General features: G+C 69.2%; 52 protein-coding genes and 3 riboswitches (1 of these 55 cut by a window edge). Of the genes, 22 read left to right on the forward strand and 30 right to left on the reverse strand.

What is annotated here, in order from left to right; genetic code table 11:
• Positions 1-320: transposase (locus BM417_RS29895; RefSeq protein WP_143138862.1), on the forward strand; the 320-nt coding region annotated here is incomplete at its 5' end.
• Positions 321-325: 5 nt separating this feature from the next.
• Here BM417_RS29895 and BM417_RS29900 read toward each other — a convergent pair.
• Positions 326-1,096 carry a flagellar hook-length control protein FliK gene (locus tag BM417_RS29900; protein ID WP_245822241.1) on the reverse strand — a complete coding sequence of 257 codons (771 nt, stop codon included), beginning with the start codon at positions 1,094-1,096 and terminating at the stop codon, positions 326-328.
• On the reverse strand, positions 1,096-3,522 hold the full coding sequence (locus BM417_RS29905) for a hypothetical protein (RefSeq protein WP_093601500.1): 2,427 nt from the start codon (positions 3,520-3,522) through the stop codon (positions 1,096-1,098). Before BM417_RS29905 ends, BM417_RS29900 begins: the two co-directional genes overlap by 1 nt.
• 84 nt (positions 3,523-3,606) lie before the next feature.
• A riboswitch (cobalamin riboswitch) is annotated at positions 3,607-3,746 on the reverse strand.
• Positions 3,747-3,832: 86 nt separating this feature from the next.
• A riboswitch (cobalamin riboswitch) is annotated at positions 3,833-3,942 on the forward strand.
• Positions 3,943-3,975: 33 nt separating this feature from the next.
• Here BM417_RS29905 and BM417_RS29910 point away from each other — a divergent pair.
• Positions 3,976-4,977, forward strand: coding sequence for a prenyltransferase/squalene oxidase repeat-containing protein (locus tag BM417_RS29910; RefSeq protein ID WP_093601502.1), 1,002 nt, complete (start codon positions 3,976-3,978; stop codon positions 4,975-4,977).
• Positions 4,978-5,030: 53 nt separating this feature from the next.
• Here BM417_RS29910 and BM417_RS29915 read toward each other — a convergent pair whose 3' ends face one another.
• The 3 genes from BM417_RS29915 to BM417_RS29925 form a co-directional block, all read right to left on the reverse strand.
• The gene (locus BM417_RS29915; RefSeq protein WP_245822242.1) at positions 5,031-6,059 is read right to left on the reverse strand and encodes a ribonucleotide-diphosphate reductase subunit beta; all 1,029 of its coding nucleotides are present in this window, start codon (positions 6,057-6,059) and stop codon (positions 5,031-5,033) included.
• Entirely contained in the window at positions 6,056-8,410 is a 2,355-nt protein-coding gene (locus BM417_RS29920; protein WP_245822243.1) for a ribonucleoside-diphosphate reductase subunit alpha, read from the reverse strand. The genes BM417_RS29915 and BM417_RS29920 overlap by 4 nt, the downstream gene beginning before the upstream one ends.
• Positions 8,411-8,520: 110 nt before the next feature.
• A riboswitch (cobalamin riboswitch) is annotated at positions 8,521-8,732 on the reverse strand.
• Between the two features lie 47 nt (positions 8,733-8,779).
• Complete coding sequence (locus tag BM417_RS29925) at positions 8,780-9,385, reverse strand: GntR family transcriptional regulator (RefSeq protein WP_218164600.1); 606 nt, start codon at positions 9,383-9,385, stop codon at positions 8,780-8,782.
• A 105-nt stretch (positions 9,386-9,490) separates the two neighbouring features.
• Here BM417_RS29925 and BM417_RS29930 point away from each other — a divergent pair, with 105 nt between their 5' ends.
• Positions 9,491-10,924 (forward strand): FAD-dependent monooxygenase, encoded by a 1,434-nt coding sequence (locus tag BM417_RS29930; protein WP_093602042.1) that lies wholly within the window; start codon positions 9,491-9,493, stop codon positions 10,922-10,924.
• Between the two features lie 7 nt (positions 10,925-10,931).
• On the opposite strand, the gene BM417_RS29935 is transcribed toward BM417_RS29930, so the two are convergent.
• Positions 10,932-11,330, reverse strand: a complete 399-nt coding sequence (locus BM417_RS29935) for a VOC family protein (protein WP_093601506.1) — start codon at positions 11,328-11,330, stop codon at positions 10,932-10,934.
• 62 nt (positions 11,331-11,392) lie between these two features.
• On the opposite strand from BM417_RS29935, the gene BM417_RS29940 reads away from it, so the two are divergent.
• Positions 11,393-12,346, forward strand: a complete 954-nt coding sequence (locus BM417_RS29940; protein WP_093601508.1) for a helix-turn-helix transcriptional regulator — start codon at positions 11,393-11,395, stop codon at positions 12,344-12,346.
• 90 nt (positions 12,347-12,436) lie between these two features.
• Here the strand turns inward: BM417_RS29940 and BM417_RS29945 are convergent, their stop codons facing one another.
• Both BM417_RS29945 and BM417_RS29950 read right to left on the reverse strand, forming a co-directional pair.
• A complete protein-coding gene (locus tag BM417_RS29945) occupies positions 12,437-13,381 on the reverse strand; it encodes a glycoside hydrolase family 6 protein (RefSeq protein ID WP_245822244.1) in 945 nt (314 codons plus the stop codon).
• 96 nt (positions 13,382-13,477) lie between these two features.
• Positions 13,478-15,691 carry a glycoside hydrolase family 9 protein gene (locus tag BM417_RS29950; RefSeq protein ID WP_218164601.1) on the reverse strand — a complete coding sequence of 738 codons (2,214 nt, stop codon included), beginning with the start codon at positions 15,689-15,691 and terminating at the stop codon, positions 13,478-13,480.
• Positions 15,692-16,001: 310 nt separating this feature from the next.
• Between BM417_RS29950 and BM417_RS29955 the strand changes: the two genes are divergently transcribed.
• The 5 genes from BM417_RS29955 (at position 16,002) to BM417_RS29975 (ending at position 21,607) form a co-directional block, all read left to right on the forward strand.
• Positions 16,002-17,285, forward strand: coding sequence for an ABC transporter substrate-binding protein (locus BM417_RS29955; RefSeq protein WP_093601512.1), 1,284 nt, complete (start codon positions 16,002-16,004; stop codon positions 17,283-17,285).
• Positions 17,286-17,459: 174 nt separating this feature from the next.
• A complete protein-coding gene (locus BM417_RS29960) occupies positions 17,460-18,434 on the forward strand; it encodes a carbohydrate ABC transporter permease (protein ID WP_093601514.1) in 975 nt (324 codons plus the stop codon).
• A 2-nt stretch (positions 18,435-18,436) separates the two neighbouring features.
• Positions 18,437-19,258, forward strand: coding sequence for a carbohydrate ABC transporter permease (locus BM417_RS29965; protein ID WP_093601516.1), 822 nt, complete (start codon positions 18,437-18,439; stop codon positions 19,256-19,258).
• Positions 19,255-20,577 (forward strand): GH1 family beta-glucosidase, encoded by a 1,323-nt coding sequence (locus tag BM417_RS29970; RefSeq protein ID WP_093601518.1) that lies wholly within the window; start codon positions 19,255-19,257, stop codon positions 20,575-20,577. The genes BM417_RS29965 and BM417_RS29970 overlap by 4 nt, the downstream gene beginning before the upstream one ends.
• 28 nt (positions 20,578-20,605) lie before the next feature.
• A complete protein-coding gene (locus BM417_RS29975; RefSeq protein ID WP_177320679.1) occupies positions 20,606-21,607 on the forward strand; it encodes a LacI family DNA-binding transcriptional regulator in 1,002 nt (333 codons plus the stop codon).
• Positions 21,608-21,649: 42 nt separating this feature from the next.
• Here BM417_RS29975 and BM417_RS29980 read toward each other — a convergent pair whose 3' ends face one another.
• The 6 genes from BM417_RS29980 to BM417_RS30005 form a co-directional block, all read right to left on the reverse strand.
• A complete protein-coding gene (locus BM417_RS29980; RefSeq protein WP_093601519.1) occupies positions 21,650-22,141 on the reverse strand; it encodes a cupin domain-containing protein in 492 nt (163 codons plus the stop codon).
• 6 nt (positions 22,142-22,147) lie between these two features.
• Positions 22,148-23,143, reverse strand: a complete 996-nt coding sequence (gene cysK / locus BM417_RS29985) for a cysteine synthase A (protein ID WP_093601521.1) — start codon at positions 23,141-23,143, stop codon at positions 22,148-22,150.
• Positions 23,144-23,165: 22 nt separating this feature from the next.
• On the reverse strand, positions 23,166-23,810 hold the full coding sequence (gene epsC / locus BM417_RS29990) for a serine O-acetyltransferase EpsC (RefSeq protein ID WP_218164602.1): 645 nt from the start codon (positions 23,808-23,810) through the stop codon (positions 23,166-23,168).
• Positions 23,807-24,715, reverse strand: a complete 909-nt coding sequence (locus BM417_RS29995; RefSeq protein ID WP_093601523.1) for a DMT family transporter — start codon at positions 24,713-24,715, stop codon at positions 23,807-23,809. Before BM417_RS29995 ends, epsC begins: the two co-directional genes overlap by 4 nt.
• A gap of 96 nt (positions 24,716-24,811) precedes the next feature.
• Positions 24,812-25,582, reverse strand: a complete 771-nt coding sequence (locus BM417_RS30000; protein ID WP_093601525.1) for an SDR family NAD(P)-dependent oxidoreductase — start codon at positions 25,580-25,582, stop codon at positions 24,812-24,814.
• Between the two features lie 47 nt (positions 25,583-25,629).
• On the reverse strand, positions 25,630-26,211 hold the full coding sequence (locus BM417_RS30005; protein ID WP_093601527.1) for a TetR/AcrR family transcriptional regulator: 582 nt from the start codon (positions 26,209-26,211) through the stop codon (positions 25,630-25,632).
• Between the two features lie 53 nt (positions 26,212-26,264).
• Here BM417_RS30005 and BM417_RS30010 point away from each other — a divergent pair, with 53 nt between their 5' ends.
• A complete protein-coding gene (locus tag BM417_RS30010; protein ID WP_093601529.1) occupies positions 26,265-27,287 on the forward strand; it encodes an alpha/beta hydrolase in 1,023 nt (340 codons plus the stop codon).
• Entirely contained in the window at positions 27,284-27,760 is a 477-nt protein-coding gene (locus tag BM417_RS30015) for a GNAT family N-acetyltransferase (RefSeq protein ID WP_245822245.1), read from the forward strand. Before BM417_RS30010 ends, BM417_RS30015 begins: the two co-directional genes overlap by 4 nt.
• Here the strand turns inward: BM417_RS30015 and BM417_RS30020 are convergent.
• Positions 27,753-28,592, reverse strand: coding sequence for a helix-turn-helix transcriptional regulator (locus BM417_RS30020; protein WP_093601531.1), 840 nt, complete (start codon positions 28,590-28,592; stop codon positions 27,753-27,755). The genes BM417_RS30015 and BM417_RS30020 overlap by 8 nt on opposite strands.
• Positions 28,593-28,693: 101 nt before the next feature.
• Here BM417_RS30020 and BM417_RS30025 point away from each other — a divergent pair, with 101 nt between their 5' ends.
• The gene (locus BM417_RS30025) at positions 28,694-29,458 is read left to right on the forward strand and encodes an SDR family oxidoreductase (RefSeq protein WP_093601533.1); all 765 of its coding nucleotides are present in this window, start codon (positions 28,694-28,696) and stop codon (positions 29,456-29,458) included.
• Between the two features lie 43 nt (positions 29,459-29,501).
• On the opposite strand, the gene BM417_RS49930 is transcribed toward BM417_RS30025, so the two are convergent.
• Entirely contained in the window at positions 29,502-29,627 is a 126-nt protein-coding gene (locus BM417_RS49930) for a hypothetical protein (protein ID WP_281251362.1), read from the reverse strand.
• Positions 29,628-30,048: 421 nt separating this feature from the next.
• On the opposite strand from BM417_RS49930, the gene BM417_RS30030 reads away from it, so the two are divergent.
• On the forward strand, positions 30,049-30,405 hold the full coding sequence (locus BM417_RS30030) for a 5-carboxymethyl-2-hydroxymuconate Delta-isomerase (RefSeq protein ID WP_093601535.1): 357 nt from the start codon (positions 30,049-30,051) through the stop codon (positions 30,403-30,405).
• On the opposite strand, the gene BM417_RS30035 is transcribed toward BM417_RS30030, so the two are convergent.
• From BM417_RS30035 to BM417_RS30065, 7 genes are all read right to left on the reverse strand, one after another.
• A complete protein-coding gene (locus BM417_RS30035; RefSeq protein ID WP_245822246.1) occupies positions 30,402-31,358 on the reverse strand; it encodes an SDR family NAD(P)-dependent oxidoreductase in 957 nt (318 codons plus the stop codon). The two genes, BM417_RS30030 and BM417_RS30035, sit on opposite strands and share 4 nt — an antisense overlap.
• 21 nt (positions 31,359-31,379) lie before the next feature.
• On the reverse strand, positions 31,380-31,988 hold the full coding sequence (locus BM417_RS30040; protein WP_093601539.1) for a TetR/AcrR family transcriptional regulator: 609 nt from the start codon (positions 31,986-31,988) through the stop codon (positions 31,380-31,382).
• Between the two features lie 10 nt (positions 31,989-31,998).
• Positions 31,999-33,399: a fatty acid desaturase gene (locus BM417_RS30045; RefSeq protein ID WP_093601541.1), complete on the reverse strand. Its 1,401-nt coding sequence runs from the start codon at positions 33,397-33,399 to the stop codon at positions 31,999-32,001.
• A 63-nt stretch (positions 33,400-33,462) separates the two neighbouring features.
• A complete protein-coding gene (locus BM417_RS30050) occupies positions 33,463-33,732 on the reverse strand; it encodes a hypothetical protein (protein WP_093601543.1) in 270 nt (89 codons plus the stop codon).
• Positions 33,733-33,762: 30 nt separating this feature from the next.
• Positions 33,763-35,676: a GH36-type glycosyl hydrolase domain-containing protein gene (locus tag BM417_RS30055; protein ID WP_093601545.1), complete on the reverse strand. Its 1,914-nt coding sequence runs from the start codon at positions 35,674-35,676 to the stop codon at positions 33,763-33,765.
• Between the two features lie 45 nt (positions 35,677-35,721).
• On the reverse strand, positions 35,722-38,040 hold the full coding sequence (locus BM417_RS30060; protein ID WP_093601547.1) for a VIT domain-containing protein: 2,319 nt from the start codon (positions 38,038-38,040) through the stop codon (positions 35,722-35,724).
• On the reverse strand, positions 38,037-38,603 hold the full coding sequence (locus tag BM417_RS30065) for a MerR family transcriptional regulator (protein ID WP_093601549.1): 567 nt from the start codon (positions 38,601-38,603) through the stop codon (positions 38,037-38,039). The genes BM417_RS30060 and BM417_RS30065 overlap by 4 nt, the downstream gene beginning before the upstream one ends.
• A gap of 133 nt (positions 38,604-38,736) precedes the next feature.
• On the opposite strand from BM417_RS30065, the gene BM417_RS30070 reads away from it, so the two are divergent.
• The 4 genes from BM417_RS30070 (at position 38,737) to BM417_RS30085 (ending at position 42,635) form a co-directional block, all read left to right on the forward strand.
• Positions 38,737-39,723, forward strand: a complete 987-nt coding sequence (locus BM417_RS30070; RefSeq protein ID WP_093601551.1) for a hypothetical protein — start codon at positions 38,737-38,739, stop codon at positions 39,721-39,723.
• A complete protein-coding gene (locus BM417_RS30075) occupies positions 39,720-40,244 on the forward strand; it encodes a GNAT family N-acetyltransferase (RefSeq protein ID WP_245822247.1) in 525 nt (174 codons plus the stop codon). The genes BM417_RS30070 and BM417_RS30075 overlap by 4 nt, the downstream gene beginning before the upstream one ends.
• 82 nt (positions 40,245-40,326) lie before the next feature.
• Positions 40,327-41,454 carry a BMP family lipoprotein gene (locus tag BM417_RS30080; protein ID WP_093601555.1) on the forward strand — a complete coding sequence of 376 codons (1,128 nt, stop codon included), beginning with the start codon at positions 40,327-40,329 and terminating at the stop codon, positions 41,452-41,454.
• Between the two features lie 104 nt (positions 41,455-41,558).
• Positions 41,559-42,635 carry a sensor histidine kinase gene (locus BM417_RS30085; RefSeq protein ID WP_218164603.1) on the forward strand — a complete coding sequence of 359 codons (1,077 nt, stop codon included), beginning with the start codon at positions 41,559-41,561 and terminating at the stop codon, positions 42,633-42,635.
• A 9-nt stretch (positions 42,636-42,644) separates the two neighbouring features.
• Here BM417_RS30085 and vanX read toward each other — a convergent pair whose 3' ends face one another.
• The 4 genes from vanX to BM417_RS30105 form a co-directional block, all read right to left on the reverse strand.
• The gene (vanX, locus tag BM417_RS30090; protein WP_093601559.1) at positions 42,645-43,253 is read right to left on the reverse strand and encodes a D-Ala-D-Ala dipeptidase VanX; all 609 of its coding nucleotides are present in this window, start codon (positions 43,251-43,253) and stop codon (positions 42,645-42,647) included.
• Complete coding sequence (locus BM417_RS30095) at positions 43,250-44,266, reverse strand: D-alanine--D-alanine ligase family protein (RefSeq protein ID WP_093601561.1); 1,017 nt, start codon at positions 44,264-44,266, stop codon at positions 43,250-43,252. Before BM417_RS30095 ends, vanX begins: the two co-directional genes overlap by 4 nt.
• Positions 44,263-45,225: a D-isomer specific 2-hydroxyacid dehydrogenase family protein gene (locus BM417_RS30100; protein ID WP_177320680.1), complete on the reverse strand. Its 963-nt coding sequence runs from the start codon at positions 45,223-45,225 to the stop codon at positions 44,263-44,265. The genes BM417_RS30095 and BM417_RS30100 overlap by 4 nt, the downstream gene beginning before the upstream one ends.
• A 69-nt stretch (positions 45,226-45,294) precedes the next feature.
• Complete coding sequence (locus BM417_RS30105; RefSeq protein WP_093601563.1) at positions 45,295-45,933, reverse strand: TetR/AcrR family transcriptional regulator; 639 nt, start codon at positions 45,931-45,933, stop codon at positions 45,295-45,297.
• Between the two features lie 134 nt (positions 45,934-46,067).
• Here BM417_RS30105 and BM417_RS30110 point away from each other — a divergent pair, with 134 nt between their 5' ends.
• From BM417_RS30110 to BM417_RS30120, 3 genes are read left to right on the forward strand one after another with little or no spacing between them, the layout of a single operon-like run.
• Positions 46,068-46,871 (forward strand): SDR family NAD(P)-dependent oxidoreductase, encoded by an 804-nt coding sequence (locus BM417_RS30110; protein WP_093601565.1) that lies wholly within the window; start codon positions 46,068-46,070, stop codon positions 46,869-46,871.
• Between the two features lie 2 nt (positions 46,872-46,873).
• On the forward strand, positions 46,874-48,001 hold the full coding sequence (locus BM417_RS30115; protein WP_093602054.1) for a DUF5938 domain-containing protein: 1,128 nt from the start codon (positions 46,874-46,876) through the stop codon (positions 47,999-48,001).
• The gene (locus tag BM417_RS30120) at positions 48,001-49,539 is read left to right on the forward strand and encodes an acyl-CoA synthetase (RefSeq protein WP_093601567.1); all 1,539 of its coding nucleotides are present in this window, start codon (positions 48,001-48,003) and stop codon (positions 49,537-49,539) included. Before BM417_RS30115 ends, BM417_RS30120 begins: the two co-directional genes overlap by 1 nt.
• On the opposite strand, the gene BM417_RS30125 is transcribed toward BM417_RS30120, so the two are convergent.
• A complete protein-coding gene (locus tag BM417_RS30125) occupies positions 49,511-50,269 on the reverse strand; it encodes an SDR family oxidoreductase (protein ID WP_093601569.1) in 759 nt (252 codons plus the stop codon). The genes BM417_RS30120 and BM417_RS30125 overlap by 29 nt on opposite strands.
• A 229-nt stretch (positions 50,270-50,498) precedes the next feature.
• On the opposite strand from BM417_RS30125, the gene BM417_RS30130 reads away from it, so the two are divergent.
• A complete protein-coding gene (locus tag BM417_RS30130) occupies positions 50,499-51,365 on the forward strand; it encodes a TetR/AcrR family transcriptional regulator (protein WP_245822248.1) in 867 nt (288 codons plus the stop codon).
• Here BM417_RS30130 and BM417_RS30135 read toward each other — a convergent pair.
• Positions 51,362-54,355: an MGH1-like glycoside hydrolase domain-containing protein gene (locus BM417_RS30135; protein ID WP_245822249.1), complete on the reverse strand. Its 2,994-nt coding sequence runs from the start codon at positions 54,353-54,355 to the stop codon at positions 51,362-51,364. The genes BM417_RS30130 and BM417_RS30135 overlap by 4 nt on opposite strands.
• Before the next feature lie 24 nt (positions 54,356-54,379).
• On the reverse strand, positions 54,380-55,537 hold the full coding sequence (locus BM417_RS30140; protein WP_093601573.1) for a glycosyltransferase: 1,158 nt from the start codon (positions 55,535-55,537) through the stop codon (positions 54,380-54,382).
• 56 nt (positions 55,538-55,593) lie between these two features.
• Between BM417_RS30140 and BM417_RS30145 the strand changes: the two genes are divergently transcribed.
• Positions 55,594-56,062 carry the 5' portion of a class I SAM-dependent methyltransferase gene (locus BM417_RS30145; protein WP_093601575.1) on the forward strand. It continues 185 nt past the right edge of the window, so the window shows 469 of its 654 coding nt (coding positions 1-469); its start codon is at positions 55,594-55,596; the stop codon falls past the right edge of the window.

Raw genomic sequence — 56,062 nt, forward strand, 5'->3', positions numbered from 1 at the left:
TCCCGCCGGTACGCGGCAAACGCGGCCGACCCCGGTTCCGGCCCGACGCGCTGTACGCCGACCGCGGCTACGACCACGACAAGTACCGCACGCTGGTGCGCGACAAGAGCATCACGCCTGTGATCGCCCGTCGCGGCAGCGAACACGGCTCCGGCCTCGGCGTCCACCGCTGGGTCGTCGAGCAGACCTTCGCCCTGCTGCACTGGTTCCGCCGCCTGCGGATCCGCTGGGAGATCCGCGACGACATCCACGAAGCCTTCCTCAGCCTGGCCTGCGGCATCATCTGCTGGCGCCGCCTCCGCAACCTCTCATTGAGTTAGGAGTTCTAAGTGCCCTTCGCGGTCGGCGTGATGTTCTGCGTGCCGCCGGACGTCGCGAGAGAGCCGGACCAGCCACCACCGCCACTGGCCGGGGAGACCGACGACGCGCTCACCGAGGTGGCGTTGGCCGAGGTCCAGCTCAGCGACGTGGTCTGGCCGAGGGTGATCTTGCGGTCGAGGTCGTTGATCGAGAGGGCCACCGTGGGGTTGCTCGCGTTCACCGCAGGGTTCGTCGGCGTCACCCCGGGAACCGGGTTGGTGCTCGCCGACTTGTTCAGCGAGAACGACCATCCCTCGAAACCACCGGGGACCACGTTGCGGTTCAACGCGCCGTAGCTGCTGTAGGTCCAGGTCGAGCCGGAACCGTCGGCGTGCCAGTAACCCCAGTACGCGGAGGCCGGCGGGGTGTTGAAGCAGCCCTCCTTGTAGGTCGGGTTGCCGGTGACCGGGATGTTCTCGGTCGACGACGGGCGGCCGTTCAGCCGGCACACGAAACCGAGACCCCACTTGACCGTGCCCGCGACCGTGATTCCCGCGTCCTGCAACGCCTTGATGCCGGTGCGGTCGGTACCGGGAGTGGCGTTGGGCGAGCACCGGGTGATCGTGGGCGCGGCCACCCCGCCGTTGCCGTCGAGCTCCTGGAAGTCGACCACGATCGTCGTGCCGCTCAACGCGTCCGCGCCGGTGCAGATGCCGTCGTAGCCCGCTGCACTGGCCGGAGCGGGTGCGACGACCAGTCCGGTGAGGACCAACGCGGTGGCGAGAACTCTCTTCATCACTGAACCCCCTGAGTGAGACGACGGCGAAGCAGCAGAACGAGGCCGGCGAGCACCATGGCTCCGCCGAGCGCGAAGTAGGACCACAGCGGCGGGTGCCACGGAGCGTTCTGGGCGGCTGTTACCGGGACCGGCTTGGTTTCCGTCAGCGGCAGGCGCACCACCGGCGACAGCGGGGAGCCGTCCGCGTTGACCCACGACCGTCCCGCGATGCCTTGTGCCGCAACGAGACTCGTGCCGAAGTCGGTCGCGCTGTCGCCACCCGGCACCCGCGGCAGACCGCCGTCGGCGAGCACCATCCCGCCGATCGTCCTGGAGGTGCCGGTCGCGTCCAGGCCCGCGGCCTGGCGAGCACCGGCGAGCGAGGCGCTCAACGCGATGGAAGGCGCGCCGCCGTCGTCGTCGACCATGCCCTTGCCGTTCGGCTTGGTGCTGAGCAACGAGATCGCCTTCACGAACGCGGCCGCACGCTCCTTCGACCACTCGGCCGGGATCTGGGCGACGGGCGCGTCGTCGGTGAACGGCCTGCTGTTCAGCGCGGTCACCGCGGCGGCCGTGGAGGCCAGATCGCCGCTCTCGCAGTCCTTCTCGTCCATGTGCTCCGGGAACGTGCCGTCCGCGCACTGGCGGGCGGCCAGCGCCTCGATCGCCTGGCCGGGGTCGGCGACGGTGGCGAGCACCGCCCAGGTGTGGCGGCCAACGGAGTCCTCGGAGTCCGCGAACGAGCCGGTGTCGGTGAACAGGCCGTCCGCACCCCGCAGCCCGGCCAGCTCTGCGCGCAACCGGTTCGCGAGGTCGCTGGACTTCTGGAACTCGGCGAGGGTCACGAGTTTCGCGAGCGGTTCGGCGTAGGCGGCCTCACCGGTCTCCTGCCCGGCGCCGTGCGCGTAGGCGTTGATCGCGTCCGGAGTCAGCAGGAACTCCGTGGCCTTCTTCACCGCCTCCGGCTGCTCGCCCAACGCGTGCAGCGCCAGCACCAGGTCCGCGGTCGCGTCGTAGTCGACGTAGGTCCTGTCGTTCTCGGTGACCTCGACGTGGTCGCCGCGCACGAGCTTGTTGGCCAGGTACGCGCCGAGCTTCGCGGCGGAGCTCTTCGAGGCGGCCTGCACGGTCTTCGGTGCCGGTGCGGGCTGGCGCACCGCGGCCTTCGGCTTGGTCGTCGGCGCAGGCGTCTGGACGGTGACCGTCGCGGTCGTAGGTGGTGGTGCAGTCGTCGTGCCCTGAGCCGCCGTGGTGGTTGTCGGGGTCGGCTCGGGCCCCTCGCCCTTGGCGAGCGCGTAGAAACCGATCTGCGACAACCCGAGCGAGGCCTGTGCACTCGCCCTGATCCACGTGTCGATGCCGGCGATGCCACCGGTGCGGGCTGCCTGGTACGCGGCCGGGTTGTACGCGATCGCACCGATGTGCCCGGCCAGCGCGGTGCCCGCGTCGGACTCGACTGCCTGCGCGGATTTCAGAAACTCCGTGCCCCTGCCCACCTCGGGCCCCGCACCGCCCGCGTCCGCGAGAGCCTGCACGATCAGGCCGGTGCTGTTGGTGTTCGGCGCCTCGGTCCCGACACCGCCACCCCAGCCACCGCCATCGGTCTGGTTGTTCTTCAGCCACGTCACGGTTCTGGCGATCGGCTCGTCGAGCCCGGCCGCCCCGGCGCGCTTCGCGGCGAGCATGGCCGACAGCGCGAGGCCCGTCGCGTCGCCGTCCGGGGACGACGAGCCGTCGGCCTTGCCCTCGTCACACGAGGAGACCTTGAGGCCATCAGGAGTCTGGACGTAGCCGAAGAAGATGCGGAAGTAGCCCTCGGAGCACTGCTGCGTCACCATCTTGTCGATGGCGGGCTGGTCGTTCTCCCCCGCCACCGCCAGGCCGATCACCGCGAGGGACTGGCCGAACATGTTGGCGTTGTTGTTCACCATGTCCGACCACTCGGGGTTCTTCGAGTAGTCGCTGACCCGGCCGACGTCGACGCCGGAGCGCCGGATCGTCGCCTTCGTCTCGGCGACCATGTCGTGGCCGTCGAAGTCACGCGGGTCGCGGCCGGAGATCTGGGCGGCGAGCAGGGTCTTGGCCGCCGCGCCGCCGACGATGATCTGGTCGAAGCCCTGGCCGGGAGCCAGTCCGTCCCAGGTGAAGTAGTCGGTGGCGTGCCCCTGGTCGTCCAGGAACTTCATGATCGGCTCGGCGAGCGCGCCGTCACCGGAGGCGTGCAGCGCGAAGACCAGGTCGAGCATCAAACCGTGGTCGGGCAGCTCACCGCCGAGCGGGTTCTCCAGGGTGCCGTCGGGTCGCAGCTGGTGGGAGAGCCACACGGAACTGGAGTGGGCGGCTTCGCGATCGCCCGCGGCAGCCGCGGTTCCGGCGATCGTCATGGCGATCAGGCCCGCGCTGACGACGAACGCCAGTGCGGCCAGGCTCCTGCGCCCGGTCATTTCTCTCCCCCTCCTCGTGCTGCTCGAGGAGAGGAGACGGCGCGCGGCGCCGGCAGCCACCCCTGCGTTTCGCGACAGCGGTCGGTCCGTTCACCCCGCCCGGATGGTGACCCGACTCGCCACTTCAGCAGTGGCCCACGGTTGCGCGACAGTGCCGGATTCCGACCGGCTTCCCCGTCACGGGCGAGGTATGTAGTTGTCGAGCCGAGCGAGGTTAACACCTGGAAACCGCTGTTCGGCACCGCCTTCGGGGTCGGAGGCGAGCGTCACATCCCGGCTCGGCACGAGGCCTTGCGCGGCATGAGAACCTGTTGGACGTTCAGCGCGGCGCGGGGGAAGTCCGGTGAGAATCCGGCGCTGTCCCGCAACGGTGTGCCCTCACGGGCGAGCCCGGTCACCCGCATCGCGCGGTGTTCACCAACTCCTGTCGTGGAAGTGCGGGAAAGGGTTCTCATGAGACGTCTGGTGCTCGCTGCTGTCGCAATGCTGAGCATTGGCACCACTGTCACCCCCGCGGTGGCGGCCACGCACGACAAAGCCGACGCCGCGTCGGGCTGGCTCGCCCGGCAACTGGTCGACGGCGAACGGTTCGAGGCCGACTTCGGCGGCCAGAAGTTCCCCGACCAGGGCCTGACGATCGACGCGATCTTCGCGTTCGCGGCAGCCCGTTCGTCGGACACCAACGCCGAGAAGGCCATCACGTGGCTGGCCAGGCCGGAGATCACCACCGGGTACGTCGGTTCCGGCACCGAGGCCTACGCGGGCGCGCACGCCAAGCTGTTGCTGGCGGCGAAGGTGCGCCACAAGAACGGCAACTCGTTCGGCGGTGTCGACCTGGAAGCCGGTCTGCGCGGCCTGCTCGCTCCGTCGGGCAGGTTCTCCGACCGGTCGGACTTCGGTGACTTCTCCAACGCCTTCACCCAGTCCCTGGCGCTGATCGCCCTCGACCGCACGCCGGGTGGCACGCCCGCGCCGGCCAGGACCTTCCTCGCCGGAACCCAGTGCCCCGATGGAGGTTTCCCGCTGAACTTCGGTCAGACTCCGTGCGTCAGTGACGTGGACTCGACCGCGATGGTCGTGCAGGCGTTGCGCGCCACCGGTGACAGCGTCAACGCCACAGAGGGCACCACGTGGCTGGTCTCGAAGCAGAACGCCGACGGCGGTTTCTCCGTCGGCACCAACGCTTCCAACGCCAACAGCACCGGCCTGGCCGCCGAGGCGCTGGCCGGTCACCGCCCGGCCGCCGCGACGCAGGCGCGTCAGTTCCTGCGTTCGCTCGCGGTCGGCTGCTCGGGTGCCGTGCCGGATCGCGGCGCGATCGCCTACGACGCAACGGGATTCGACCAGACGACCGCGCCCCGTGCCACGGCTCAGGCGGTCCTCGGCCTGACCGGGGTCAAGCTCGCGAACCTCGACGGCGGCGGCAACCCCGCCGCGCCGACGCTCGCCTGCTGACGAAGTGGTGCCCCTGACCGGATTCCCGGCCAGGGGCACCGCGTCCGCACGACTCAGAAGTCCTCGTCGAACGCCACCGTGCCGGTCACACCGACCTGGTAGGCGGACACGCGGCGTTCGAAGAAGTTCGACAGCTCCTGCACGTCCTGCAACTCCATGAACGCGAACGGGTTCTTGGAACCGTAGATCGGCTCGATGCCGAGCACCTGCAACCGCCGGTCGGCGACATGCTCCAAATAGGACCGCATGTCCGCCACCGACATGCCGGCGACACCGCCACCGAGCAGGTCCTCCGCGAACTGCACCTCGGCGTCGACGGCCTCGCGCAGCATCTGCTTGACCTCCTCGTACAAGGAGTCGTCGAACAGGTCGGGCTCCTCGCGGCGCACGGTGTCCACGACGTCGAACGCGAACGCCATGTGCATCGACTCGTCGCGGAACACCCAGTTGGTGCCCGACGCGAGACCGTTCAGCAGCCCGCGCGACCGCAGGAAGTAGACGTAGGCAAAGGCGCCGTAGAAGAACAGGCCCTCGATGCACGCCGCGAAGCAGATCAGGTTGAGCAGGAACGACCGGCGGTCCTCCCGCGACTCCAGCCGCTTGAGGTCCGAGATCGAGTCGATCCACTTGTAGCAGAACTCGGCCTTGGCGCGGATCGACGGAATCGTCTCGACGGCGGCGAACGCCTCGATGCGGTCGTTCTCGTCGGGCAGGTAGGTGTCGAGCAGCGTCAGGTAGAACTGGACGTGCACGGCCTCCTCGAACAGCTGCCGCGACAGGTAGAGCCGGGCCTCCGGCGCGTTCACGTGCTCGTAGAGGTTCAGCACGAGGTTGTTCGCGACGATCGTGTCACCGGTCGCGAAGAACGCCACCAGCCGGTTGACCAGATGCCTTTCGGCCTCCGACAGCTTGTTCAGGTCGGCGAGGTCCGAGTGCAGGTCGACTTCCTCGACCGTCCACGTGTTCTTGATGGCGTCCCGGAAGCGCTCGTAGAACAACGGGTAGCGCATGGGCCGCAGGGTGAGGTCCATGCCGGGGTCGAGCAGGGCGTTCTGACGTGCGGTGCTGGCGAGCGTGGTCACTGGCAGGCCTCACAGGACTCGGGGTTCTCGAGGGAACAGGCGATGGCTTCGTCCGAGGTCACGACGGGCACCGCCGTGGCGGTCGTGGTCGTCGCCTGCTGGATGCGCGTCGCCGGACGGGAGCGCAGGTAGTACGTGGTCTTGAGCCCGGCTTTCCAGGCGTAGAGGTACATCGAGGAGAGCTTGCCGATCGTCGGCGAGGCGACGAACAGGTTCAGCGACTGGCTCTGGTCGACGTACGGGCCACGCGCGGCGGCCAGTTCGATCAGCGCCTTCTGCGGCAGTTCCCAGGCCGTGCGGAACAACGAACGCACGTCCTCCGGCAGTTCGGCGATGCCCTGCGCGGAGCCGTCGTCCTGCTTGAGCCGGTTGCGCACGGCCTCCGTCCACAGGCCGCGGGCCTTGAGCTCGCGCACCAGGTAGGAGTTGATCTGGAGGAACTCACCGGACAGCGTCTCGCGCTTGAACGTGTTCGACACCTGCGGCTCGATGCACTCGAAGCAACCGGCGATCGAGGCGATCGTCGCGGTCGGCGCGATCGCGATCAGCAGCGAGTTGCGCAGGCCGTGCTCGCTGACGCGTTCCCGCAGCGACGCCCAGCGCTCGGTCTGCGTGGGCGTGACGCCCCACAGATCGGGCTGGAGATCTCCCTTGGCGGCACGGGTCTCCGCGAACGCCGGATGCGCGCCCGCGACCGAGGCCAGCTCCGCCGACGACTCCAGCGCCGTCAGGTAGATCTCCTCGGCGATCCGCGTCGACAGCTCACGCGCGGCAGGCGAGTCGAACGGCAGGCGCAGCTTGAAGAACACGTCCTGCAGGCCCATGACACCGAGACCCACCGGGCGCCAGCGCGGGTTGGACCGCGCCGCCTGCTCGGTCGGGTAGTAGTTGATGTCGATCACGCGGTCGAGGAACACGACGGCCGTGCGGACCGTGGAACGCAGCCGCTCCCAATCGATGTCGGAGCCGTCGACATGAGCGCCGAGGTTGACCGACCCGAGGTTGCAGACCGCGGTCTCCTCGTCGCTGGTGACCTCGAGGATCTCCGTGCAGAGGTTGGACAGGTGCACCACGTTCGACGGCGACGCGGTCTGGTTGCAGGTGCGGTTCGCGGTGTCCTTGAACGTCATCCAGCCGTTGCCGGTCTGGGCGAGCGTGCGGATCATCCGTCCATAAAGGTCACGAGCCTTGACCGTGCGGACGGCGCGGCCGGCCTCCTCGGCGCCGCGGTAGGCGCGGTCGAACTCGTCACCCCACAGGTCGACCAGCTCGGGCATCTCGTCCGGGTCGAACAGCGACCAGTCCGCGTCCGCCTCGACGCGGCGCATGAACTCGTCCGGGATCCAGTTCGCCAGGTTGAGGTTGTGCGTGCGGCGCGCGTCCTCACCGGTGTTGTCGCGCAGCTCCAGGAACTCCTCGATGTCCGGGTGCCACGTCTCCAGGTACACGCAGGCGGCGCCCTTGCGCCGACCGCCCTGGTTGACCGCCGAGACCGACGCGTCGAGCGTGCGCAGCCACGGCACGATGCCGTTGGAGTGGCCGTTCGTGCCGCGGATCAACGCACCGCGCGAACGGACCCGTGACCACTGCACGCCGATGCCGCCGGCGAACTTCGACAGCCGGGCGATCTGCTTGTAGCGGTCGTAGATCGACTCGAGCTCGTCGCGCGGCGAGTCCAGCAGGTAGCACGACGACATCTGGGTGTGCTGGGTGCCGGAGTTGAACAACGTCGGCGAGCTGGGCAGGTACGCCAGCGACGACATCAGCCGGTAGAAGTCGATCGCCTCGGTCGCCGTCTGCGAGAGACCGCACGCGACGCGCAGCAGCCAGTACTGCGGCTGCTCGATCACCGAACGCTTCGCGGGGTGGCGCAGCAGGTAGCGGTCGTAGACCGTGCGCAGGCCGAAGTACTCGAACCGCCGGTCGCCGTCGAGGTCGATCGCGTCGTCGAACTTGCGGGCGTTGGCGGCCACGAACTCCGCGGTCGCGTCGCCGATCAGGCCTTCCGCGTGGCCGAGCGCGATGCTCTGGCTGAAGGACATCACGCCCAGGCGGCGCACTTCCTTCTCGATGAACGCGGCGAGCAGCCCGGCGGCGAGCTTGGAGTACTCGGGCTCCTCGGACACGAGCGCGGCGGCCGTCTGGATCGACAGCCGGTCCAGCTCCTCGGTGGTGGCGCCGTCGTAGAGGCCGCTGATCGTCTTGGTGGCGACCCGCAACGGGTCGACGTCGTGCAGACCGACCGTGCAGCGCTCCACCGCGCGCACGATCTTGTTCAAGTCAACCGGTTCCAGTGAACCGTTGCGTTTCTTGACGCGCATAGTGGTGGTGACCGTGTCGACCGCCGTCACTAGCTCTCTCCTCGCGAGCTCGGGTGGCCACGGGGAAGCGAGGAGTGAACGGGCGCGCGCGACCGCCACGTCCTCCCGCCCTCCCTCGGGGCCGCGGACGCCCGCACGCAGGCACGTGCGGGGCGCTGGCAGGTCTTCGGACTCGTGGGCGAGCCTGTCGCCAGGCGCCTACCGGCCGTCGCTTCCCAGACATCGATGTCCAGTGCTTTCTGACGGCTTTCGTTCCCACTCACCGCTGCGGGGCAGTCCCGGACTCACACCGGGTTCCCTCTTGCGACGACCGATCTGGAGGATCGGCCGAACCAGCTTCGGAGCACAATACATGGGCGCGGTCGAGCCACGAGCAACTACATCTAGTGGGCGTGTCGCTCAGTTGGCCCAGAGGACGTCAGTCAGGGCGCGCAGGCTGTTGTGGATGTGGAACGACATGGCCAGCGCGGCCCTGTCCTCCTCCCCGTCCGCGATCGCCTGGCAGATCACGCCGTACTCCCGCACGGTCACCGCCAGCCGCTCCGGCGAGCGACGGGCCGCCTGCCGCAACCGCCGCAGCTGCCCTCGCAACGACCCGAGCGCCTCGCCGAGGTAGGGGTTGCCGGCCGCCTCGTCGATCAACGCGTCCAGCCGCGCGATCAACTCCTCGGGGTCGCCGTCGGCGAAGTCGGAGTGCAGCCGCGCGAACCGGGAGCGGTCGTGGGCACGGGCGCACATCTTGACCGCGTACGTCTCCAGCGCCTCGCGCATCTGGAACAGGTGCCTCACGTCGCTCAGTGCCACCTCGGTGACGAACGCGCCGCGCCCCGGCGTGATCCGCACGAGGTTCTCCCGCGCGAGTCGTTGGATCGCCTCCCTGAGGGGTGTGCGCGAGACGCCGAGCCGTTCGGCGAGACGCACCTCGTTCAGGTGCGCCCCCGGCGCCAGGTCCCACGCCACGATCTCGTCGCGCAGCTGTTCATAGGCCTTGAGACTTTGGCTCACCACCTCTGTATACACCGTGAATACACGATTCACCATATATCGCTTGCGACCAGATCCAGGGACCTCCACACTGGGCCGCCGATGCCGGGGCTGAATGGGTGGTTCATGTTCGACGTGATCATTGCCGGATGCGGTCCGACCGGTGCGATGCTGGCCGCCGAACTGCGGTTGCACGACGTTCGGGTGCTCGTTGCGGAAAAGGAACCCGAGCCCGCGTCGTCGTTCGTGCGGATTGTGAGTCTGCACATTCGCAGTCTGGAAATCCTGGCGATGCGCGGACTCCTGGACCGCTTCCTGGAACACGGACGGCAACGTCCGGTCGGTGGCGCCTTCGCCGCCATCCCCAAACCCACGCCCGGGGGCCTCGATTCCGCGTTCACCTCCCTGCTGGGCATCCGGCAGCCGACCGCCGAGCACCTGCTCGCCGACCACGCGATCACGCTGGGCGCACAGATCCGGCGCGGTGCCGCGGTGGCCGGGTTCGAGCAGGACGACGAGGGCGTGACCGTCGAACTGGCCGACGGCGAGCGGCTGCGGTCGCGGTACCTGGTCGGCTGCGACGGCGCCCGCAGCACGGTGCGCAAACTTCTCGGCGTCGGGTTCCCCGGTGAGCCCTCGCGGAACGACACGCTGATGGGCGAGATGAAAGCGGACGCGCCGGAGTCCGAGATCGCCGCCAAGGTGGAGGAAATCCGCAAGACCACCAATTTGTTCCATCTCGGACATTTCGGCGACGGGGTTTATCGCGTCATCATCCCCTGCCCGGAAGTCAGCGAGGATCGCACGGAACCGCCCACCATCGAGGATTTCCGGCGGGAACTGCGCGCTATCGCCGGAACCGATTTCGGTGTGCACTCCCCTGGCTGGTTGTCCCGTTTCGGCGATTCCACCCGATTGGTCGAGCGCTACCGGACCGGGCGGGTGCTGCTGGCCGGCGACGCGGCGCACGTCCACCCGCCCGCCGGTGGTCAGGGCCTGAACCTGGGCGTGCAGGACGCGGTCAACCTCGGCTGGAAGCTGGCCGCCCAGGTCCGCGGCTGGGCGCCGGAGACGTTGCTGGACAGCTACCACGCCGAACGTCATCCGGTCGCCGCCGACGTCCTGGACAACACCCGTGCCCAGGTGCAGCTCTCGTCCCCCGAACCGGGTGCGCAGGCCGTGCGCAGGCTGCTCACCGAACTGATGGACATCAACGAGGTGAACCGGCGGCTGATCGAGAAGATCACCGCGATCGGCATCCGCTACGACTTCGGCGAGGGCCCCGACCTGCTCGGCCGCCGGTTGCCCGACATCGATCTCGCACAGGGCCGCCTCTACGACCGGATGGACCAGGGGCGCGGTCTCCTGCTCGACCGCACCGGACGTCTGGCTGTGGACGGCTGGTCGGATCGAGTGGATCTCCTCGCGGATCCCCTTGCGGCACTGGACGTTCCGGCCGTCCTGCTGCGGCCCGACGGGCACGTCGCCTGGATCGGCGAGCAGCAGCAGGACCTGAACGACCACCTCGCCCGCTGGTTCGGCAAGCCGTTCGCCTCCTGACGGGCTGTCAGCGCGCGAACTTCGCGATGGCGGCCGGGGTGACCGGCGTGAAGAAGTTGACGAGGTTGCCGTCGGGGTCGCGGAACAGCAGGGCGCGGTTGCCCCAGGGCATCGTGGTGGGCTCGGTGACGACGTCCTCCACGAAGCCGGCCAGGTTCTGACGCACGGCGTCCACGTCGTCGACGAGGAACTCGATGATGACGCTGCGGTTCGTGCCCGGCTCGGCCGAGCCGGGCACGAACAGGCCGACGGTGCGGGTGCTGCCGATCGCGAGGGTGCCGCAATCGGTGGTGAGCTCGGCGAAGTCGTCGTTCGCCCAGTTCGCCCGCAGGCCGGTGGCCCGCTCGTAGAAGCCGACGAGGCGGGCGATGTCGCCGGTGATGACGCGGATCGAGATGAAGTCCATAGCTGCACGCTAGGAGCGATACCGGACAGAACCCGCCCGGTATCTGCGGAATACTTTCGGACATGCCCAGGCCGACCGCGCGCGTCCTCACCCTGCTGGAGCTCCTCCAGTCGGGAGGCGTCCGGACCGTCGCCGAACTCGCCGACCGGCTCGGTGTGGACGAGCGCACGGTGCGCCGGTACGTCGAGCACCTGGTCGATCTCGACGTGCCCGTCGAGTCGGTGCGCGGCCGCTACGGCGGCTACCGGCTCTCGTCCGGCTACCGCATACCTCCGCTCATGCTGAGCGACGACGAGGCGCTCGCCGTGCTGCTCGGGTTGGTCGCCGGACGTCGATCCGGCTTGATGACGGCCACCAGCACGGCCGGGGAGACAGCGGCGGCGAAGATCAGGCGCGTGTTGCCGCAACGACTCGGCGGCAGACTTGACGCCGTTCTCGGCTCCATCGCCTTCACCGCACCGGAAGGCGAGCCGGCCGCCCCTGACGCGACGGTGCTGCTCACGATCGCCGACGCGGTGAGGCACCACCGGCCGATCTCGATCCGGTACACCGCAAGGGATGGCCGACACAGCGAGCGCACGCTGCACCCGTACGGGCTCGTCGCTCACTCTGGCCGGTGGTACGTGACGGGTGCCGACCCCGCGATCGGTGAGGACCGGACGTTCCGGCTGGATCGCATCGGCAGCGCACGCACGTTGCCCGGCTCGTTCGATCCGCCAGAGGGAGTGGACCCGGCGGAACTGGTCCTAAGAGGACTCGCCACCGCCGCCTACCGGCACGAGGTGACGCTGCGGATCCGGGGAACGGCCGAACAGATCCGCACCCGGCTGCCCGCGAGCGTCGCGCTCGTCGAGGAGTCGGACTGGTCCCGGGTCGAACTGCGGGTGGAACGGCTCGACTGGCTGCCCGGCGTCCTCGCGTCGCTGGACCTGCCGTTCGTCATCGAGCGACCGGACGAGCTGCGCGACCTGGTCGTAGCGCTCGCCGACCGGCTCAGGAAATCTGCTTTGTCTTGACCTCTAGGAAGGTAAGCGCTTTCCAGCTAGCCTCTGATCCGCCGGGGGCACGCGGTTGTTCCAGCCGCCCGTGCCCCTGGCCCTACTTCATCAGACGCCGTCGATCAGCCGGATGGCCAGATCGGGGTTGAACGTGCCCGCCGGTGTGGTCGGCGCGATGCCGCACGGACCGTCGGACACACCCGGTGTCTTGACCCACAACAACAAGTCGGCACCACCACCGATCTGCGGTGCCACGCCGAGCCTGCGGCCCGGCGGGTTGCACCAGCCGTCACCGCGCCCGTTGCCGTTGCGGCTCGTGTCCACCACGAAACCGGCCTGATAGCCGAGGAAGCCGTTGACCTGACCGGCATAGCTCGTCGACTGGCTCGTGGTGTAGTAGTTCGACACGTTCACCGAGAACCCGCGCACGTTCCGCACGCCGGCCTCGTTCAGCCGGTACGCGATGGTGGACGGCGACACCCAGCCGGCGTTGCCGCCGTCGAGGTACGCGTACGTGTTGGGGGCCTTGGCTTTGAGTTGTTCGGTGGCGTACTCGAGCAGGCCCGCCATCTCCGTCCGCTGCGCCGCCGTCAGGCAGTCGTAGGCGGCGAGCGCGTCCGGTTCGATGATCACCACCGCGGGCTTGGTCCCGATCCCGGCCGCGAAGCTCGAGATCCAGGTCCGGTAGGCGGAGGCACTGCCGGCGCCACCACCGGAGTGGCCGCCGCAGGCATCCCTGTTGGGGATGTTGTAGGCGACCAGGACGGGGAGTTTGTCCTGGCCGTCGGCCGCGCCCGCGTAGTTGGCCACGGTCGAGCCGATGGCGGCGTCGTTGCCGAACCAGCGCGCGATCGGCCGGGAGCCGATCGAGGACTGGATCCGCGCGGACCTGGAGTCACTCGGGTTGTTCCGGGCCCAGGTGGCGGGCGCGGAGTTGGGGTTGACGTAGAAACCGCTGGTCAGGTCCATCGGGCTGGCTGCTGTGGCAGGGGTGGCCGGAGACAGCAGCAAGACCGCGCAGACCGCGACCGTCGAACGGGCAATCCACCGCACTGTGGATCTCCTCTCGGATGGGACTGTTCCTCTCACCCACCGCCCGCCCGCGCGGCATCGTGCGGACGAGCGGTGGGAGTTCTCGTGACGGGCAGGTCAGCGGGTGTCGGCGAACGCCGCGACCCAGGCCAGGGCCGAGTTCCAGTTGACGGCGACCTCGTTCGTCGACCACGAGCCGAGCTCGTCGAGGTAGCACTTCGCGGGCGCGCAGCCCGGCAGGTTCTGCTGGGCCACCGGGTCCTGCAGGCCCGAGTTGGGGCCACCGGCGAGCGACCCGGCAGGCGGGTTCGGCATCCTGGCGTCGACCTGGTGCGCCCAGTGCCGGTGGTGCTGGTTCTTGCTGGCCTTCTCGCCGTAGCCGCTGACGAACGACTGGTTCAGGCCGTTGCGGCCGAGCAGGTAGTCCATCGACTCCAGCACCGCGTCGCTGTACTTGCGGTCGAGCGTGGTGTCGTAGGCCATCGCCATGATCATCGACGCGGTGAGCGTCGCGCTGGTCGAGCCCCAGGCGTACAGCCCGTCGGCCGGCTTGGACGGGTTGGGGTAGCCCTGTGACCTCAGGTCGCGCAGGTGACCGTCGGCGACGTTGATGACCCGCGCGCGGGCGGTGATCACGCGGTCGAGTGGGAACTTCAGCGGCAGCCGCAGGATCGTGAGGTCGGCCAGGCCACCGGTGTCCTTCCAGGAGAACCCGGCCGAGGTCAGCTTCGTGGTGACCTTGTTCAGGTACTCGCGCTTGCCGGTCGTCCCGTACAGCTCGGCCGCGGCCCACGAGAACTCGTCGGTGACGTTGGTGTCGTCGTAAGCGCCACCACCGACGCTGTCCTCCCTCGGGGCGTACTTGGCCGGGGTGGCCAGGGCGGCCTTCCAGGCGGTCTCGGCCGCGGCGAGGCAGCGGTCGGAGAACGCGCGGTCCCACAGCCTGTAGACACGGGCGCACTGGGCACCGGCGGCGGCGAGGTTCAGCGTGGCGGCCGTCGACGGGGCATGCAGGTATCGCGGCTGGGGGTCGTTGCTCGGCAGCATCGGGTGGCCGGTCCAGGCCAGGTCGTGGATCTTGTGGTGGACCATGCCCGCGAGCGGCTTGCCGGCCGGGACCTGCATCTTCAGCAGGAACTCCATCTCCCAGCGCGCCTCGTCCAGCACGTCGGGACGGTGGTTGTCCTGCTCGGGGATGGACAGCAGGCCGTCCCGGAAGCCCTCGATGTCGAACGTGTGGAGCGACCGCTCGTAGGTGTCCATCAGCTGCCACGCCGCGAGCGCGCCGTTGACGACGTACTTGCCGTGGTCACCCGCGTCGTACCAACCACCGCTCACGTCCAGCGAGTAGTCGCACTCCCCCGGCAGACACGGAACCGACACGTCACCCTTGTTCGGCGCCACGCCAACGTGTCCAGCGGGTCGCGCGTACGCCTCACCGACGTACTTCGCCTCGATCGGGATGCCGCTGCGGTTGTGGTAGAAGTACGCGAGCGAGTCCCGTCGCAGCTGGTCATAGGGCTTGTCGGTGATGTCGAACGGGAAGCTGCTCTGGTCGCCGACAGTCAGACTGTAACCGCTTCCAGCCTTCTTGTAGGCCGAGAAGTCGGCGATGTGCACGTGGTCGCGCGTCATCGCGTCGTTGCCCTTGACCTGCGTTTTCCCCGCCTGGACGACGGCGCCCGCGGCGTCGCGCAGCTGCCAGTCGACCGGCTCGGTGGAGCCGTTCACGATGGAGGCGCGTTTCGTGCCCGCCGTCGGGTAGGCGTACTGGTTCGTGCGCACCGGCGAGCCGTAGTCCCAGCCACCACCGGGCGGGACGATTCCTCCGGTCAGCGACACGTCGTCAATGCACAGCGTGTACGGCTCCGCGGAGACGCCGCCGGCTTGGATCGCGACCTGACCGCCGGTGCGAGTGGCCACTGTGGACGTGCCGGTGAACTCGAACGTCTTGGGAGTGCTGGTGAGTGCGGCGGCCTTGTTCAGCACCGTGGTGTTCGGCGCGACGGAGAGAGCGACCGCCGCCCGCACCGTGACGTTCTTCGTGGCGGTCGCGGTGAAGCGCAGCGTGTAGGGCTGACCGGCCTCCAGCGGGATGTCGTTCTGGCCGATCATCGCCGTCCACGGGTTCGCCGTGCCGCCGGGGATCTGCGCGCACAGTCTGCCGTCGGCCACAGTGGACGGAGCGATTCCGCTGCTCCACCACGGGGTCTTCACACTGTCGAACTTGCCGTTGAGCACCCGCTCATAGGGCTCGGCCGCGGTCGCGGGTGCCGCGATCGTGGCGATCAGGACGAACGGAAGGCCGGTCGCGACCAGCCTGGTCTTCACGGACATACCGGGGGCCTCTCGAGGTCGACTGTCTCCCGGCGCGACCGCAGCGTCGAGGCGAATGTTCACCCACCCGACCCCGCCTGTCAACGATCCCGCGTCATCGAAATGTGACTGGCGCTACCTCTTCACATCCGGATGGCCTCGTGGCTACAGTCCTGTAAGCGCTCACAGTTTCCCCCGATCCCGATGGGCGCACACCGGCCGAAGCCGCAGCGTCGCAGCAGGTGAACGGTGTTCCAGTGGTCTGTCAGACGACCAAATCCAGGTGTTAGCGCTTGCAGACCATCCGCCAACTGGAGGTTCTTCGATGGGTGTTCGACCGAGGCGCGCTCTGCTCGCCACAACTCTGCTCAGCTCGCTGGTGGCCGTGTCCGCGTGTGGCGGTGGAACCGCTGACTCCGCGTCGGGGGACGTCACGCTCGTCGTGAAGACGTTCAGCCAGTTCGGCTACGACGAGCTGTACAAGGAGTACGAGGCAAGCCATCCCGGTATCAAGATCAAGGAAGAGAACATCGGCAAGCTCGGCGACTACACGCCGAAGTTGCAGCAGTGGCTCGCCACCGGGAAGGGCGCGGGCGACGTCGTCGCGATCGAGGAGGGCATCCTCTCGCAGTTCATGGCGAAGCCCGACCAGTTCGTGAACCTGCTCGACCACGGCGCCAAGGAGCTCTCCGGCAACTTCCTGCCGTGGAAGTGGCAGCAGGCGTCCACTTCGGACGGCAGCAAGGTCGTCGGTCTCGGCACGGACGTCGGCGCGCAGGGCATGTGCTACCGCAAGGACCTCTTCGAGGCCGCGGGCCTGCCCACCGACCGGGAGGCGGTCGGCAGGCTCTGGCCCACCTGGGACGCCTACCTCGCCACCGGCAAGCAGTTCAAGGCCAAGACCCCCGGCGCCGGGTTCTACGACTCGACCGGCGGCGTCTACCTGAACATGCTGATGCAGTCGGGTGACCACACCTACTACGACTCCACGAACGAGCTGGTGATCGACTCGAACTCCGCCGTGCGGGCCACCTGGGACAAGTCCATCGAGATGGTGAAGGCCGGGCTGTCGGCCAACATCGAGATGTGGAGTCCACAGTGGAACGCGGGCTTCAAGAACGGCACGTTCGCCACGATCCCGTGCCCGTCCTGGATGCTCGGCACGATCGAGAAGCAGGCGGGTCCGGAGAACAAGGGCAAGTGGGACGTCGCGAAGGTGCCCGGCAACGGCGCGGTGCGCGGCGGTTCGTTCCTCGCGGTGCCGGCGCAGAGCACGCACCAGAAGGAGGCCGCCGAGCTGGCGAAGTTCCTGACCAGCGCCAAGGGACAGACCGCGGCGTTCAAGGCGAAGAACAACTTCCCGTCCTCGCCGCAGGCCATCGACGACCCGGTCGTGCAGGACTTCAAGAACCCGTACTTCAACGACGCGCCCGTCGGCAAGATCTTCGGCGAGAGCGTCAAGGCGCTCAAGCCGGTCTACCTCGGGCCGGACAACAACGCCATCGGTGACCGCGTCGGCAACGCATTGCTCGCGGTGGAGCAGGGCAAGCTCCAGCCCGACGAGGCCTGGGCCAAGGCCGTCGACGACGCCAAGCGCCTGGCCAAGTAGCGGAGGTCCGGGGGCGGCGCGGAAGTCCCCGCGCCGCAGGGCCCCGACCACACACCTGACGGCTGGGGCGCTGCGGAGACCCACCCCACGGCCGGCCGAGTAGCGACCTGGCGGCCGGGGCGACGAGGAAACCCCCGCCCCGGCCGTCATCCCCACAGCACCCGAGGACACACGATGGTGACCGATCTGCGGCCGAGGACGGCCCCCAGCACCCCGGCGGCCGGGAGCAGGCCTCCCGAGCAGCCACGCCCCCGGCTGCGCGACCGGATCTCACGCGTCGAGGTGAAGTGGTCGCCCTACCTGTTCATCGCGCCGTTCTTCGTGATCTTCGCGGTCTTCGGGTTGTTCCCGCTGATCTACACGGCCTGGGTGTCGTTGCACGACTGGGACATCACCGGCGCGGGCGCGTTCGTCGGGCTCGACAACTACGTCGCGCTGTTCGCCGACCCGGACTTCTGGAACTCGGTCGTCAACACCCTCGGCATGCTCGTGCTCTCCACGGTGCCGCAACTGCTCGGCGCTCTGGTGCTCGCGAGCCTGCTCAACCAGAAGCTGCGCGCCGTCACGTTCCTGCGGATGGGCGTGCTGCTGCCGATCGTCACGTCCGTCGCCGCCGTCGGCATCGTGTTCAGCCAGATCTTCGACCGCGACGCCGGCATGGTGAACGGCCTGCTGGGCCTCGTGAACATCGACGCGATCGACTGGCGCGCCGACAAGTGGTCGTCGTGGACCGCGATCGCCACCATGGTCAACTGGCGGTGGACCGGCTACAACGCCCTGATCTACCTCGCGGCGATGCAGGCGATTCCGAAGGACCTGTACGAAGCGGCCACTGTGGACGGTGCGGGCAAGGTCCGGCAGTTCTGGAGCATCACGGTCCCGAACATCCGGCCCGCCATCGTCTTCACCGTCATCATGTCCACCATCGCGGGCATGCAGCTCTTCACCGAGCCGCTGATCTTCGGCCAGGGCAGCTTCGCCATCTCCGGCGGCAGCCTGCGGCAGTTCCAGACGGTGTCGATGTACATGTTCGAGAAGGCGTTCCGGGACTTCGACTACGGCTACGGCTCCGCCGTAGCGTGGATGATCTTCCTGCTGATCACCCTGCTCGGCGTCGTCAACTTCCTGATCACGCGGAGGTCGAGGTAGCCATGCGCAAAACCCATCCCCTGGTCTACTTCACGCTCCTCGCGGGCATCGTGCTGTCGGCGTTCCCGCTCTACTGGCTCTTCGTCGTCGCGACCCGCGCCAACGACGTCGTCGGCGACTGGCCACCGCCGTTGGCACCCGGCCCGAACTTCGGGGAGAACGTCGGCAGGCTGTTCGCCGCCGACGACGCGAACTTCCTGCTGGGCCTGTGGAACTCGCTGCTCAGCTCGGCGATCATCACCGTGTCGGTCGTGTTCTTCTCGTCGCTCGCGGGTTTCGCGTTCGCCAAGCTGAAGTTCCGCGGCCGCAACGGGCTGCTGCTCGTCATCCTCGCGACCATGATGATCCCGGTGCAGATGGGCATCATCCCGCTGTACATGATCATGGTCGAGCTGGGCTGGCAGAACCGGATGGAAGCGATCGTCGTGCCGGCGCTGGTGTCCGCGTTCGGCGTCTTCCTGATGCGCCAGTACGCCGAGCAGGCCGTGCCCGACGAGCTCATCGAGGCCGCCCGCATCGACGGGTGCAGCACGTTCCGCACGTTCTGGAGCATCGTGCTGCCGGCGTTGCGTCCCGGCGCGGCGGTGCTCGGCCTGTTCACCTTCATGGGCGCCTGGAACGAGTTCCTGTGGCCGCTCGCGGTCCTGGAAGCGGACAACCCGACCGTCCAGTTCTCGCTGTCGCAGCTCTCCACCACCTACTACACCGACTACACGCTCATGTTCACCGGAGCGCTGATCGCCACTGTGCCGTTGCTGCTCGTGTTCGTCGCGTTCGGTCGCCAGATCATCGGCGGCATCATGGAAGGGGCGGTCAAGGCATGACGACGTTCGAACCCGGTTTCCTCTGGGGCGCGGCCACGTCCAGCTACCAGATCGAGGGCGCGGTGACCGAGGACGGACGCGGACCGTCCATCTGGGACACCTTCTGCGCGACCCCGGGCAAGGTCGATGGCGGCGACACCGGCGCGGTCGCCGCCGACCACTACCACCGCTACCCCGAGGACGTCGCGATCATGCGCGAACTCGGGCTCGGCGCCTACCGGTTCTCCGTCGCGTGGCCGCGGATCCAGCCGCTCGGCTCAGGTGCCGTCGACCAGCGCGGGCTCGACTTCTACTCGAGGCTCGTCGACACGTTGCTGGACAACGGCATCCAGCCCTGGCCGACGCTCTACCACTGGGACCTGCCGCAACCGCTGGAGGACGCGGGCGGCTGGCCGGAGCGCGACACCGCCCTGCGGTTCGCCGAGTACGCGCAGATCGTGCACGAGGCGCTGGCGGACCGCGTCACGCACTGGACGACGTTGAACGAGCCGTGGTGTTCGGCGTTCCTCGGCTACGCGACCGGCAGGCACGCACCCGGCCGCCAGGACCCGGACGCGTCCATCCGCGCCGCCCACCACCTGCTGCTGGGCCACGGGCTCGCGGCACGGGCGATGTCCGACGCACGGGTCGGCGTCACGCTGAACCTCACCCACGTCACGGCGGGCTCCAACACCGCGGACGACCTCGACGCGGCCCGCCGGATCGACGGCATGCAGAACCGGCTCTTCCTCGACCCCGTGCTGCTGGCCGAGTACCCGGACGACGTGCGGCGGGACCTGGAGCACGTCACCGGCTTCGACCACGTCCAGGACGACGACCTCAAGACCATCGCGGCGCCGATCGACTTCCTCGGCGTGAACTACTACTCCCCCATGCTCGTCGGCCACGGCACCACCCCGTCGCCTTCGGCCTACGTCGGCTCCGAGCACGTCCGGCACCTCGACGGCGGGCGGCGGCGCACGTCCATCGGCTGGGAGATCGACGCCAGCGGACTGCTCGACCTGCTGCTGCGGCTGGACCGCGACTACCCGGCGATCCCGTTGTACATCACCGAGAACGGCGCCGCGTTCGACGACGAGGTGCACGACGCCGACCGCGTCGCCTACCTGGACGGGCACGTGCGGGCCTGCGCGGAGGCCGTGTCGAGAGGTGTGGCGCTGAAGGGCTACTTCGCCTGGTCGTTGCTCGACAACTTCGAGTGGTCCTTCGGCTACGCCCAGCGGTTCGGCCTCGTGCACGTCGACTACGACACCCAGCGCCGCACCCCGAAGGACAGTGCCCGGTGGTACGCGGACGTCATCGCGCGAGGTGGACTGTGAGCGCTTACAACATTGATAGGGTGCGGCCATGAACACCCGGCCTCCCACCCTGGAGGAAGTGGCGCAACGCGCGGGCGTCTCGACCGGCACCGTGTCCCGCGTAATCAACAACGCGCGCCACGTCAGCGAGAAGTCGAAACGCGCGGTCCAGAGCGCCATCGCGGATCTGGGCTACGTCCCGAACACCGCCGCCCGCTCACTGGCGAGCCAGCGGCGCGGCGCCGTCGTCCTGGTGATCTCCAGCGACGACCCGGCGATCTTCGCCAACCTCTTCTTCGCCGAGGTGATCAGCGGCGTCAACGCGGCGCTGGAGGAGACCGACCTGCACCTGATGCTGCTGCTCGCCGCCTCCCAGCGCGGCAGGGACAGGTTCGCGCAGGTGCTCCAGTCGCGCGGCGCGGACGGCGTGATGCTACTGGCGCTCAAGGAGAACGACCCGCTGTCGAAGATGGCGGAGGACAGCGGCCTGCCGGCCGTCCACGGTGGACGCTCGCTCGACCGCGCACCCCAGTGGTACGTCGACGCCGACAACCGGGGCGGCGCCCGCACGGCCGTCGAACACCTGATCTCCTCCGGCCGCACCAGGATCGGCACGATCACCGGTGAGCTCGACACGCACGCCGGCATGTCGCGCTACATGGGCTTCCGCGAGGCCGTCGTGCTGGCGGGCCTGGGCGACGAACGCGTGGCGCACGGCGACTTCAGCGAGTCCAGCGGTGCCGCGGGCATGAAGCTCCTGCTCGAGGACCACCCCGACCTGGACGGCGTCTTCGTCGCCTCCGACGCCATGGCCACCGGAGCGCTCGCCGTTCTGCGGGAACACGGCAAGCGGGTGCCCGAGGACGTCGCGGTCGTCGGCTTCAACGACATCGTGACGGCGCGGCACACCCAGCCCGCGCTGACCACGGTCCGGCAGCCCATCGAGGCACTCGGCCGGGAGATGACCAGGATGCTGATCCGGCTGCTGAACGGCGAACAGCCGACGTCGCTGATCCTGCCCACCGAACTGATCGTGCGCGACTCGGCCTGAGCAAGGGTGGCGGGTGCCCGAAACCAGGCACCCGCCGTAACCTCAGTGCCTGCCCCAGCCCGGAACGGTGCCGTCGATCGCGACCTCGAACTGGTCGTACTTCGCCATCAGGGTCAGCAACTCGTCCTCGGTGGGCTTGTTGCCGTCCGCGTACATCTCGGCGAGGCCCCGGAAGTACTCCTCGCGGTTGAGCGCGGGCGTGAAGATGATGAGCATCGTGGCCTGGTCCTGGTACGGGTTGTGGAACCCGTGCGACACGCCCATCGGGACGTTGACGTACGTGCCGGGAGGCGCGGCGAACGACTTGCCGTCGAGGTGGAGCTCCACCATGCCGCTCAGGACGTAGAACGCTTCCAGCTGCTCGTTGTGCACGTGCGGCGAGGCACCGGGAGCGCCCGCGGCCATCCGGTGCTCGTACAGGCCGAGGCGCCCGTCCGTCTCACTGCCCCTGGCCTTGAAGGTGGTGTGGGTGGTCGTGCCGATCTGCACCGACTCGCCTTCGCCGGGAAGCAGGATGTTGGACACTTGCGTCATGTCTGTTCACTCCTCGTTGATGGCTGCGGGCGTCTCGCCGCTGTCAGTCGTGTCTTCCTGGTTGAACCAGGAGAGGTACCGCTCGCCCGTGTCCGGGAACACGGTGACCAGGTTCTTGCCCGCGTACTCCGGCCGCGCGGAGAGCACGCGGCACGCGTGCGCCGCCGCCCCGGAGGAGACCCCGACCAGCAGCCCCGCGGTCCGCGCGAGTTCCCTTGCCGTCCGGTAAGCGTCCTCATTGGACACGGTGAGGACCTCGTCGATCAGGGCCACGTCCGTCGTCGGCGCGACGAAGCCGCCGTTGAGTCCGGGGATGCGGTGCAGGCCGCCCCATCCCTGGCTGAGCACCGGTGACCCTTCCGGCTCCACCGCGACCACGCGGATGCCGGGATTGCGTTCCTTCAGGTACTTCGCGGTGCCGCTGAGCGTTCCGCCGGTGCCGACACCGCAGACGAAGACGTCCACCTCGCCGTCGGTGTCGTTCCAGATCTCCGGCCCGGTGGTGGCGTAGTGCGCCGCCACGTTGTCGGAGTTCTCGTGCTGGCAGGCGAACCACGACCCAGGCCGTTCGCGGTAGATCTCCTCGGCCTTGGCGATCGCCGCCACGTACCCCTCCTGGTACGGGGTCAGCACGATCTCCGCGCCGAACGCGCGCAGCAGCTGGATGCGTTCGCTGGTCGCGCTGTCCGGCAGGACGATCACGCACTTGTACCCGCGGGCGGCCGCGATGGCCGCCATGGAGATGCCCGTGTTGCCCGACGTCGCCTCGACGATCGTGCCCGTGCCCCTGGTCAGGTCCCCGCGCTCTTCCGCGCCGTTGATCATGTAGAGCGCGGCGCGGTCCTTCACGCTGGACAGGGGGTTGGCCATCTCCAGCTTGGCGTAGAGGTTCGCGGTGGTCACACCGAGGTCGAGCCGGACGGTGGGTGTCCCGCCGATCAGGTCCACGAGCGAGTGGGCGGGCGGTCGTCTGGTGAGGGGCTGACTGACTCGGGTGTTCACGCGAACTCCGATCGGTTAGTTGTCACCAAGTGGGGAACACGGCCTGGGCGCCCTTGTGCCGCAGTCCCGTGATCTGGACGGGATGACGGGCCCTGGCTGCCTTCACCACGCCACGGGTCGACCTCAGGGCCGGCACGGAGAACGGCGCCAGGACGCGCGAATCCGCTGGTACGTCACGGATGACGAGTGCCTGAGCGCCGACCACCGAGTCGTGGCCGACCGTGATCGGACCGAGCAGCGTCGCGTTGGCCCCGACGACGACCCGGTCGCCGAGCTTCGGATGCCGCCGGGATCCTTGCGGCCGTTGGTTGTCGTGCCACCACCCGACCGCGCCGAGCGTCACCTGGTGGAAGATCGTGACGTCCTCGCCGATGATCACCGTCTCGCCGATCACCACGCCCGCGCCGTGGTCGATGAAGAATCCACGGCCGATCTCCGCCCCGGGGTGGATCTCGATGCCACCGGTCAGCAGCCTGGCGATGACCATGATCAGCCGGGCGCTGCGCCGGTGACCCCGCAGGTGCAACCAGTGCGACACGCGATAGCCCCAGATCGCGATCACCGTCGGGTGCAGCAACGCCTCGCTGCGCGACGTGATCGACGGATCGCGGTCGAGGACCATGTCCAGGTCCGCGGTGATCGCGCCGAGCAGCGCCCGCGGGTTCACCGGACCGCCCCCACCTTCTCGGGGGTCTTGCGGAGCTGTCCGAGCCTGTTCTCCGCGTAGGCCACGCCGACGAGGACCACGAGACCGCCCGCGATGAGGTTCCACGTGACGTGCTCACCGAGGAACAACACGCTGACGAGCACCGCGAACACCGGCACGACGTAGTTGACCGCCGACGCTGTGGTGGCGCCGACGTCGCCGATGAGACGGAAGTACAGCACGTAGGCCAGACCGGTGCTGAACAGCCCGAGCAGCACGATGCTCATCGTCACCGGGCCGGTGAAGTCGGGCGTGCGCCAGCCGAGGAACGGCGTCACGATCGCCTGGAGCACGGCCGCCGCGACGAGCTGCGAGGCGGCCAGCGACAGCGGCGCCAGGCCGAGCGGCGACAGGTACTTGCGGACGTACACGAAGCCGATCGCGTAGCTGACGGCCGCGCCGAAGCAGGCCAGCCGCCCGCTGAGCGAACCGAGCGACTCGTGCCACGGCCCGATCAGCAGCACCACGCCGATGAAGCCGAGCACCAGGCCGACCGCCTTGCGGGAGGTCGCCCGCTCGGTCGGCAGGGCGGCGGTGGCGAGCGCCAGCGTCAGCAGCGGGCTGGCGCCGATCAGGACGCCCGCGATGCCGGCGCCGGTGGTCTTCTCGCCGTAGGACAGCAGGAGGAACGGGATCACGTTGCCGAACAGACCGGCGGCGGCGATGTGCCCCCAGATCTGGGCGGAACGCGGCAGGGCGACCTTGCGGACGGCCGCGATGGAGAGCAGGACGGCCGCGCCCAGGATGAGTCTGCTGAGCACGAGCTGCCCCGGTGTCAAACCTTCCAGGGACACCTTGATCAACGTGAAGCTGCTTCCCCACAGCAGCGCCAGCAGCAGGAAGCGCGCGACGGATGCCTTGTCCATTGCTTCTCGATTCGGATCATCTGTCAGTAGTCGTTTGGACACTTCAACAGATGCTCCTAGGGGCTCGCTCGAGCGAGCCCCGTCAGCACGAACTCCTCAGCCGGCGACCACCGCGACGCCGGTCCGCCCGCCGTCGACGTCGATCACGGTCCCGTGCACGAACGCGGCGTCGTCCGAGGCCAGGTAGACCGCGGCCCCGGCGATGGCGTCGGGATGCCCGGACCGGCCGGCCGGCGTGCCGTGCATCATCACCTCGCCGGGGTGGACGGTGGCGGGGTCCCAGTCCGGCGAGACGACCACGCCGGGCGAGATCGCGTTCACCCGCACGCCCTGCGGGCCGAACTCCGCCGCCCACGCGCGGGTAAGCGTTTCCATGGCGCCCTTGGTGGAGCTGTAGAGCGAGCCGCGCGGCACGGCCAGGCGGGCGATCCACGAGCCCAGGTTGATGACCACGCCGGAACCCGAGCTGATCATCGCGGGAACCAGGGCCTGCGTCAGGAAGAACGGTGCCTTCACGTTGACGCCGTAGACGCGGTCGAAGGTCTCGTCGTCGGTGTCGAGGGTGCCCGGCGACGGGTAGATGCCCGCGTTGTTGACGAGGATGTCGACGTGGCCGTCCAGGAGCGCCAGGACTTCCGCGGCCAGTGTGCGACTCGCGGCGGACGAGCCGTCGAGGTCGGCGCGGACGAAGTCGGCGTGGCCGCCGGACGAGCGGATCTGGTCGACGACCTCCGCTCCCCTGGCCTCGTCGCGTCCGGAGACGACGACGTGCGCTCCCTCGTGGGCGAAGGCGACCGCGATCGAGCGGCCGATGTTGCTGGTGGAACCGGTGATGAGGGCCGTCCTGCCCTGCAGTCGTTGTGCCATGCACTCGAAGCTAGGTCCGCATTTTTGGACCCGCAAGTCCAGGACTTTCAACCGCGGAGGTAGTCGATGACGAGGTCGAGAGCCGCCTCCAGGTGCGTGACGCTGCCGGTCGACCGGAGCACCTGCACGCCGCCCTGGATGCCCGCGATCAACGCGGCGGAGGCCCTGTCTGCGTCCACTGTGGAGCGCACCAGGCCGGCCTCCTGCATCTCGGCGACACCTTCGCGCAACTCGGACTGCCACCGGTCCAGGAGCGTGCCGATGACCTCGTGCGCGCCCGGCGTGGTGTTGAGCTGACCCATCAGCACGCCGAGCGGGCAGTTCCGGCCCTGCGCCCGGTAGCGGGCGACAACCGAGTCGCGCCAGCGTTCCCAGGCGGCCCACGACGTCAGGGCGCTCAGATGTGGCTGCTGGTCGGAGAGAACGCGGCCGGCCTCGAACCGCGCCACGGCGAGGAAGAGCTCCTCCTTGCCGTCCGGGAAGTAGTGGAAGATCTGGCCTTTGCTGGTGCCGGTGATCGCCCGGATGTCGTCCAGGGTGACGCTCGCCGCGCCGTCACCGCGCAGGTAGGAGGCCGCCCCCTCGATGATGCGCTGCCGGGTCGCCTGCCCCTTCGCCGTGAGCTTCATGCCCCCAGACTACGTTTTCTGGACCGGCGGGTCCACTGTGGTTGACTGGGATCATGCTGCCTTGGGAGGGATCGCTCGCCGGCCGGCTCGACCGGCACACCGTCGAGTCCGCACTGCTGCGCGACAACCCGCTCGGAGATCCGCACGAGCGGCCGCTGTGGGTGTACGTGCCGCCGGGTTACGACTCCGGGACCGAGCACTACCCCACCGTCTACCTGATCCAGGGCTACACCGGGCACGTGGCGATGTGGGCGAACCGCACGCCGTTCCGCCAGCCGTTCATCGAGACGGCCGACGCGGTGTTCGCCCAGGGAGCCCCTGGCTGCATCGTCGTCTACGTCGACGCGTGGACGTCGTACGGCGGCTCGCAGTTCGTCGACTCCCCCGGCACCGGCCGGTACCACTCGTACCTGTGCGACGAGATCGTGCCGTGGGTGGACGCGCACTACCGCACGATCCCGGGCCGCGAGTCGCGGGCGATCGCGGGCAAGTCGTCGGGCGGGTTCGGCGCGATGATCACGCCGATGCTGCGGCCGGACCTGTTCGGCGCGTTGGCCACGCACGCGGGTGACGCGCTCTACGAGCTTTGCTACCTCGCGGACTTCGGCAAGGCCGTGCGGGCGTTGCGCGGGTACGACAACGACGTCCAGAAGTGGTGGACGGACTTCCAGAGCCGGACGGCGTTCACCAAGCCCGAGGACATGGACCTGCTCGGGATTCTCGGTGTGGCGGCGTGTTTCTCGGCCACCGAGGACGGCACGCCCGAGCTGCCGTTCGACTCCGTCACCGGAGCGCTCAGGCCCGAGGTGTGGCAGCGCTGGCTCGACTGGGACCCGGTGCGGATGGTGCCCGGTCACGCTGAGGCGATCCGTTCGCTGCGGGCCGTGTGGATCGACGCGGGCACCAGGGACGAGTACTTCCTCGACCTGGGCGCGGAGGCGTTCCGCAGGGAGATCGCGCTGGCCGGGATTCCCGACGACCGCGTGCACTTCGAGCTCTTCGACGCGGGTCACGGCGCGATCGACTACCGATATCCCCTCTCGCTGGCGTGGCTCGCGACTAGGTTGGCTCGATGATCGGAGAAGTCACGTTGAGAGGCGTCGAGGACGCGGACCTGGACGTGTTGTTCGAGTTCATGCGCGATCCCGAGGCCGTGTGGATGGCGGCCTTCACGGCGAAGGACCCCGACGACCGCGAGGCGTTCGACGCGCACATGCGCAAGATCCGGGCCAATCCCGAGACCTTCAACCAGGTGATCCTCGGTGACGGGGTGGTCGTCGGCAGCATCGCCAGCTTCGTGCTGGAGGGCGACACCGAGATCACCTACTGGATCGACCGCGCGGTGTGGGGTCAGGGCGTCGCCGGGCGGGCGGTGGCGTTGCTGCTCGAACGCGTGACAGTCCGGCCGCTGCACGCCCGCGCCGCCAGTGACAACGCGGCCTCGCTGCGCGTGCTGACCAGGGCGGGGTTCAAGCCTGTCGGCACCGATACCGGCTATGCGGCAGCACGGAAGGCCGAGATCGAGGAGACGATCCTCGTCCTCAGCTGACGAACTTCTCCGTGCCCAGCACACCGAGCAGCTGAAGCTTGTCGAACGCCTCGGTGCGCGGCGGTGCGGTCAGCACCAGCAACGCCTGCGACTGGTCCTCGGTGAACAACGCCTGGCAGTCCACCTCGATCTCGCCGAGCTGCGGGTGGATCAGCACCTTGTGGTCCTCGAACCGCTTCGAGACCTCGTGCCGTTCCCACAGCTCCGCGAACTCCGCGCTTTCCTTCTGCAGCGCACGAACGAGCTCACCGGCCCGGGAGCGCGGGCCCATCGAGGCGTAGGCGGCACGCAGGTTCGCCACCTGGGTGCGGCTCTGCCGGTCACGGTCGTGCTCGGGGTAGATCAGGCGTTCGTCCGGGTCGGTGAACCAGCGGTAGATCCCGCTGCGGGCGTGACCGGTGAAGTGTGAGGAGTCGCCGTACAACGCCTCGGCGAACCGGTTCTGCACGAGGACCTCGCTGAGGTTCGACAGGATCAGCGCGGGCGTGTCGTCGAGCCGGTCCAGCACCCGTTGCAACGCGGGCGCGACGTGCGTGGCAGTCGACCGCGGCGACGGCGCGTTGCGACCGGCGACGCGGAACAGGTAGTCGCGTTCGTCGTCGCTCAGCCGGAGAGCACGGGCCAGCGAGGCCAGCATCTGCTCGCTCGGCTGCGGGCCGCGTTGCTGTTCCAGGCGCGTGTAGTAGTCCGTGGACATGGCGGCCAGCGCCGCGACCTCCTCGCGCCGCAGCCCCGGTGCCCGCCTGCGCGCGCCCGCCGGCAGGCCGACGTCCTCCGGCCTCAGTTCCTCCCGGCGGCGACGCAGGAAGCCGGCCAGTTCCACCCGATCCATGTGTTCGAGTATCCGGCTTGTGCGGCTGCGAACCAGGGATTGCCGATCCCCCGATAAGGGCTCTCTGCCGCGGCACCGGAGAACGGCAGAAGCTCAGCGCCATGGACATCACCGGAAACACCGTCTTCATCCCCGGCGCCACCAGCGGCATCGGCCTGGCGCTCGCCCTCGCCCTGCGCGAGCGCGGCAACACCGTGATCGTGGGCGGCCGGCGCACCGAACTGCTCGACCGGATCGCCGCCGAACACCCCGGCGTCGAGACCGTCCGCATCGACACCGCCGACGCGGCCAGCGTGCAGACCGCGGCCAAGGACGTCATCGCACGCTTCCCGTCGGTCAACGTGCTGATCACCATGGCCGGCGTCATGCGCGTCGAGGACTGGCACCGCCCCGAGTCGTTCCTGGAGTCCGCCGAGGGCATCGTCACGACCAACGTGCTCGGCCCGATCCGCCTGATCGCCGCGTTCGTCGAGCACTTCCAGTCACTGCCGGACGCCACGATCATGACCGTCTCCTCCGGCCTCGCCTTCGCGCCGTTGAAGGTCACGCCGAGCTACAACGCGTCCAAGGCCGCCATCCACATGCTCAGCGAGTCACTGCGACTCCAGCTCGCCGACACGTCGGTGCGGGTCGTGGAACTGGAGCCGCCGGCGGTGCAGACCGACCTGTTGCCCGGCCAGGCCGAAAGCGAGCACGCGATGCCGCTCGACGAGTACGTCGCCGAGGTCATGAGCATCATCGAGACCCAGCCCGACGCCCGCGAGATCCAGGTCGAGCGCGTGAAGTTCCTGCGCTACGGCGAGGCGCGCGGCGACTACGACCAGGTCGTCGCCGCGCTCAACGTCGGGGACCCGCACGGTAAGTGACGCTCTGGGGCAGGCGTCCTCCGAGGCCTGCCCCGCGCGCCGGTCACAGGCTCCTGGCGGACTCCCGGAACGTCACCGGTTCGCGGCCGATCTGGTGCGCCGGCGTCGGCCTGCGCTCCGCCGCCGAGGTGATGTGGCCTGCCATGTCGGCGTTCACGACGTCGTCCACTGCGGACGGTGCTGCGCACGTGCGTCGGCGAGGGCCACGCGGCAGCCGTTCGGCTTGGTGCTTATGACGTTCCGGAGATGCAGGCGTTCGCGGAGCTCACGCGGCTGGGCCCGTTCCTGCGGCGCACCGTCGAGATGGGTGCGTACTTGGGTGTCCGGCGTGACGGTCGGCTGGTGGCGATGGCCGCGAATGGCTGCGAATGGCTGACTACACCGAGATCAGCGCCGTCTGCACGCATCCCGACGCACGGGCAGGCGTTGGGACGCGGCTGCTGTTGGCTGTGCGCACGGCATCCTGAAGCGGTCCCGGCCTTGCGGCCGTTGCTCGCCACGGACGTGCGTCCCACCAGGGGAATCCCAGATGATGATCTGCTGTGCGAGACGGTCCGCCAGGTCCTGGCCGCCGCCGGTAGCGTGAGCACATGCCACAGATCACCGTCGAGTACTCCGCCGAACTGACCGAGGCGTTCGACCGCCGCGCCTTCGCCCTCGCGCTGCACCAGGCCGTCGGGCCGCTGGTCAGCGCGGAGGTGGCGGCGTTCAAGACGCGGTTCCGGCAGATCGAGGAGTCCGTGATCGGGGACGGCTCGCCCGCGGCGATGATCCACGTCCGGGTCGGGTTGCTGACCGGGCGTCCGGTCGAGCTCAAGCAGGAGGTCGGGCGGGTGAGTCTCGGGATCGCGCGGGATCACCTCAAGCCGGTGGAGGGGCTGCCGACGCAGGTGACCCTGGAGGTGTACGACATGGACCGCGAGCAGTACCAGAAGCTGGTCCTCTAGGGCAGAAGGCCGACCGCGCTGGTGCTGTACTGCCAGAACGCGTTCACGTCGTCCGGCTTGTCGCCGGTGGTCGGCAGCAGGTGCGTCGGACGCTCGCGGCGGTCGTGCCAGAACTGGCCGGAGCGGGGTGCGGGGCTGGTCGCGGCAAGCCAGACGACGGTGTCCGCGCCTTCCTCGGCGGTGCGCAGGAACGTCCTGGTCAGCCGGTGGAAGCCGGGCAGTGAACCGGCTACGCCCGGCGTGTCGGCCCAGCCGGGGTGCATGGCGTGCACGCCGATGCCGTCCTGGGCGTAGCGCTCGGTGAGCAGTGGGGCGAGCGTGACCTGCATGCGTTTCGTGCGCGCGTAGGCGGTCGCGCCACGGTAGTCGCCCTCGCGGTACTCGGGGTCGTCCGCGCGGAGGCGTTGGGTGTACATGCCTCCCGACGAGACGAGCACGACTCTCGGGTCCGATGAGGCGGCCAGTGCCGGGCGCAGCAGATCAGTCATCAGCAGCGGGCCGAGGACGTGCGTGGCGAACGTCAGCTCGTGTCCGTCTTCGGTCTCCGTGCGCTTGTTCGGCAGAACACCGGCGTTGTGCACCAGGACGTCGAGGCGGCTGTACGGCAGGTCGGCGGCAAACCGGCGCACGGAGCTCTGGCTCGACAGGTCGCAGTGCCGGATCAGGACCTTCGCGGTGGGCACCTCGGCGAGGATCTCGGCGCGCGCGGCCTCGCCCTTGCGTTCGTCGCGCACCACCAGCAGCACGTCGGCGCCGAGGCGGGCGAGGCCGAGCGCCGTCGCCTTGCCGATGCCCGAACCGGCGCCGGTCACGACGGCGTTGGCGCCCTGGAGCGCACCGGGTTGCGGATCACCGGCCCAGCCCCTGCGGCGGAGCTGATGGCCCAGCCTCGAGTAGCCGGGGACCACGAGCCGGTCCGCGACGGTGTCCAGCACGCGCAACAGTCCGCTCACCCGCTTCACTCCCTGCATTCGTCAGCCGTACCGAAGGGGTTTCCTCGCGGGCTCCTCCAGCACACGTGACGCTAGCCACGCGAGGCCGTCGGCGGTGCCGGCCGGGGTACCCGTCGGCTGGATGACGTGACTGAGCACCGTGCGGGTCATGAGGTCGATCAGCACCTCGATCTGCTCGGCCGTGAGGCCCGGCCGGTAGGACTCGACCCGTGCCGCGAGCATTGCTTTGACCTCGATCAGCAGGGTTTCGGCCTGGGTGGTCAGCAGCGGCACCAGCTCGGTGTCCGCGCCGTGCGTCGCCGAGGCGATGGCGCGAACCAGCAGGTTGTCGCGGGCGAGGTCGAGGACGTCGCGGACGGCGTCGTAGATCGCCTCGACCAGGTCGTCGGGGTGGCGGTCGAACGCGTCGCCGATCGTGGCGAGGAACCGGCCCAGCTCATGGGCGAGCATCGCGTCGGCCAGGGAGTTCTTCGAGCCGATCTCGTTGTAGACGGTCTGCCGGCTGACGCCGACCTGCTCGGCGAGCCGCGTCATGGTGACCGCGGCCCAGCCGTCGCGGGCGGTCATCTCGACGGCCGCCTCGATGATCGGCTGCCGCCGGCCGGAAGCCGCCGCTGGAGTCGCGCCCATGCCGGCGATCCTAGGCCGTGCCGACGCGTCCCGGTGCCACGAAGTCGATCTTCTCCCGCACCCCGCAGTCCGGGCAGCACCAGGAGTCCGGGATGTCCGCCCACGGCGTTCCGGCCGGGAAGCCCTCGCGCAGGTCGCCCGTCTTCTCGTCGTAGACGTAGCCGCAGCCTGGGCACATGCCGCCCGCGGTCGCGTCGCCACGAGTGTCGGTGACGACCTCCTCGCCGATGTCCACGCCGCCGTAGCGGGCGAGGACCTTCGCTCGCCTGCCGGGCTGGATGTTGGCGCGGCCGATGTCACCGCCGAAGTGGCCCCGCACCCGCGGGTCCATCACGCGCCGCCACAGCGGCGGTACCAGGGCCAACAGGATCATGCCCGCGTAGCCGGTCGGCAGCACCGGGGACTCGGCGAAGTCACGCAGCGTCTGGTAACGCCGGGTCGGGTTGGCGTGGTGGTCGCTGTGCCGCTGAAGGTGGTAGAGCAGGACGTTGGTCGCGATGTTGTTGGAGTTCCAGCTGTGGCTGGGGTCGACCCGCTCGTACCGCCTGCGGTCCGGCGCCCCGACCTTCTGCCGCAGCATCCCGTAGTGCTCCATGTAGTTCACGACCTCCAGCAACGAGAAGCCGATCACCGCCTGGATCAGCAGGTACGGCACGATGCCGACACCCAGCCAGATGATCATCGCCGCCCACAGCACGGCGGACATCAGCCACGCGTTGAGCACGTCGTTGCCCAGGCGGTACGGGTGCCGGTCACGACGTCCGTAGCGCTTGCGTTCGAGGCGCCACGCCGACTTGACCGAACCGAACACGGTGCGCGGCCAGAACCGGTAGAAGCTCTCGCCCACCCTGCTGCTCGCCGGGTCCTCCGGGGTCGCGACCCGCACGTGGTGGCCGCGGTTGTGCTCGATGTAGAAGTGGCCGTAGAAGCTCTGCGCCAGTGCGATCTTGGACAACCAGCGCTCGTGGCTCTCCTTCTTGTGCCCCAGTTCGTGCGCCGTGTTGATGCCGATCCCGCCGATGCACCCGATCGACACCGCGAGACCGATCTTGTCCACAACGGACAGATCTCCGCGCGCGATCAGCCAGAACGCCACCACGAACCCGACGTACTGGATCGGCAGGAACAGATAGGTGATCCAGCGGTAGTAGCGGTCGTTCTCCAGCCGCTCGATCACGTCGTCGGGAGGGTTGCTGCGGTCGAGGCCCGCGAAGAGGTCGATCGCCGGGACGATCACCAGCACCACGATCGGGCCGATCCAGAACCACACGCCCCAGCCCGTCGCCGCGTGCATCCCGATCGCCAGGAACGCCAGGGACGGCACGACCAGCCCCAGCAACCACAGGTACCGCTTGCCGTCCGTCCACTGCTCGGTTGAGCCGACGGGCACCGTTGCCTTCTTGTCGCTCATGCCACGCTCCTCAGGAGGTTGACAGAACGGTAGGACATGTAAAGTCAGTTTGACAAGAGGGTGCTATTTGTAAACCACGAGCAGGGTCGTGGCGCGCCTCTTGTAGGCGACGGCCGACACCGTCAGACGCACGGGCACGCCCGGAAGCACCGCATCGAGTGCCGTGGCGATGTCGTGCACGGTCCGCAGCGGCGAACTTCCGCGCCACACCACGACCTCGACGTCGATCTCGTCCTCAAAGGACAGTTCGACGCTGTGCACGGCCGGGTGGCACAGAGCGGTCTGTTCGACGAGCGACAGCCGCTCGGCCGCGGGCAACGGGCGCAGGGACACGAAGTCAGGAGCACCCAGGATCCCGGTACGTCACGCTCGTTCACCGAATCGAGGTACGACGCCGTTCAGCCGCAGATGGGCGAGCAACGGCTGGGAGTGGCTGTGCAGGTTCGCGACGGGGTACGCCTGCATCGCGGTGCCGAAGTCGGGCAGGGCCCACGTCTCGCCGGGACGGTCGCTCTCGGGCGCGAGGTAGCAGTCGGGGCCGGACAGGGTTCCGGTCCACACCTCCGGGTAGGCGGCGGTGTGCGCGTGCAGGGTCATGCGTCGCCACTCGTCCCACGCCATTTCCGGATCGTAGGCAGCGGCTGCCCAGATCAGCGTCATGTTGACCGACGACCACACTTGGCCGTGCGTGCCGTCGGGAACGGGCCAGCGATGGCGAGCGCCCAGCGGCGAACCGGCCCGGCACGTCTCGTCGATCGTGGCGAGCAGTGCGCGCGCTTGGTCCGCAGTGGCGGCGCCACACAGGATCGCCCACGGCTGCACCTCCAGCCACAGGTCGTGATCGCCGACGACCTTGCCGTCAGGGCCGTGTGCGCGCCGGAACCAACGGCCGTTCCACTCCCCCGCGACCAGCGAACGGAGGGCGGCGGCGCGTTCGCGTGCCTCGGAAGCTGTCGCGTCATCGCCCAGACGTGCGGCGAGGTCCGCGTACACCGGCAGCACCCAGGCGGCCATCGCCGAGTTCAGGACCGACTCGCCCCGTTCGATCATCACCTCACGGTCCACACCGGACTCTTTGATCGCCAGATCGTTCCAGTCGGCGTTCAGGATCCGGACGTGGCCGTGCTCCCCCACACCGACCTCGTCCGCGAAGAACCGGAACTGGCGCCGCAGGTTCTCGGCGAGTGGAACGGGATCGGCGCCGTGACAGGGGTGGTACGGCACGGGTTCGCTGAACGCGGCGAGATCGCCCGTCGCGGCCGCGTACTCGGAGGCGAGCCAGAGAGCCCACAGGTTCTGGTCGGACGGCCGGAACAGCTGCGTCCACGGCTGTTTGCGCCCGTCGAGGGCGTACGGGAGGTCGCCGTCCGGGCTACCCCAGGCACAGGTGTTGCGCAGCACCGACAGCGCGAGATCTGGTTCGAGGTGCACCAACGGCAGGGCGTGCTGCAACGGATCCCTTGCGGCGCCGTTGAAACCGTGCCGGAACGAGTAGGCCGACCCCTGGTTCAAGGTGTGGCCGCCGAGCACGCCGTCGACGCAGGCGCCGCCCGTCAGCAGCGCGGCGTGCCACTGGATCTCGGCGGGCGCCGACGGGAGACGGTTCCTCAGACCGGCAAGACTGGCCGCGTACAGGACTTCCGGGTCTGCGGGCCCGTCGACCAGGCCGAACCGGAACCACACCGTCGTCCGCTCCCCCGGCGCGAGGTCCAGCGCGGCTTCGACGGTCAACGTCCCGGCGGTGGTCTCCGCCCGTTCGCCGCCGAAGTGCTCCAGCGCCACCACGGGCGCGTCCGGTGGAGCGTCACCGCGAACAGGCCCGAACTCCAGGTCCACCAGGCGCGGCCGCACGACCCACTCCTCGCTCAACGCCCCGCGCAGCACCACATCGCCCCGGTTGAGCACGTCGACCCTGATCAACACCCACGGCACCTCGCCCTCCGGGCACAGCACCGTGCGCTCGATCTCTACGGGGTCCGAAGCCACCCCGACCCGGCAGAAGGTCGGCCCGAACAGCTTGGCAGGAGGGGAATCCGTGGACAGATCGCCGAACCGCGCGATGCCGGTGCGCTCGGTGATCCAGCGGCACCCGAGGTGCTCGTCCCAGACGCCGAAACGCCCGTCGCTGTCCGCCACCAGGGTGATCCGGCGGTTGCCCAGATGCACCCAGTTCCGTGACGTCGGCGGGTCGATGATCGGGTCCCACGGCCGAGGGCCCGCCCGGTACTCGAACGCGGGCAGGCCCTCGACTGTCGTCCACTCACCGAACGCGCTCACGCAGATGAGCGTTCCGGCACAACCACCTGGCGGGCAATCGTCCGATCAGCGCCAGAACCTGCGGCGGCGCTCCGGCTCGGCGGTCTTTCCCGCCACGAACTCCCGCAGTACCTCCAGTGCCCGCGCCCAGAGCCTGTCCACGTCTCCCCCGGCCGTGATCTCCGCGACCAGGCCGTGCAACGGCGCGTGGGTCTCGCCCTGCCGACCGGCGATCAGGGTGCCGAGCCGGCTGGCCAGGTCAGCGAGCAGGTCGCGACGCTCCCACGGGGGCAATGCCACGTCCTTCTCCAGGCGCTGGACCTCCCGGGCGACGATCTCCCGCAGATCGGCGGGTTCCGCCGGCACGGGCATGGGCATCGGTGGCGGCACAGGCATCGACGCGGACTCGCGCATCCGCTTCGGCGCCGCGGCCCTGACCATCGGCGCGGCGGCCGCGACAGGCGGTGGCCCGCCGTAGCCGCCGCCCGGTGCGCCACCGGCGAAGCTCGGCGCCGCCATCGGCATCGCGAACCCCGGAGCCGGAAGCTCCCACCCCGCGGGCTGCTCGACCGGCTGCACCACCCGGTGCACCGTCCCGTCGGACACCACCCGCTCGTCCACCGCCACGAACGCGGTGAAGCGGCACAACACACCGAACTTCAACGAAGTCTGGACGATCGACGACTCGAGCGCCCGGTCACCGACCGCGTACCGGTCCTCCAGGTCACGCAGTGCGGCACGGGCCCACTGCGCCCGGACGGCCGGCGACGTGTGCCGCTGAACGGCGACCGTCTCCTGCCAGTCCGCGCCGTCCCTGGTCCGGCCGCGCACGCTGAACGACTCCGGCGCCGCACCCCGGTACCGGCCGAAGGCGACCAGCGGCACGCCCGGATAGATGGCCGTGGGCTGCCGGGGCAGGTCGGACGAAGGCGACACCACGACGTCGGTGATGACGGGCGCGCCGATGCGCCGCTGGATGTGCGTCATCGCCTCGTCCAGCCGGTCCTCGCTCTCGACCAGTTCGCAGCGGCCCGCGCCGGCGGCAGCGAGCCTGCCGAGGAAGCCCGCGTTGACGGCCGTGTCGATGCCGACAGCGTGGATCCGCGTCCGGTTGATCATCGGCGCGATGTCGCGCAGCATCTGGTCCTCGTTGCCGACCTGGCCGTCCGTGACCAGCACGAGGACGGGGTCGCGCTCCGAGGTCGCGCCGGCGAGCAGGCTCAGGCCCTGCCGCAGCGGCTCGAACATCTCGGTGCCGCCGCGGGCCTGGACGGCCGCCAGGTGCTCGACGGCGCGGAAGCGGTGCCGGTCGGTCGCCGTGACCAGCGCCGAGCCGAGAGTGTCCGGCCGTTCGAGGCGGTCGTCGAAGGTGATCACGGAGAACGTGTCGTCCGCGGTCAGCGTGTCCACGATGCGAGCCGCCGCGCGCCTGGCCGCGACCATCTTCCAGCCCGACATGCTGCCGGAGCGGTCGAGCAGCAGCACGACGTCCCGTGCCCGGACCGGGACCTCGGGCTCGGGCGGCAGGACCGTCAGCTGGTAGGTGCCCTCGCCGCTGTCGTCCAGGTCGGGCACGCACACGACGGCGGAGCTGTTCCCCTGGTATGCCAGGCGAAGCACGAAGTCGCGGTCGACCCGCTCGCCCGGAGTGACCGTCACGGTGTTGCCCTTGGTGACCACCGTGTGCAGGCTCGACCGCACCTCACCGAGCTCCAGGCCGGCCGGGTCGATCTCGACGCCGACGCCCAGCCGCACGGGGTTCGGGAAGCCCGGCAGCAACACGGGCGGCGTGATGCGGGAGGCGTCCGGCACGACGTCCGTGTCCTGGGCGTACCCGTCACCGACGGACGGACCCGGCAGGGGCGTGCCCGGCACGTACCTCGGCGCCACCACCAGCGGGAACCGGAACGTGGCCGCGCCGTCCTCGAAGACCAGCGGCCCCACCAGGGTCAGCTCGACGGTGACCCGTTCACCGGCCGGGATGTTGCCCACGCGCATGGTGAAGACGTCGGGCCGTTCTTCCTCCACTATGGACGCTCTCTTGCCTGCCGCGATCGCGTCGTCGTAGGTCTGGCGGGCCTGTGCGCGTTCCTGGAGGTCGGCTTCCACGGTGCGGTCGCCGGCGGTCATCTTCATGCCGGTGACGGCGGCGCGATCCGGCAACGGGAACACGTAGGTCGCTTCGAGAGCGGTGTCGTAGGTGTTCACGAACCCGGTCGACAGCACGACGCGGCCGACGAGGCCGGTGATCGTCGCTCGCACGTCGAGCCGCTCCAGCGGCAGGTTGCCGCGCTCGGTGCGCAGCGCGCCGATACCCGCGTCCTCGGTCGTCCGGCCGATGCGGTCGGCTTCGGCGGCCTTCATCGGGGCGACGGAGATGGTCATGGCGAGTCCCTTTCGTTGAGCAGGCCACGGGCGGCGAGCAGGTCGAGCAGTGGCCGGGCGGCGGCGGCGATGTCGGCGCGGTCGGCGGCGGTCGGCGTCCCCGGCACGAGGACGACGGCACCTCCGCCGAGGGCGACGCCGTTGAGCGCGAACGCCTCCGGAGGTGCGGGTGGAGCGGGCGGCGCGGCAGCGGGTTCGGCCCAGAACCTCGGGCGAACGGCTTCCGGCGGCGATGCCTCGCCAGAGGCGAGCAGGTGCTCCGGGACGCGGGCGACGGCCGCCAGCGTCGTGTCGGTGGCGCCCGCGAGCTCGGCTTGGATGTCGGCCAGCGTCCTCCCCTGCGACTGAAGTCTCTTCACCGCCACGAGCTGGAGCAGGTGGCGCTTCTCGTACAACGCGGTGCGGCCGCGCATCGCCGATGGCCGGTCGACCAGCCCCGTCGTCGCGTACCAGCGGACGGCCCGCTTGTCGGGCACGTCCCGGACGCGGCCGTTGGGCGCGCCCGAGTACTCCGCCGTCAGCGCGGCGGAGACACGGTCCAGCAACTCGTCGAGCGTCCACACCCCTCAATAGTGACACTGCAACAATGACAGTGTCAACGTCGGAAACCTGATGATGTTCACGCCCGGTAGCCGGGTAGGGTCCAGCGCGTCCGCGTGCCCCTGTAAGCCCCCAACATGAGGACGGAGAGCACGAGTGACCACGGACGAGGTCGGCACCCTGACCGACCACAGCGCCGAGTTAGGCCGCTTGAACACCAAGAAGGCCCAGATCGTCTACGCGCTGGAGCACATGCCGCGCGGCGGCACGGTCGAGGACGTTCGGCGTTGGCTGCACAAGCAGGGCCAGGTGGTACCGACCGCTTCCCACGCCAGGACGATCGTGAACGAGTGGCGTGCCCGCAACGGCATGACCGACACGAGCGGTCACGTACTGCTGACACCGGAACTGATCGCCGAGCTCGACAAGGCTGAGGCCCCCTCCCCCGAATCCCCCGTGGAGCCCGCGGAGCCCTCCAAGCCCGCCGGCGCCAAGGGTTTCTACGCCGTCGCGCTGATGAGCATCGGCGTCAGCGTCGACACCTCGTGGCGGTTCTTCGAGCAGCGGCTGGGCATCACCGACGTCGTCGAGCGGGTCGTGCTGTTCTCCGTGATGGAGGCGGCGCTCGTCGCGTGCGGGTGGGCGATGCGCGGTGGCGTGCGCCGGGACGGCCGTCCCGGACCCGCCCGCCTCGTGGCGTGGGCGCTGACCGCGTTCGCCGCCTTCGCGGCCTTCAGCCTGTCCGGCCCGGTCGCCGGTACCGCCCGTGTCCTGCTCGGACCGGTGCTCGGCCTGGTGATGCTGCACCTCGCGCTCGGCATCGAGATCCGCGCCTCGCGTCAGCGCACGACGACGTGGGCACGCGTGGGCCGTGAGCTTCGGGAACGGCTGTTGTCGTTGCTGGGTCTGGGCGACGACCACCGGGACGCCGCGGCGCGTACCCGTGACAAGGCCGCGTTGCGTGCCGCGAAGCTGGCCATCGCCAGCCGGTGGACGCCGCGCCGGAAGGCCCGTCTGCGCAAGGCGCTGCACGCGTCGCACGTCGCGCACGACCCCGTGCAACGCGACCGGATGCTGCGCGAACTCGGCGTGCTCCAGCACGCGGACGAGCTCGCCAAGATCTCGCAGCCGTCGCCGTGGTGACTCCCGTCCTGATCTCCGACACCGGACTGGCCTCGGAGATCGCCGGCCTGATCAACCGCGTGTACGCCGAGGCGGAGGCGGGGATCTGGCAGGAAGGCAGCGCCCGGACCACCCCGGCGGAGGTGGCGGAGCTCATCGCCACCGGGCAGATCGCGGTGCTCAGGTCGGATGAGCGCGTCGTGGGTTCGGTGCGCGTGCACGAGATCGAGGACGGCGTCGGCGAGTTCGGAATGCTGGTCGCCGCGCCGGAGGAGCGCGGCACCGGCATCGGCCGCGACCTCGTGTCGTTCGCCGAGAACTGGGGCCGCGAGCGCGGGTTCGCGGAGATGCAGCTGGAACTCCTGGTACCGCAAGGATGGGCGCACCCGGTCAAGGAGTTCCTGCGCGGCTGGTACACGCGGATCGGCTATCAGGTCGTGCGCAAGGACAGCCTGGAAGACGCGTATCCGTTCCTGGTGCCGCGCCTGGCGTGTCCGTGCGACTTCCTCGTCTTCCGTAAAGATCTCGATCCCAGTAAGTGAACTCTCAACCGGTTTGATCGAGGTGCGAGGTACCGTCCGCCTCCTAAAGCCGAGTTAGAGGAGACGAACCGTGCGTCGTCGTATGCGTGGCACCGCCGTGGCCGCGATCGCGCTGACCAGCCTCATGGTGGTGAGCGCCTGCGCGAAGGACTCCGGTGGTGGCACCACGCCCACCGGTTCCGGCAGCGCCTGCGAGTTCTCGACGCCGCCCACCGCGCCCGCCACGTCGAGCACCAGCGCCGCGAGCGGTGACAAGGTCGACGGCAGCGCGTTGAAGATCGGCCTGGCCTACGACATCGGCGGCCGTGGCGACGCGTCGTTCAACGACCTCGCCGCCGCCGGTTTCGACCAGGCGATCAAGGACATGGGCGTCAAGAAGGAGAACACCCGCGAGCTCTCCGCCGCGCCGAACGAGGACGAGGCCGCGAAGCAGACCCGCCTGCGCCAGCTCGCGTCCGAGGGCTTCAACCCGATCGTCGGCGTCGGCTTCGCGTACACCGAGTCGCTCAAGGTCGTCGCGCCGGAGTTCCCGAACGTCAAGTTCGGCCTGGTCGACTCCGCCGTCGAAGGCGCCGCGAACGTCACGCCCCTGGTCTTCGCCGAGCAGGAGGGCGCGTTCCTCGCGGGCGTCGTCGCCGCGTACCAGAGCAAGAACTGCCACGTGGGCTTCGTCGGCGGCGTGGACATCCCGCTGATCCAGAAGTTCGAGGCGGGCTACAACCAGGGCGCGCGCACCGCGGCACCCAAGGTGAAGATCGACAAGAAGTACATCACCCCGGCCGGCGACTTCACCGGCTTCCAGGACCCGCCGAAGGGCCAGGAGGCCGCGAAGGGCCTGATCGACAAGGGCGCCGACGTCGTCTACCCGGCAGCGGGGGCCTCCGGCATCGGCGTGTTCGCCGCGGTCAAGCAGGCGGGCGTGCTCGCGATCGGCTGCGACGCCGACCAGTACAACCAGCCGGCGCTCGCCGCCAACAGGGACGTCATCGTGGCGTCGAGCCTCAAGCGCGTGGACGTCGCCGTCTACGACTTCTTCCACGCGGCCGCCGCTGACAAACTCGCGTCGCTGCCCAAGGTCTTCGACCTGAAGGTCGACGGCATGGGGTACGCCACGTCGGGCGGGAAGATCGACGCGAAGCTGCAGGGCATTCTCGAGGGTTACAAGAAGGACATCGTCGACGGCAAGATCAAGGTCGCGGACACGCCGTAGTGCTCACGCCGGTGGGGTTCGCCGAACCCCACCGGCCGCCGTGTGGATACGCGGGCGATATGAGCCATCGCTTAGCCTCGCAGCGACGGGCTGGGGAGGCTTGCGTGGACAGGGCACCAGGTTTGAGCGTCCGCCTCAAACTCACCATCAGCTACGCCGGCTTCCTCGTGGTCACCGGCATCCTGCTGATGGCCGCGGTGCTCGCCTACTACACGTACTTCCTGCCCAGCGGCTGGATCCTCACCCCCACCGGCGACTTCATGATCGACCGTGGGCGGCTCCTCGGTTCCTTCGCCCCGTTCATCATCGGCGTGCTGTGCTTCCTGCTGGTGTTCGGGCTCCTGGGCGGCTGGTTCCTGGCCGGGCGCATGCTCGCGCCGCTCGACCGCATCACCAACGCGACTCGGGTCGCCGCTGCCGGCTCGCTCTCGCATCGCATCGCACTGCCGGGACGCTCGGACGAGTTCCACGAACTCGCCGACGCCTTCGACGCCATGCTGGCGCGGTTGGAGACGCACGTCGCCGAGCAGCAGCGGTTCGCGGCCAACGCCTCTCACGAGTTGCGCACCCCGCTGGCCGTCACTCGGACGTTGCTCGACGTCGCCCGCAAGGACCGCGACTCCGATGAGCTCGTCGACCGGTTGCACTTCGTCAACGCGCGGGCGATCGACCTGACCGAGGCGCTGCTGTTGCTCAGCCGGGCCGATCAGCGGTCGTTCACCAAGGACCGGGTCGACCTGTCGCTGGTCGCCGAGGAGGCCACCGAGACGTTGCTTCCCTTGGCGGAGAAGCACGGTGTCACCATAGAGACGGCCGGCGACCTCGCGTTCGCCGTCGGGTCACCCGCGCTGTTGTTGCAGGTCACGACGAACCTCGTGCACAACGCGATCGTCCACAACCTCGCCGAGCGCGGCACCGTCCGGATCATTGCCGCGGCCGGGCCCGCGTTCGTCACGCTCACCGTGGAGAACACCGGTGAGCAGCTCACGCAGCATCTCGTGTCGACGCTGACCGAGCCGTTCCAGCGCGGTGCCGAACGCGTCCGCCGCCATCACGCGGGGGTCGGGCTCGGGCTGGCGATCGTCAAGAGCATCACCCGCGCGCACGACGGCACGCTCACCCTCACGCCTCGGGCAGGTGGCGGGCTTCGCGTCACGGTGCGACTGCCTGCCGCACCGTGACTTGCCGGGTCAGCCGATCGGGAAGTCGAAGTAGGTGTCCGGATAGGGCTCGTCGATCAGCGTGTAGTGCCACCATTCGCTGTCGTAGCGGTGGAACCCGCAGGCTTCCATGATGGAGCAGAGGTGCTGCCGGTTCGCCGTTTCGGCCTCCGTGATCCCGAACGCGCCGTGGTGCGAGATCGGGTCCATCAGGTCGTGGTCGCCGCCCATCGGCACGAGTTCGCCGGTGATGAGGTGGTAGAGCGTCAGGTCGACGGTGCTGCCCCGGCTGTGACCTGATCTCCTTGCCACGTAACCCTGTTCGAACATCTCGGCCCTGGTGATGTTCGGGTGGAACCGCGCCTTCGTCCGCCCGTCCTCGGGTTGGTCCGCCCAGCGCAGGAAGCAGTCCACGGCCCGTTGCGGGCGGTAGCCGTCCCACAGCAGCAGGCCGAAGCCGAGCGACTCGGCCTTCTCGTGCGCCTTCTCCAGGGCCACGGTCAAGGCGCGAGTGCCGACGACGCGGTTGACGAGATAGCCGTCTACGGGTTTGCCGGTGAAGTTGTCCCATGTGGCGTACTTGGCGTCCCAGCGGATTCCCGGCGCGCACTCGTCCACGAAGACGAAGTCCGGGTTCACTGGAACCTTCCCGTCAGCGCCAGCGACACCAGCCGGTCGATCACGTCACCGAGCGACAGGCCCGCGGCCGCCATCATCCTCGGGTAACGGCTGTAGGACGTGAGGCCGGGCATGGTGTTGACCTCGTTGAGGACGACTTTTCCCTCCGACGTCAGGAACATGTCCACCCGGGCCAGGCCCGAGCAGCCCAACGCGCGGTAGATGACCTTCGCCGTCTCCTGGACGAGTGCGCGCGACTCCGCAGGGATGTCCGCGGGCACGATGAACGTCGAGTTCTCCGAACCGGCCTCGGGCGTGCTTTCCTGGTGGATGCGGAAGAAGCCGTGGGTCAGCGCGACGCGGTCCAGTTCGCCGGCGATCAGGTCGAGGTCGTCGCCCAGGATCGAACAGCCGATCTCGCTGCCGGCCACGGCCTCCTCGATCAGCACCTTCGAGTCGTACTGCCGGGCGACCTCCACCGCGACCGCCAGTTCGTCCTCTGTGGACACCTTGGTGACGCCGAAGGACGATCCGGAGCGGGCAGGTTTGACGAACACCGGGTAGGTGAGCTCGCCGGGTTCGATCTTCTCGTTCGGCGTCACCGTCCAGAAGTTCGGTGTCGCGACGCCGGCGCTCCTGGCGACGACGTACGTGAGCGACTTGTCCATGCACAGCGCGGAACTCTGGACGTCGCACCCGATGTACGGGACACCCGACAACTCCAGCAGGCCCTGCGTCGCGCCGTCCTCCCCCAGCCTGCCGTGCAGCACCGGGAACACGACGTCCAGGCCGATCGGCTCGAACCGGTCCTCGTCCAGGACGAGCAGGCCGCCGCGCGAGAGCACGACCGGGCGGCCGTCTCCCGCGTCCGGGCCGTCGCACAGCGTCCAGTCGCCGCCGCGCGTGATCTTGATCCAGAACGGGTCGTACTTCGCGGTGTCTAGGCTTCGCGCGACCTCCTGCGCGGACTTCACCGAGACGGGATGTTCCTCGAACGATCCGCCGAAGATGATCCCGATCTTCACCTTGGTCATGCGTTTCCCCCGTTCTCGAAGTTCAGGCAGTTGATGAGACTGTTCTCCACGGTGTCGCTCAGGGCGTGGTCCGTGTAATAGGCCGTGTGCGGACTGACGAGCACGTTCGGCATTCTTTGCAGCCGCGTCAGCGGTTCGCTGTCGATCTCGCGGGCACGGCAGTCGGTGTAGAAGATTCCTTCTTCGCCTTCGACGACGTCCACTGCCGCTCCGCCCAGGCTGCCGCTTTCCAACGCCTCGACCAACGCTTTGGTGTCGATGAGCGGGCCGCGTCCGGTGTTGATGACGACCGCGCCCTGTTTCATCAGCCCGATGCGGTCGCGGTCGAGGAGGTGATGTGTTCCCGCGTTCAACGGCGTGTGCAGCGTGACGATGTCGCACAGCCGCAGCAGTTCGTCCAGCGGCACGTAGTCGGCCGAGTTGCGCGGCCTGCTGTCGTGGGCCAGCACGCCACAGCCGAAGCCGCGCAGCCGGTCCAAGACCGCCACGCCGATGCGCCCGGTGCCGATCACCCCGACGGTCAGGTCGCGCAGTTCCCTGCCACGCACGGCCTGAAGCCGGTAGTCGTGCAGGTCAGCGCGCCTGAGGACGGACTTCATGTCGCGGATGACCATCAGCATCAACATCACCGTGTAGTCGGCGACGCTGTCAGGTGAGTAGGCGATGTTCCCGACGGTGATGCCGACGCTCTCGGCGTGCTCGACGTCGATGTGGTCGAACCCGACGCTTCTGGTGGAGACGTACCGCACGCCGGCACGGCTGAGCGCGGAAAGCGTGGAGCGGGTGACTCGGGTTTTGTGGCCGATGCTGACGCACTGGTTTCCGAGTGCCAGTTCAGCGTTGGCCTCGGATACCGCTTCTTCCGTGATGGTCGGTGTCACGCCGCAGCGGGGTGCCATTTTCCGGAACAGGACGGCCTCGTCCTGCCCGCACCCGTAAATCGTGATGCCCGTTGCCATGTGCCTCAGTCAAGACAGCACGGCGTTGCCGGTCCGTATGCGATTTTCGATATACCGGCGATATAGCCGCTATTCGGCCGTGGACACCATCAGACCGATGGCGGCGGGCAGCTCGACGCGCAACTGGGCGACGCTGTCCGCGTTGCCCGCCAGGTGGTTCAGCAGCGCCCGCTGGAAGATGCCGTCGAGCGTCACGTAGATCATGCCGGGCGAGACGGCGACCGTGCCGCCGACCAGTTCGGCGTAGCGGCTGACCACGCGCCACACCATGTCCTCGCGGTGGCCGTCGATCTCCAGCACGTCGGCGCGGAACGACTCGTCGAACAGGCTCTGGTTGCGCAGGTCGTACCAGAGGCGGTGCAGCGTCGCGTCCTGGCCGAGGGTGTCGAAGAACATCGCCACGAACTCGTCGCGCAGCTGATCCGCGGTCGCGGAAGTGGCCACGACCTCGTCGTAGCGCGTCACGCAGACGACCTCGTACTGGCGGACGGCCTCGGTGATCAGGTCGCGCTTGTCCGCGAAGTAGTAGTGCAGGACGCCGTGGGAGAACTCGGAGTTCTGCGCTATCTCCCGCAGGCTCGTGCGGGCGTACCCCAGTTCGGCCAGCGTGTGCAGGGTCGCCACGGCAAGCTCGGTCCGCCGGGCGTCGAACTTGTCGACCTGCCGGCGGGTGATGCGGTCCTGCTTGCGCGAAGCGACATCCGTCACGCCTCGGATCCTAACGCTCACTGGGACAAACCTTGACCATTCGTCCAAAAAATCTTGGACAGTCGTCAAAGAAAAACTTGACGACTGTCAAGGAAAAGCTAGGGTGTGAGCCATCTCACCGAGGAGGCGACTCAATGACGAGTTATCAGCTGAGCGGGCGAAAAGCGCTGGTCACCGGGGGTGCGCGAGGTCTGGGCGCGGGCATGGCCCAGGCTTTGGCGCAGGCCGGCGCGGCGGTTCTGATCGGCGACGTCCTGGAGGAAGAGGGCAAGCAGACCGCCCAGGCGTTGCGTGACTCGGGCGCCACGGCGGAGTTCGTTCCGCTGGACGTCACCGACGACGCGAGCTGGGCCTCAGCGGTGAGCACGGCGGTCGACGCGATCGGCGGCCTCGACATCCTCGTGAACAACGCGGGCATCGAGATCACCAGCCTGATCACCGAGCTCGACCCCGCCGACATCCGCAAGATGCTCGACGTGAACGTCCTGGGCACCGCCCTGGGCATGAAGCACGGCCTGCGCGCGATGCGTCCCGGTGGCGCGGCGGGCAACGGCGGCTCGATCATCAGCGTCGCGTCCGTCGCGGCGACCATCGCGTTCCCCGGCATCAGCGTCTACTCGGCGACCAAGTCCGCCATCGACCGGCTGACCAGGGTCGCGGCCGCGGAGTCCGGCAAACTCGGCTACGGCGTGCGCGTCAACTGCATCTACCCCGGCCTCACGCCCACCGCCATGGGCAACCAGCTGGCCGTCGACTGCGCCCGGCTGGGCCTGTTCCCGTCGGTCGAGGCCGCCGTCGGCGCGGTCGTGGAGCTCACGCCGCTCGGCCGCCTCGGGCAGGTCGACGACATGGCCGACGCGGTGGTGTTCCTCGCGTCCGACGCCTCGAAGTTCATCACCGGAGCGGGTCTTCCGGTCGACGGCGGAATGGGGATGTGACCGTGCCCACCGACAAGCCTGTCGTCGTCTACGGAGCCTCCGGCTACACCGGACGCCTGATCTGCGAGTACCTGCGCGAGTACGGCATCGGGTTCCTCGCCGCCGGCCGCGATGGCAAGAGGGTCAAGGAGACCGTGGACGCCGTGCCCGGCATCGACACGGTCTCCTACGAGATCGCGGAGGTCGAGCACACCGAGGCGGCGCTGACCGAGGCGTTCACCGGAGCCAAGGTCGTGCTCAACACCGTCGGCCCGTTCTCCCGCTACGGCCACGAAGCGGTGCGGGCGAGCCTGAACGTCGGCGCGCACTACACCGACACCAACGGCGAGCAGGACTGGATGATCGACGCCGACGCTCAGTACGGCGCCGAGTTCGCCAAGCAGGGCCTGCTCCTCTCCCCCGGCATCGCGCAGATGTACACGGTCGGCGAGATCGCCGCACAGATCTGCCTGGAGCAGCCCGGACTGGACACTTTGGACATCGGGGTGTTCTGGAAGGGTTATCCCACCGTCGCTTCCACCAACACCATCCTCACGAACGCCGCGTTCTCGAAGGCCTTCTACCTGGAGCAGAACGAGTACGTCGAGTGGCCCGCCGACGCCGGTCTCTACGAGCTCGTCGTGCCCGGCCAGCACGAGCTGGGCCTGGCGCTGCCGTGGGGCGGAACGGCCCATCCGGTGTGGTTCAAGAGGGATCCGCGCGTCGCGTCGGTGCGGGCGCTCGGCGGCGTGTTCAACCGGCCGTTGATGCAGGGTGTGCCGCAGATCGTCGCGGCGGCGCTGGAGCAGATGGAAGGCAAGTCGGACAAGGAGAAGTACGAGATCGTCGACGCGTTCTCCGCCCAGGTGCGCAGTGAGATGCCGCCGCGCGAGAACCCGCGGATCAACATCTCGCTGGACTCCGTGCACGCCTCGGGTCCGCTGGGCCGCGCGCATTGCGTGATCCACGGCAACTGCAACTACAAGCAGACGGCGTTGCTGAACGTGCACGCCGCCGTGCACCTGTTGCAGGACGCGCCTCGCCGCGTCGGGTTCGCGTCCGGCTGCCAGGCGTTCGGGCACCGGGAGCTGCTCGGCGCGCTGCGGTCGTTCGGCCTGGTGCTCGACCCGATCGTCGAAGTGCACCGCTGATGCGCCTCTGCGACTACCTGGACAAGGGCGCGTCGCTCGGGGGCGACGCGCCCTGCCTGACCATCGGCGGGGTCTCGCAGAGCTACGCCGAGGTGCAGCAACGCTCCCGTGCGATCGCGGGAGCGTTGCAGGGCAGCGGAATCGGCCCCGGCGACCGGGTCGCGGTGCTGTCGGCGAACGACCCGCTCGCGCTCACCTGCGTCTTCGGCATCTCGCGGGCCGGTGCGGTGTGGTGCCCGGTCAACCCGCGCAACGAGGCGGCGGAGAACCGCGAGCTGCTCGACCTGTTCGGGTGCCGGTGCCTGTTCTTCCAGGCGAAGTTCACGCCGCTAGTCGACCGGATCAAGGGTGACCTGCCCGCGCTGACCACGCTGGTGTGCCTGGACGGCGAGGTGGAGGGCGCGGTCACGTTCTCCGACTGGCTTTCCGAGCACGGACGTGAGCCGGAACCGGTCTCCGTGGCCGACGACGACCTCTGCGTGCTGGCGGGCACCGGTGGCACGACCGGACGCCCCAAGGGCGTGCGCCTGACCGGGCACAACCTGGAGACCGCGACCGCGCTGACGCTGATGAGCTACCCGTTCAGCGCCCGGCCGCGCTACCTCGCGCTCGCCCCGCTCACGCACTCGGCGGGCGTGCTCACGTTCCCGATCATGTCGCTGGGCGGCGAGACGGTGATCATGCCCGCGCCGGACCTCGGCGAGTTCCTGCGGCTGATCGAGCACCACCGCATCACGCACGCGTTCCTGCCGCCGACCGTGATCTACGGCCTGCTCGACCACCCCGCCCTGGACTCGACGCAACTCGGTTCGCTGCAATGCCTCTGGTACGGCGCCGCACCGATGTCCCCGGTGCGGCTCACCGAGGCGTTGCACCGAATCGGGCCCGTGATGGGGCAGCTGTTCGGGCAGACCGAGGCGCCGAACATGATCGCCACCCTCGCCCCTGCCGACCACTTCCTGCCCGACGGGTCGATCGCGGTCGACCGGCTGTCGTCCGCGGGCAGGCCCACGCCGCTGACCCAGGTCGCGATCATGGCCGCGGACGGCACGCTGCTGCCGCCGGGTGAACGCGGCGAGATCGTCGTGCGCGGGCCGTTGGTGATGGCCGGATATCACGAGAATCCGGCCGCCACGGCCGAGGTGAGTGCTTTCGGCTGGCACCACACCGGTGACATCGGGTACCTCGACGCGGACAACTACCTGTTCATCGTCGACCGCGCCAAGGACATGATCATCACGGGCGGCTTCAACGTGTACTCGGCCGAGGTCGAGCAGGCGTTGCGGGCGCATCCGGCGGTCCAGGACAGCGCAGTCGTCGGACTGCCCGACGCCAAGTGGGGCGAGCGGGTGACCGCCGTGGTGCAGCTGCGGGTCTCCGGCCACGCCGACGCCGACGCGTTGATCGCGTTCGTGAAGGAGCAGCTGGGCAGTGTGAAGGCGCCGAAGCAGGTGGAGATCTGGCCGGACCTGCCGCGGTCCAAGGTGGGCAAGGTGCTCAAGGCCGAGATCAGGCAACAGCTGACCTCCGGGCCCTGAGCTCGGCGAGGTGCTCCTCGAACGTGCCCGAGGCCTCGGTGAACGGCCCCTGCGGCAGCAACGCGCCACCGGTCATGGCCTTGCCGACCCGGCCGGGCAGCCGCACCGGGATGAGGATCTTGCGGTCACCTCGCGCCTCGGCGATCTGCTTCGCCATGTCCTGCATCCACAGCTCCCGAGGCCCGGCGATCGGCGGCACGTACCGCCCGCCGGGCCGTCCCACCAGCTCCACCAGCCTCCTGGCCACGTCGGCCGTCGCGACCGGGCGGCACAGCATCTTCGGCACCACGACGAACGGGCCGCGTGCGTCGAGCAGCGGTTCGGCGAACTCGTGGAACTGGGTGGCGCGCAGGATCGTCCACGGCAGCGGACCACCGCTGACCAACTCCTCCTGCCGGCGTTTGCCCATGTAATAGCCCGCGTCCACCTTGTCGACGCCCACAATGGACAGCGCCAGGAAATGGCCGGCCCCTGCCCGCACGCCCGCGTCGAGCAGGTTGGTGGTCACGGTGCCGAAGAACCTGACGGCCGCCTTCTTGCTCAGCAGCATCTGGTTGCTGACGTCGATGATCGCCTCGCAGCCCTTCAGCCGCTCCACGAGCCCGTCCCCGGTCATCAGGTCCACACCGGCCCCTCGGGACAGCACCACGGCGTCGTGCCCAGACCGTTCCAGCTCACGCACCACGTGCCGGCCGACCGCACCCGTTCCCCCAGCCACTGCCACTCGCATCGCCGTTCTCCTCTCCTGACCTGGTCATCAGTGGGACGAGGTGGCGCGCCGATTCGTGACAGACGGCCGGTCACGAGCTGACAATTTCCTCACAGGTGGTTGGCACCACGACCACCACCGCGACGAAGGCCCCGCACCCGCCCGCGGTCGAGTACGCCCCGCAGGTGCCCGAACGCTCGACAGGAACGTCTTCACACTGACCACTTCGGACGGTGTGCGTCTGTCCGCAATGGAACTCGGGAGCGGCGATCGCGGTGTCCTGCTGTCCCACGAGCAGGGCTACTACATGTGCTCGTGGCTGGGCGAGGAACTGGCCGCGGCCGGGTATCACGTCGTGCTGTTCGAGTACCGCAACCACGGCGCGTCGGAGATGTCCGAGGACTACAGCGGCAACATGATCAAGGAGACGCGGAGCGTCAGAGGCGGCGGGACTTCATCGACTCCGCCTTCCGAGGCTGAGCGGAGATCGACGGGTAGCGTTCAGGCCGTGGAACCTGTTGCGCTGCCGTTGGGACGTCCTCGAGAAGAGCGGGCCGATGCCGCGCGCAACCGTGCCCATCTGATCGCGGTGGCCCGGGAGATGGTCGCGGAGCTGGGCGTCGACAAGGTCACGATGGACGGGCTCGCCGAACGCGCCGGCCTCGGCAAGGGCACCGTGTTCCGGCGCTTCCGCACCCGTGCGGGCATCTTCCACACCCTGCTGGACGAGGAGGAGACGCTCTTCCAGCAACGAGTGATGGCCGGGCCGCCGCCGCTGGGACCCGGTGCACCGGCGGCCGAGAGGCTCACAGCCTTCGGGCGGGCACGGCTCGAGTTCCTGGTCGAGCACATCGCCCTGGCGCGCGCCTCGCTGGACCCCGGCCAGCCCGTCCCCGCCGGGGACAGCCCCTCGCTGTTCCACGTCCACATGCTCCTCACCGAGGCATGTCCGGACGAGGCCGCCAGCGGCACGCTCGCACTTCAGCTCGTCGCCGCGCTGGAGGGGCCGATCCTGCTCTACCTCCAGACGCAGGACGGCGACGCGCCCGACCCGGGAGCCGTGGTGCACAACCTGATCACCAGCTGGCAGGTCCTGGTCGAGCGCGTCTGCCGCTAGCGGGCCCTCACGGTGAAACGGTCGATCGTCAGCGCGCCCGCGTCCAGCCGCAGGCCGAGAGCCGGTGCCCACCCCGCGACGACCGACGGATCCACGGCGGACCCGATCGGCGCGGAACGCAGCAACGTCCACCGGTTCGCGTGCTGCTGCCAGCTGGTCAGCTGACCGTTCTCGACCACCACGGCCAGCCGGTCGCCCGGCGCCCAGGTCAGGCTCGCGCAGCAGCCGCCGGTGGCCTCGTCGCCCCTGCGCAGGCCGTCCACGGTCACGTCGACGCCCGAAGCCTTGCCCGCGTTGTTGAACCACGCCAGGGCGAAGTCGCGGTTCCCGGCGGTCTGGCCGAGGAACAGGCTGTCCTCGGGAGCCGAGCCCGCGAACGACCGAGGTTCGACCACGACAGCGGTCCCGCGTGCGTCACCGGTCACCGGCGCGGCCAGCACCGCACCGGCGCGACTGCCGGCCGAGGCGGTCAGCACGCCGTCCGCGACCTGCAACGTCGGCGGCGGTTCGCCGAACGGGCCGTCCACGCGGTAGGAGGCCAGGCCGGAGTCGAACGTGTCGTCCCACACGACGGTGCCGTAGTCAGCGGGATCGAACACGGTCTGCGCCGAGCTCAACGAAGACGTCACGCCGCTGTCGCCGGAAACCGTTGCCAGCAAACGAATCGGTGCGCGCTCACCCAACCGCAGGCCCGCAGGTGCCGTGACGCGCCACCGGGTGACGAGACTTCGGCCCGGCGCGAGCTGCGAGGCGTACGCCGAACTGAGCGGCACCGCGTTCCATCCAGCAGGCACCGCGAGCGTTGCCCGGACACCGCGCAACGGTTGCTGCGCCTGCAAAGTCGTGGTCGTCTCGACCCCACCGGCACGAACGGCGAGATCATCCGGCAGCGACGCGTGCAGGCCACGGACAGCCGAGCGCCAGGACGAGAACGACGTGATGCCCACAGCTCCGCCATCAGCGCGCCGCGGCAGGATCCGCACCCGGCTGGCGGTCAGCGCCGGTTGCACCAGGACGCGGTTCACCTGACGAGCCACAGGTTGCGCGGGAATTCTTCGCTGGCCCGGTACGTCCCGCCATTGGCCGTCCCAGTACTGGAGATCGAACGCCGTCGGCACCCGCACTCCCCCGCCGTCGTCGTAGAACACGACGCGCAGGTCGGAGATCTGGGTCGGCGCACCGAGGTCGACCTCCAGCCAGTCCGCGGAGTTCGGGCTGCCGTACGACGTCCAGCGCGTGCCGGGCACGTCGAGGTGGAAGTCCTGGCCGTCGATCGCCTTCGTCGGCGGGTCCGCGCTGTAGCTGTGGGACGCACGGGCGGTGGGCAGTCCGGTCTGGCTGACGTTCGCGAAGTCATCGACCAGTTCCGGCACGTCCGCCGAACTGCGCGCCGGGATGGTCAGGCGCACCGCGGCCAGACCTGCCTGGGTGTGGGTGAGCCTGCCGTCGACCCATACGCGCAGACCGGCGCCCTTGCCATAGCGGCTGCCGTCCCTGTCCCACACCACCGTGAGGTTGTGGCCGTGGTACGGCACGTTCTCGACGGCGAAGTGGTTCCACGAGTCCGGGACGAGCGGCGCGATCGACACCGTGGCGCCGAGCTGCGGCCGGATGCCGAGCAGGCCGGACAGCACGTTGTCGTTGAACGTCGAGTGGTTGTAGTCCTCGCTGTGCCCCTTGCCGTCGTACAGCCAGCGGTTCTCGTCGGGGTGGTGCGCCTCCGCGACGTACGGTTCGCCGTTCTTGCGCTGGGTCAGGGCGTAGCCGCGCAGCACCGCGAGGTAGTCGTCGCGGTCGACGTAGGGCTGGCTCGGATAGTCGATCAGCAGGTTCGCCAGCGCGGTCAGGGTCTGGCTGGTGGCGAACGGCCAGCTGGGGCCGTTCCAGCGGCAGCACCCGTTGAGCGCGTCGCGCATGAACCACGGGCTGCGGCGTTCGGCGGTGGTCGGGCCGTAGGGCGACGCGAACCCCTGCGGATCGGTCAGCTGTGCCCAGGCCGCGCTGTTCGCCGCCGGTGGCATGTGGAAATACCACGGCACGAAGCCGATCTCCTCGCGGTCGGCGAGCTTCGTGCGGCCGGGATTGTCGTCGCGCATGACGTGCTTGTAGAACTTGCCCGCGTCGTCCCAAAGCCACCGCTCCTGGTTGGCGCGCAGCGCGTCGGCGGCCTGGTCGAACGGACGCGCGCCCGCGACGTCACCCCGTGCCCTGAACAGCTGCGCGATCGCCCGCGCGTCGCCGTACTGGTAGGCGTTCAGGGTCGGCCGGAAGCCGTCGCCGCCGTGGTAGGGATCGGGGCTCTGGTAAGAGCTGGCCGTGTACTCCATCGCGTCCCACACCGGCGTCTGCCAGTAGAGCCCGAGGTCCTGGTTCAGCTGCGGCGACCAGCGCTGCCACTGCCGGACCAGCTCGGGCAGCCGGTCGGTCGCGAACTGCGAGCGGCCGTCGACCGCGGCACGGGCGGCCACGGCGTCGGCGGCCCAGAACGAGTACTGGTGGGCCCAGTCGGTGGTGTTCTTGTTCAGGAAGTCGGTCGCGGGCTTCGGACCGGCGCCCGACCCACGCAGCCAGTAGTCGACGTAGTCGTCGAGATAGCGGTGATCACGCAGCCAGCGACCCTCGTAGACGTGATGTCCCGCCGCGGCGACGATTCCGCCGTTCGGCGCCGAGTAGCCGACCGGGCCGAGGAACTCCGAGACGATCCAGCCGTCTTTCGGACCGGTGTACTTGAGCGCCTCGCGGTAGGTGCGCCAGCGGTAGTAGTAGGTGTCGCGGATCTCCCGGTCGGGGAGGTCCACGAACGGGATGTTCGCCTCGTACCAGGCCGGCTCCGGGACGTTCCCCAGCAGCTCGGCGTGGTCGAGGAAGTTCGTCCCGGCACCGACAGCCGGGTACAGGTCGGGCGCCACAGCGCGGTCCTGCCGCGCCACCGCCGGCAGGGTCGAGATCGATAACGCCGCCACCACGAGCATCGTCATTGACACGCGCATGAGCCCATTGAAGTGGGAGCGCTCTCAACGCGCAAGACTCAACGCAGTCCGACATACCTCCACAGGATCTCGAACATCGGCGATCGTCGCCGCCGCGAGAGCCGCCGCCGCGGCGAAACCGGGGTCGCCCAGCACGCGCGTCACGGCGTCCCTCAGTCCGTCCACGGAGGACGGCCGGACGATCACACCGCTGCCCTGCCGCGCGACCCGGCTGGCCATCTCCCACTGGTCGCCACCGCCGGGCACGACCACGACGGGAACCCCGGCCCGCAACGCCTTGACCAGCATCCCGTGCCCGCCGCCGCACACCAGCACCGAGGCCTGGCGCAGCAGTTCGTCCTGCTTGCCCGGCCCCGACCGCACCCACTGCGGCAGAGCGGCCGGAGCCGGGGCGAACGTGGACACCACCGCCCGCACGTCCATGTCCCGCAACGCTTCCAGGGTCATCTCGGCCATGCTCCCGACCCCGGTCCAGGCCGTCGAGGGAGCCACCATCACCAGCGGGGCATCACCCGGTGGCGGGCTCAGCGTCTTCCGGCTCGCCTCCCACAGCAGCGGCCCGACGACGTGGGCGTCGCGCGGCCAGTCCGGGCGCGGCACCTCCAGCGCGGGCAGCGTCGCGATCAACCGGGCGGCCGGGCCGGGCTCCTTCGCGCTGAGGCCGATCCGTTGCCGCACAACGGCACGCTGCCGTTCCCCCTGACGCAACGACCTGGCCGTCATCGCGCGGAGCACCGCGTCCCGGAGCCTGCCGCGCACACCGGTTCCGGCAGCCAGTCCGCTGCCCATCGGCGGCAGCCACTTCGACGGCTCGTACAGCGGATGCGGCGACAACTGGACCCACGGCACGCCGAGCAGTTCCGCGGCCATGCTCGCGCCGAGGGCGAGAACGTCGCACACCACCAGATCCGGTTCCAGCGCGGCGAGTTGGGGAGCGAGCGCGGACGCCAGCACCGCGGCCTGATCGTGCAGCGCGCGGCCGAGATCCGGCACGTCGCGCAGGTCGTCCAGCGACAGGCCGGGCACCCGCGAGGCCGTGATCCCCTCGGCGGTGGCGGGCTCGACCCAGCGGTCGCCGGTCAGCAGGATCGGGGTGTCCCCGGCCTCCGTGAACCGCAGGCACAACGCGATGGCCGGAACCACATGACCGGGATCGCCCCCGGAGACAACCACGACTCGCACGGGCAGATCCTGCCCTGTTCTTCCAGCCTGTCCAGCGTTGGTGTTGGCTGGACCTCATGGACCAGGCTCGCTGGCAGACGTACTGGGACCGCAAGTCGGCGACCTACGACGCCGAGATCGGCGTCCTGGACCGCCGGGTCTTCGGCGACTCGCGCCAGTGGGCCTGTTCCCAGGCATCCGGGGAGGTGCTGGAGGTCGCCGTCGGCACCGGCCTCAACCTGCCGCACTACCCCTCCGGCGCCACGGTGACCGGCCTCGACCTGAGCGAGCAGATGCTCGGCCTCGCCCGCACCCGTGCCGCGGATCTGGGCCGGGAGGTGACGTTGCGGCAGGGCACCGCGCACGCCCTGCCGTTCGACGACGGCTCGTTCGACACGGTCGTGTGCACGCTCGGCCTGTGCGCGATCCCCGACCACGAGACCGCGGTCGCCGAGATGGTCCGGGTGCTGCGGCCGGGCGGACGGCTGATCCTCCTCGACCACGTCGCCAGCACGTCCCGTCTCGCGCGCGGCGTGCAATGGCTGG

The organism is Lentzea waywayandensis (genome assembly GCF_900115955.1).
Taxonomy (GTDB): Bacteria; Actinomycetota; Actinomycetes; order Mycobacteriales; family Pseudonocardiaceae; genus Lentzea; species Lentzea waywayandensis.

What these genes read in the sequence shown, in the direction of transcription:
- BM417_RS29900 (WP_245822241.1), bottom strand. Translation starts at nt 1,096, where the DNA reads ATGAAGAGAGTTCTCGCCACCGCGTTGGTCCTCACCGGACTGGTCGTC.
- BM417_RS29905 (WP_093601500.1), bottom strand. Translation starts at nt 3,522, where the DNA reads ATGACCGGGCGCAGGAGCCTGGCCGCACTGGCGTTCGTCGTCAGCGCG.
- BM417_RS29910 (WP_093601502.1), top strand. Translation starts at nt 3,976, where the DNA reads ATGAGACGTCTGGTGCTCGCTGCTGTCGCAATGCTGAGCATTGGCACC.
- BM417_RS29930 (WP_093602042.1), top strand. Translation starts at nt 9,491, where the DNA reads ATGTTCGACGTGATCATTGCCGGATGCGGTCCGACCGGTGCGATGCTG.
- BM417_RS29935 (WP_093601506.1), bottom strand. Translation starts at nt 11,330, where the DNA reads ATGGACTTCATCTCGATCCGCGTCATCACCGGCGACATCGCCCGCCTC.
- BM417_RS29940 (WP_093601508.1), top strand. Translation starts at nt 11,393, where the DNA reads ATGCCCAGGCCGACCGCGCGCGTCCTCACCCTGCTGGAGCTCCTCCAG.
- BM417_RS29955 (WP_093601512.1), top strand. Translation starts at nt 16,002, where the DNA reads ATGGGTGTTCGACCGAGGCGCGCTCTGCTCGCCACAACTCTGCTCAGC.
- BM417_RS29960 (WP_093601514.1), top strand. Translation starts at nt 17,460, where the DNA reads ATGGTGACCGATCTGCGGCCGAGGACGGCCCCCAGCACCCCGGCGGCC.
- BM417_RS29965 (WP_093601516.1), top strand. Translation starts at nt 18,437, where the DNA reads ATGCGCAAAACCCATCCCCTGGTCTACTTCACGCTCCTCGCGGGCATC.
- BM417_RS29970 (WP_093601518.1), top strand. Translation starts at nt 19,255, where the DNA reads ATGACGACGTTCGAACCCGGTTTCCTCTGGGGCGCGGCCACGTCCAGC.
- BM417_RS29975 (WP_177320679.1), top strand. Translation starts at nt 20,606, where the DNA reads ATGAACACCCGGCCTCCCACCCTGGAGGAAGTGGCGCAACGCGCGGGC.
- BM417_RS29980 (WP_093601519.1), bottom strand. Translation starts at nt 22,141, where the DNA reads ATGACGCAAGTGTCCAACATCCTGCTTCCCGGCGAAGGCGAGTCGGTG.
- BM417_RS29995 (WP_093601523.1), bottom strand. Translation starts at nt 24,715, where the DNA reads ATGGACAAGGCATCCGTCGCGCGCTTCCTGCTGCTGGCGCTGCTGTGG.
- BM417_RS30000 (WP_093601525.1), bottom strand. Translation starts at nt 25,582, where the DNA reads ATGGCACAACGACTGCAGGGCAGGACGGCCCTCATCACCGGTTCCACC.
- BM417_RS30005 (WP_093601527.1), bottom strand. Translation starts at nt 26,211, where the DNA reads ATGAAGCTCACGGCGAAGGGGCAGGCGACCCGGCAGCGCATCATCGAG.
- BM417_RS30010 (WP_093601529.1), top strand. Translation starts at nt 26,265, where the DNA reads ATGCTGCCTTGGGAGGGATCGCTCGCCGGCCGGCTCGACCGGCACACC.
- BM417_RS30015 (WP_245822245.1), top strand. Translation starts at nt 27,284, where the DNA reads ATGATCGGAGAAGTCACGTTGAGAGGCGTCGAGGACGCGGACCTGGAC.
- BM417_RS30020 (WP_093601531.1), bottom strand. Translation starts at nt 28,592, where the DNA reads ATGGATCGGGTGGAACTGGCCGGCTTCCTGCGTCGCCGCCGGGAGGAA.
- BM417_RS30025 (WP_093601533.1), top strand. Translation starts at nt 28,694, where the DNA reads ATGGACATCACCGGAAACACCGTCTTCATCCCCGGCGCCACCAGCGGC.
- BM417_RS30030 (WP_093601535.1), top strand. Translation starts at nt 30,049, where the DNA reads ATGCCACAGATCACCGTCGAGTACTCCGCCGAACTGACCGAGGCGTTC.
- BM417_RS30040 (WP_093601539.1), bottom strand. Translation starts at nt 31,988, where the DNA reads ATGGGCGCGACTCCAGCGGCGGCTTCCGGCCGGCGGCAGCCGATCATC.
- BM417_RS30045 (WP_093601541.1), bottom strand. Translation starts at nt 33,399, where the DNA reads ATGAGCGACAAGAAGGCAACGGTGCCCGTCGGCTCAACCGAGCAGTGG.
- BM417_RS30060 (WP_093601547.1), bottom strand. Translation starts at nt 38,040, where the DNA reads ATGACCATCTCCGTCGCCCCGATGAAGGCCGCCGAAGCCGACCGCATC.
- BM417_RS30080 (WP_093601555.1), top strand. Translation starts at nt 40,327, where the DNA reads ATGCGTGGCACCGCCGTGGCCGCGATCGCGCTGACCAGCCTCATGGTG.
- BM417_RS30095 (WP_093601561.1), bottom strand. Translation starts at nt 44,266, where the DNA reads ATGACCAAGGTGAAGATCGGGATCATCTTCGGCGGATCGTTCGAGGAA.
- BM417_RS30100 (WP_177320680.1), bottom strand. Translation starts at nt 45,225, where the DNA reads ATGGCAACGGGCATCACGATTTACGGGTGCGGGCAGGACGAGGCCGTC.
- BM417_RS30110 (WP_093601565.1), top strand. Translation starts at nt 46,068, where the DNA reads ATGACGAGTTATCAGCTGAGCGGGCGAAAAGCGCTGGTCACCGGGGGT.
- BM417_RS30120 (WP_093601567.1), top strand. Translation starts at nt 48,001, where the DNA reads ATGCGCCTCTGCGACTACCTGGACAAGGGCGCGTCGCTCGGGGGCGAC.
- BM417_RS30125 (WP_093601569.1), bottom strand. Translation starts at nt 50,269, where the DNA reads ATGCGAGTGGCAGTGGCTGGGGGAACGGGTGCGGTCGGCCGGCACGTG.
- BM417_RS30130 (WP_245822248.1), top strand. Translation starts at nt 50,499, where the DNA reads ATGGAACTCGGGAGCGGCGATCGCGGTGTCCTGCTGTCCCACGAGCAG.
- BM417_RS30135 (WP_245822249.1), bottom strand. Translation starts at nt 54,355, where the DNA reads ATGCGCGTGTCAATGACGATGCTCGTGGTGGCGGCGTTATCGATCTCG.